The sequence below is a fragment of the Brevibacterium sp. H602 genome, from assembly GCF_051172395.1.
In the GTDB taxonomy this organism is placed as follows: Bacteria; Actinomycetota; Actinomycetes; order Actinomycetales; family Brevibacteriaceae; genus Brevibacterium.
The window spans coordinates 115,344-173,014 of the sequence record NZ_JBPIZD010000004.1 but is presented as its reverse complement, the minus strand read 5'-3'; the positions used below and the strand labels follow the sequence as shown (position 1 = coordinate 173,014).

The 57,671-nt window shown below is 65.6% G+C and carries 51 protein-coding genes and 4 tRNA genes (2 of these 55 cut by a window edge); 52 read left to right on the top strand and 3 right to left on the bottom strand.

Features of this window, described 5'->3' with window-relative positions; genetic code table 11:
- The 4 genes from ybeY to zapE form a co-directional block, all read left to right on the top strand.
- On the top strand, window positions 1-404 hold the 3' portion of the coding sequence (gene ybeY, locus ACSBQT_RS04975; protein ID WP_410711457.1) for an rRNA maturation RNase YbeY. It extends 85 nt beyond the left edge of the window; only the last 404 of its 489 coding nucleotides appear in the window; its start codon lies beyond the left edge, outside the window; its stop codon occupies window positions 402-404.
- A gap of 8 nt (window positions 405-412) precedes the next feature.
- Complete coding sequence (locus ACSBQT_RS04970; protein ID WP_410711608.1) at window positions 413-1,720, top strand: hemolysin family protein; 1,308 nt, start codon at window positions 413-415, stop codon at window positions 1,718-1,720.
- A 1-nt stretch (window position 1,721) separates the two neighbouring features.
- The gene (gene era / locus ACSBQT_RS04965; protein WP_410711456.1) at window positions 1,722-2,660 is read left to right on the top strand and encodes a GTPase Era; all 939 of its coding nucleotides are present in this window, start codon (window positions 1,722-1,724) and stop codon (window positions 2,658-2,660) included.
- A 156-nt stretch (window positions 2,661-2,816) separates the two neighbouring features.
- On the top strand, window positions 2,817-3,824 hold the full coding sequence (gene zapE / locus ACSBQT_RS04960; protein WP_410711455.1) for a cell division protein ZapE: 1,008 nt from the start codon (window positions 2,817-2,819) through the stop codon (window positions 3,822-3,824).
- A 60-nt stretch (window positions 3,825-3,884) separates the two neighbouring features.
- Here the strand turns inward: zapE and ACSBQT_RS04955 are convergent, their stop codons facing one another.
- Window positions 3,885-4,361 carry a TIGR02611 family protein gene (locus ACSBQT_RS04955; RefSeq protein ID WP_410711454.1) on the bottom strand — a complete coding sequence of 159 codons (477 nt, stop codon included), beginning with the start codon at window positions 4,359-4,361 and terminating at the stop codon, window positions 3,885-3,887.
- A gap of 136 nt (window positions 4,362-4,497) precedes the next feature.
- Between ACSBQT_RS04955 and ACSBQT_RS04950 the strand changes: the two genes are divergently transcribed.
- From ACSBQT_RS04950 to ACSBQT_RS04870, 17 genes are all read left to right on the top strand, one after another.
- Window positions 4,498-4,570: transfer RNA gene (locus ACSBQT_RS04950), tRNA-Gly, on the top strand.
- Between the two features lie 26 nt (window positions 4,571-4,596).
- Window positions 4,597-4,667, top strand: a tRNA-Cys gene (locus ACSBQT_RS04945).
- A 30-nt stretch (window positions 4,668-4,697) separates the two neighbouring features.
- A tRNA-Val gene (locus ACSBQT_RS04940) sits at window positions 4,698-4,769 on the top strand.
- A gap of 37 nt (window positions 4,770-4,806) precedes the next feature.
- A tRNA-Val gene (locus ACSBQT_RS04935) sits at window positions 4,807-4,878 on the top strand.
- 470 nt (window positions 4,879-5,348) lie between these two features.
- Window positions 5,349-6,662 carry a DUF4190 domain-containing protein gene (locus tag ACSBQT_RS04930; RefSeq protein ID WP_410711453.1) on the top strand — a complete coding sequence of 438 codons (1,314 nt, stop codon included), beginning with the start codon at window positions 5,349-5,351 and terminating at the stop codon, window positions 6,660-6,662.
- A gap of 195 nt (window positions 6,663-6,857) precedes the next feature.
- Window positions 6,858-8,864 (top strand): threonine--tRNA ligase, encoded by a 2,007-nt coding sequence (thrS, locus tag ACSBQT_RS04925; protein ID WP_410711452.1) that lies wholly within the window; start codon window positions 6,858-6,860, stop codon window positions 8,862-8,864.
- The gene (locus ACSBQT_RS04920; protein ID WP_410711451.1) at window positions 8,861-9,466 is read left to right on the top strand and encodes an HIT family protein; all 606 of its coding nucleotides are present in this window, start codon (window positions 8,861-8,863) and stop codon (window positions 9,464-9,466) included. The genes thrS and ACSBQT_RS04920 overlap by 4 nt, the downstream gene beginning before the upstream one ends.
- Window positions 9,463-11,505 carry an alpha/beta hydrolase family protein gene (locus tag ACSBQT_RS04915; protein ID WP_410711450.1) on the top strand — a complete coding sequence of 681 codons (2,043 nt, stop codon included), beginning with the start codon at window positions 9,463-9,465 and terminating at the stop codon, window positions 11,503-11,505. The genes ACSBQT_RS04920 and ACSBQT_RS04915 overlap by 4 nt, the downstream gene beginning before the upstream one ends.
- Window positions 11,506-11,635: 130 nt before the next feature.
- Window positions 11,636-12,115, top strand: coding sequence for an NUDIX hydrolase (locus ACSBQT_RS04910; RefSeq protein WP_062242804.1), 480 nt, complete (start codon window positions 11,636-11,638; stop codon window positions 12,113-12,115).
- A gap of 137 nt (window positions 12,116-12,252) precedes the next feature.
- Window positions 12,253-13,005, top strand: a complete 753-nt coding sequence (locus ACSBQT_RS04905; protein ID WP_139467356.1) for a YebC/PmpR family DNA-binding transcriptional regulator — start codon at window positions 12,253-12,255, stop codon at window positions 13,003-13,005.
- Window positions 13,005-13,601: a crossover junction endodeoxyribonuclease RuvC gene (ruvC, locus tag ACSBQT_RS04900; RefSeq protein ID WP_410711449.1), complete on the top strand. Its 597-nt coding sequence runs from the start codon at window positions 13,005-13,007 to the stop codon at window positions 13,599-13,601. The genes ACSBQT_RS04905 and ruvC overlap by 1 nt, the downstream gene beginning before the upstream one ends.
- Window positions 13,602-13,666: 65 nt before the next feature.
- Complete coding sequence (gene ruvA / locus ACSBQT_RS04895) at window positions 13,667-14,263, top strand: Holliday junction branch migration protein RuvA (RefSeq protein ID WP_410711448.1); 597 nt, start codon at window positions 13,667-13,669, stop codon at window positions 14,261-14,263.
- Window positions 14,260-15,336 carry a Holliday junction branch migration DNA helicase RuvB gene (gene ruvB, locus ACSBQT_RS04890; RefSeq protein WP_410711447.1) on the top strand — a complete coding sequence of 359 codons (1,077 nt, stop codon included), beginning with the start codon at window positions 14,260-14,262 and terminating at the stop codon, window positions 15,334-15,336. Before ruvA ends, ruvB begins: the two co-directional genes overlap by 4 nt.
- A gap of 80 nt (window positions 15,337-15,416) precedes the next feature.
- A complete protein-coding gene (gene yajC, locus ACSBQT_RS04885) occupies window positions 15,417-15,992 on the top strand; it encodes a preprotein translocase subunit YajC (protein WP_410711446.1) in 576 nt (191 codons plus the stop codon).
- A 38-nt stretch (window positions 15,993-16,030) separates the two neighbouring features.
- Complete coding sequence (gene secD / locus ACSBQT_RS04880) at window positions 16,031-18,208, top strand: protein translocase subunit SecD (RefSeq protein WP_410711445.1); 2,178 nt, start codon at window positions 16,031-16,033, stop codon at window positions 18,206-18,208.
- The gene (secF, locus tag ACSBQT_RS04875) at window positions 18,205-19,221 is read left to right on the top strand and encodes a protein translocase subunit SecF (protein ID WP_410711444.1); all 1,017 of its coding nucleotides are present in this window, start codon (window positions 18,205-18,207) and stop codon (window positions 19,219-19,221) included. Before secD ends, secF begins: the two co-directional genes overlap by 4 nt.
- Window positions 19,222-19,241: 20 nt before the next feature.
- Complete coding sequence (locus tag ACSBQT_RS04870; RefSeq protein WP_410711443.1) at window positions 19,242-21,539, top strand: RelA/SpoT family protein; 2,298 nt, start codon at window positions 19,242-19,244, stop codon at window positions 21,537-21,539.
- Here ACSBQT_RS04870 and ACSBQT_RS04865 read toward each other — a convergent pair.
- Entirely contained in the window at window positions 21,518-22,072 is a 555-nt protein-coding gene (locus tag ACSBQT_RS04865) for a hypothetical protein (protein WP_410711442.1), read from the bottom strand. The two genes, ACSBQT_RS04870 and ACSBQT_RS04865, sit on opposite strands and share 22 nt — an antisense overlap.
- 122 nt (window positions 22,073-22,194) lie before the next feature.
- Window positions 22,195-23,547 (bottom strand): DUF349 domain-containing protein, encoded by a 1,353-nt coding sequence (locus ACSBQT_RS04860; protein WP_410711441.1) that lies wholly within the window; start codon window positions 23,545-23,547, stop codon window positions 22,195-22,197.
- Window positions 23,548-23,666: 119 nt separating this feature from the next.
- On the opposite strand from ACSBQT_RS04860, the gene ACSBQT_RS04855 reads away from it, so the two are divergent.
- The 31 genes from ACSBQT_RS04855 to ACSBQT_RS04705 all read left to right on the top strand — a co-directional run.
- The gene (locus ACSBQT_RS04855; protein WP_410711440.1) at window positions 23,667-24,311 is read left to right on the top strand and encodes an MBL fold metallo-hydrolase; all 645 of its coding nucleotides are present in this window, start codon (window positions 23,667-23,669) and stop codon (window positions 24,309-24,311) included.
- Between the two features lie 51 nt (window positions 24,312-24,362).
- Window positions 24,363-25,697, top strand: a complete 1,335-nt coding sequence (gene hisS, locus ACSBQT_RS04850; protein WP_410711439.1) for a histidine--tRNA ligase — start codon at window positions 24,363-24,365, stop codon at window positions 25,695-25,697.
- 58 nt (window positions 25,698-25,755) lie between these two features.
- Complete coding sequence (gene aspS, locus ACSBQT_RS04845) at window positions 25,756-27,540, top strand: aspartate--tRNA ligase (RefSeq protein WP_410711438.1); 1,785 nt, start codon at window positions 25,756-25,758, stop codon at window positions 27,538-27,540.
- On the top strand, window positions 27,540-28,943 hold the full coding sequence (locus ACSBQT_RS04840) for a replication-associated recombination protein A (RefSeq protein WP_410711437.1): 1,404 nt from the start codon (window positions 27,540-27,542) through the stop codon (window positions 28,941-28,943). Before aspS ends, ACSBQT_RS04840 begins: the two co-directional genes overlap by 1 nt.
- 55 nt (window positions 28,944-28,998) lie before the next feature.
- Window positions 28,999-30,588, top strand: a complete 1,590-nt coding sequence (locus ACSBQT_RS04835; RefSeq protein WP_435001019.1) for a cation:proton antiporter domain-containing protein — start codon at window positions 28,999-29,001, stop codon at window positions 30,586-30,588.
- 254 nt (window positions 30,589-30,842) lie between these two features.
- On the top strand, window positions 30,843-31,484 hold the full coding sequence (rpsD, locus tag ACSBQT_RS04830) for a 30S ribosomal protein S4 (protein ID WP_373270422.1): 642 nt from the start codon (window positions 30,843-30,845) through the stop codon (window positions 31,482-31,484).
- Window positions 31,485-31,690: 206 nt separating this feature from the next.
- Window positions 31,691-34,345: an alanine--tRNA ligase gene (alaS, locus tag ACSBQT_RS04825; protein ID WP_410711435.1), complete on the top strand. Its 2,655-nt coding sequence runs from the start codon at window positions 31,691-31,693 to the stop codon at window positions 34,343-34,345.
- Entirely contained in the window at window positions 34,342-34,818 is a 477-nt protein-coding gene (gene ruvX, locus ACSBQT_RS04820) for a Holliday junction resolvase RuvX (protein ID WP_435001018.1), read from the top strand. The genes alaS and ruvX overlap by 4 nt, the downstream gene beginning before the upstream one ends.
- Window positions 34,815-35,951, top strand: a complete 1,137-nt coding sequence (gene mltG / locus ACSBQT_RS04815; protein WP_435001016.1) for an endolytic transglycosylase MltG — start codon at window positions 34,815-34,817, stop codon at window positions 35,949-35,951. The genes ruvX and mltG overlap by 4 nt, the downstream gene beginning before the upstream one ends.
- 3 nt (window positions 35,952-35,954) lie before the next feature.
- Window positions 35,955-36,875 (top strand): shikimate dehydrogenase family protein, encoded by a 921-nt coding sequence (locus ACSBQT_RS04810; protein WP_410711432.1) that lies wholly within the window; start codon window positions 35,955-35,957, stop codon window positions 36,873-36,875.
- 37 nt (window positions 36,876-36,912) lie between these two features.
- Window positions 36,913-37,668: a prepilin peptidase gene (locus ACSBQT_RS04805; protein WP_435001015.1), complete on the top strand. Its 756-nt coding sequence runs from the start codon at window positions 36,913-36,915 to the stop codon at window positions 37,666-37,668.
- A gap of 10 nt (window positions 37,669-37,678) precedes the next feature.
- Window positions 37,679-38,878, top strand: a complete 1,200-nt coding sequence (gene aroC / locus ACSBQT_RS04800; protein WP_410711430.1) for a chorismate synthase — start codon at window positions 37,679-37,681, stop codon at window positions 38,876-38,878.
- On the top strand, window positions 38,875-39,513 hold the full coding sequence (locus ACSBQT_RS04795) for a shikimate kinase (RefSeq protein WP_410711429.1): 639 nt from the start codon (window positions 38,875-38,877) through the stop codon (window positions 39,511-39,513). Before aroC ends, ACSBQT_RS04795 begins: the two co-directional genes overlap by 4 nt.
- A gap of 171 nt (window positions 39,514-39,684) precedes the next feature.
- Window positions 39,685-40,806, top strand: coding sequence for a 3-dehydroquinate synthase (gene aroB, locus ACSBQT_RS04790; RefSeq protein WP_410711428.1), 1,122 nt, complete (start codon window positions 39,685-39,687; stop codon window positions 40,804-40,806).
- A gap of 147 nt (window positions 40,807-40,953) precedes the next feature.
- Window positions 40,954-41,514 carry an elongation factor P gene (efp, locus tag ACSBQT_RS04785; protein WP_262776692.1) on the top strand — a complete coding sequence of 187 codons (561 nt, stop codon included), beginning with the start codon at window positions 40,954-40,956 and terminating at the stop codon, window positions 41,512-41,514.
- Window positions 41,515-41,925 (top strand): transcription antitermination factor NusB, encoded by a 411-nt coding sequence (nusB, locus tag ACSBQT_RS04780; RefSeq protein WP_039207417.1) that lies wholly within the window; start codon window positions 41,515-41,517, stop codon window positions 41,923-41,925. It begins immediately after the preceding gene.
- Window positions 41,926-42,035: 110 nt separating this feature from the next.
- Complete coding sequence (pyrR, locus tag ACSBQT_RS04775; RefSeq protein WP_410711427.1) at window positions 42,036-42,587, top strand: bifunctional pyr operon transcriptional regulator/uracil phosphoribosyltransferase PyrR; 552 nt, start codon at window positions 42,036-42,038, stop codon at window positions 42,585-42,587.
- Window positions 42,584-43,564, top strand: coding sequence for an aspartate carbamoyltransferase catalytic subunit (locus ACSBQT_RS04770; protein WP_410711426.1), 981 nt, complete (start codon window positions 42,584-42,586; stop codon window positions 43,562-43,564). Before pyrR ends, ACSBQT_RS04770 begins: the two co-directional genes overlap by 4 nt.
- Complete coding sequence (locus ACSBQT_RS04765; protein WP_410711425.1) at window positions 43,557-44,870, top strand: dihydroorotase; 1,314 nt, start codon at window positions 43,557-43,559, stop codon at window positions 44,868-44,870. Before ACSBQT_RS04770 ends, ACSBQT_RS04765 begins: the two co-directional genes overlap by 8 nt.
- Complete coding sequence (locus ACSBQT_RS04760) at window positions 44,855-45,349, top strand: hypothetical protein (RefSeq protein ID WP_410711424.1); 495 nt, start codon at window positions 44,855-44,857, stop codon at window positions 45,347-45,349. The genes ACSBQT_RS04765 and ACSBQT_RS04760 overlap by 16 nt, the downstream gene beginning before the upstream one ends.
- Window positions 45,346-46,506 carry a glutamine-hydrolyzing carbamoyl-phosphate synthase small subunit gene (carA, locus tag ACSBQT_RS04755; protein WP_410711423.1) on the top strand — a complete coding sequence of 387 codons (1,161 nt, stop codon included), beginning with the start codon at window positions 45,346-45,348 and terminating at the stop codon, window positions 46,504-46,506. The genes ACSBQT_RS04760 and carA overlap by 4 nt, the downstream gene beginning before the upstream one ends.
- Before the next feature lie 12 nt (window positions 46,507-46,518).
- Window positions 46,519-49,794 carry a carbamoyl-phosphate synthase large subunit gene (gene carB / locus ACSBQT_RS04750; RefSeq protein ID WP_410711422.1) on the top strand — a complete coding sequence of 1,092 codons (3,276 nt, stop codon included), beginning with the start codon at window positions 46,519-46,521 and terminating at the stop codon, window positions 49,792-49,794.
- Window positions 49,794-50,639, top strand: coding sequence for an orotidine-5'-phosphate decarboxylase (gene pyrF / locus ACSBQT_RS04745; RefSeq protein ID WP_410711421.1), 846 nt, complete (start codon window positions 49,794-49,796; stop codon window positions 50,637-50,639). The genes carB and pyrF overlap by 1 nt, the downstream gene beginning before the upstream one ends.
- Window positions 50,640-50,813: 174 nt before the next feature.
- On the top strand, window positions 50,814-51,125 hold the full coding sequence (gene mihF / locus ACSBQT_RS04740) for an integration host factor, actinobacterial type (RefSeq protein WP_025777825.1): 312 nt from the start codon (window positions 50,814-50,816) through the stop codon (window positions 51,123-51,125).
- Between the two features lie 19 nt (window positions 51,126-51,144).
- Window positions 51,145-51,708 (top strand): guanylate kinase, encoded by a 564-nt coding sequence (gene gmk / locus ACSBQT_RS04735; RefSeq protein ID WP_139908109.1) that lies wholly within the window; start codon window positions 51,145-51,147, stop codon window positions 51,706-51,708.
- Window positions 51,709-51,720: 12 nt separating this feature from the next.
- Window positions 51,721-52,056 (top strand): DNA-directed RNA polymerase subunit omega, encoded by a 336-nt coding sequence (rpoZ, locus tag ACSBQT_RS04730; RefSeq protein WP_228281215.1) that lies wholly within the window; start codon window positions 51,721-51,723, stop codon window positions 52,054-52,056.
- Window positions 52,053-53,333, top strand: a complete 1,281-nt coding sequence (gene coaBC, locus ACSBQT_RS04725; RefSeq protein WP_410711420.1) for a bifunctional phosphopantothenoylcysteine decarboxylase/phosphopantothenate--cysteine ligase CoaBC — start codon at window positions 52,053-52,055, stop codon at window positions 53,331-53,333. The genes rpoZ and coaBC overlap by 4 nt, the downstream gene beginning before the upstream one ends.
- Window positions 53,330-54,535 carry a methionine adenosyltransferase gene (metK, locus tag ACSBQT_RS04720; RefSeq protein WP_410711419.1) on the top strand — a complete coding sequence of 402 codons (1,206 nt, stop codon included), beginning with the start codon at window positions 53,330-53,332 and terminating at the stop codon, window positions 54,533-54,535. Before coaBC ends, metK begins: the two co-directional genes overlap by 4 nt.
- Window positions 54,536-54,547: 12 nt before the next feature.
- Window positions 54,548-56,602, top strand: a complete 2,055-nt coding sequence (locus ACSBQT_RS04715; RefSeq protein ID WP_410711418.1) for a primosomal protein N' — start codon at window positions 54,548-54,550, stop codon at window positions 56,600-56,602.
- A 29-nt stretch (window positions 56,603-56,631) separates the two neighbouring features.
- Window positions 56,632-57,564: a methionyl-tRNA formyltransferase gene (locus ACSBQT_RS04710; protein ID WP_410711417.1), complete on the top strand. Its 933-nt coding sequence runs from the start codon at window positions 56,632-56,634 to the stop codon at window positions 57,562-57,564.
- A gap of 5 nt (window positions 57,565-57,569) precedes the next feature.
- Window positions 57,570-57,671 carry the beginning of an RsmB/NOP family class I SAM-dependent RNA methyltransferase gene (locus tag ACSBQT_RS04705; protein WP_410711416.1) on the top strand. 1,422 nt of this gene lie beyond the right edge of the window, so the window shows 102 of its 1,524 coding nt (coding positions 1-102); it begins with the start codon at window positions 57,570-57,572; its stop codon lies beyond the right edge, outside the window.

Genomic DNA, 57,671 nt, shown 5'->3' with positions numbered 1-57,671 from the left:
TGCACATGCACCCCGGTGCGGAGCTGGCCGTGACCATGGTCGACGGGGCGGCCATGTCCGAACTCCACGTCACCTGGATGGACCTCGAAGGACCGACCGACGTGATGTCCTTTCCCATGGATCAGCTCCACCAGGGCGAGCCGGAGAAGCCGACCGAAGGTCAGATGGGCGACATCATCATCTGCCCCGAGGTCGCCGAGGCTCAGGCTCGGGCGGCCGGTCATTCGACGATGGACGAGGTCCTGCTGCTGACCGTCCACGGATTCCTCCACCTGCTCGGCTACGACCACGGTGAGCCCGAAGCGCGGGAAGAGATGTTCGCCCTCCAGCGGCATCTGCTGCTGACCTTCTTCGCGGCCCGCTACGACGGTCGCACCGACATTCCCACCCCCACCGAGGTCTGATCGTGTTCATGTTCTTCCTCGGGGCGGCACTGTGCCTCATCATCGCAGCCACCCTCTCCGCCGTGGATGCCGCGCTGCTCAACGTCTCCCACCATGCGGTCGAAGAGGCGAAGGAGGACGGCAAACGCTCAGCGGTGCGTGTCGAGCGGATCCTCGCGGACCTGCCGACGAACATCAACGTCATCATCTTCGTCCGCAACTTCCTCGAAGCACTCGCCACGGTGTTCATCGCCCTGGCCTACGACTCCTACTACTCCGTGGGACCGCTCATGGTCTTCCTCACGGTGATCACCGCCTCGGTGGCGGTCTTCATCATCGCCGGAGTCTCTCCACGCACGATCGGCAAGCGCCGATCGCTGGCTGTCAGCCTCAACCTCAGCTGGGTCGTGCGCATCGTCCTCGTCGCGCTCAAACCGCTGACCCGCATCCTCGTCGTGCTCGGCAATCTGCTCACACCCGACAAGGTGTACAAGGACGGTCCGTTCGTGACCTCCGAACAGCTGCGCGACCTCGTCGAACGTGCCAGCGAATCCGACGTCATCGAAGACGGCGAACGCGAGATGATCCAGTCGGTGTTCAACCTCTCTGACACCTCGGCGAACGAGGTCATGGTGCCGCGCACCGACCTCATCACCGTCGATGCGGACGTGAGCCTGCAGAAGGCGATGAACCTGTTCTTCCGCTCCGGCTTCTCCCGCATCCCCGTCTGCGGGGAGGACCTCGATGACGTCCGCGGAGTCGCCTACCTCAAGGACGTCGCCCGCCGCCTCCACCTCCACCCCGAGGAGGCCGACCGTCCCGTGGGCAACCTGGCCCGCTCCGTCCTGTTCGTCCCGGAGACGAAGCCGGCCGATGACCTGTTGCGGCAGATGCAGCTGGATTCGACGCATCTGGCGATCCTCATCGACGAATACGGTGGCACCGCAGGGCTGGTGACCATCGAGGACATCGTCGAAGAGATCGTCGGCGAGATCGAAGACGAATACGACAACGGCGATGACGAACTCGTCGCCGCCGAAGACGGATCGTTCATCATCAGCACCCGCATGTCGATCTCCGACTTCGCCGAGTACTTCGACGTGCGCATCGACGAAGACGATGTCAACAGCGTCGGCGGACTGCTCTCGAAGCTCATCGACCGAGTGCCCATCGACGGCTCGCATGCGTCGATCGAGGGCCTCGAGATCGAAGCCATGGAGGGCCAGGGGCGACGCCACCGAATCACCCACGTGCGGGTCACCCGCACCCACGAGAACAGCAGACACGCACAGCGGACCGCCGCAGCCGAAGGTTCGGGGACGAAGGAAGAGGACTGAGATGGAATTTCGCACGGACTACCCCGATGACTATCGGGCCGGCTTCGCCTGCTTCGTGGGTCGCCCGAATACGGGAAAGTCGACGCTGACGAACGCCCTGGTGGGGGAGAAGGTCGCGATCACCTCGGCCAAACCTCAGACGACCCGGCATACGATCCGCGGAATCGTCCACAAGGACGACCACCAGCTCATCCTCATCGACACCCCCGGACTGCACAAACCGCGTACCCTGCTCGGGTCCCGACTCAACGATCTCGTGGCCTCCACGCTGGGCGAAGTCGACGTCATCGGCTTCTGCCTGCCCGCCGATGAGCCGATCGGTCCCGGCGACCGCTATATCGCCTCCCAGCTGGCGCTGCTGGACGGACGGACCCCGATCGTGGCGCTGGTGACGAAGGTCGACCGGGTGCCCAAGGACAGAATCGCCGAGGCGCTGCTGGCCGTCGGCGAGCTCGCCGACTTCGCCGATGTCGTCCCCGTCTCCGCTGTCGAGGACTTCCAGGTCGACACCGTCGATTCGGTGCTCGCGGCACATCTGCCGAAATCTCCTCCGCTCTACCCCGACGGTGACCTCACGGATGAGCCGGAAGAGAAGATGATCGCCGAGCTCGTGCGCGAAGCAGCCCTCGAAGGAGTGCGTGATGAACTGCCCCATTCCCTGGCCGTGCAGGTCGAGGAGATGTACCCGCGGGAAGGACGCAGCGAGGACAATCCGCTGTGGAACGTCCACGTCAATCTCTATGTCGAACGTCCGAGCCAGAAAGCCATCATCATCGGCAAAGGCGGCAGTCGGCTCAAGACCATCGGGTCGGAGTCCCGGCAGGGCATCGAGCGGCTCCTCGGCACAAAGGTCTACCTCGACCTGCACGTCAAGGTGGCCAAGGACTGGCAGCGCGATCCCAAACAGCTCGGCCGCCTCGGCTTCGACTTCAACAGCTGATCTGCCCGGTCGGTCGCCGCTGGTGATGCGAACAGCACGCTGACGGACGGGGGAAGGCGGACTGCGGAAGCGGCGCGGATCCGCGGCTGGTGACGGGCATCACCCTCCGGGGCCCGAGTTGAACCGGGCACTCGAGCCTGCCTTAGACTAGGCCGAGTGAATGCCGAGCAGACTCTGGTCGCACTGAGCGACCGATCCCCACAGGTTGCCCCCGAAGAGCTCATCGCAGGTCTCGTGCCGCCGCCTCAGTTCGAGGACGTGTCCTTCGACAGCTACCGCACCGACCCAGCGGAGCCCTCGCAGGAAGAGGCACGGAACAAGCTGCGGGACTTCACTCAGCGCTCGACCGACAAGGGATTCTTCGGCAAGCTGTTCGCGAAGGGCAGCTCCGGCGCTAAGGGCGTCTACCTCGACGGCGGCTACGGAGTGGGCAAGACTCACCTGTTGGCTTCGGCCTGGCATGCCAACGAGAAGCCGGCGACTTTCGGCACCTTCGTCGAATATACGAACCTCGTCGGAGCCCTGGGCTTCGCTCGGGCTCGCGACGACCTGTCGAAGATGAAACTCGTCTGCGTCGACGAATTCGAACTCGACGATCCCGGCGACACCGTGCTCATGTCCCGGTTGATGCGTGAACTCACCGATGCCGGGGTGAAGATCATCGCGACATCGAACACCCTGCCCGGGTCTCTGGGGGAGGGGCGCTTCGCCGCTCAGGACTTCCTGCGCGAGATTCAGGCGCTGGCGGAACAGTTCGAGGTCTACCGCATCGACGGCAAGGACTACCGTGCCCGTGAGCTCACCTCGCCGGCGGACCCGCTGCCGGAATCCGAACTCGATTCGGCCGCGAGTCGGCTTGACGGAGTCGTGGCTCGCGATGACTTCTCGGAGCTGCTCAGCCACCTGTCCACCGTCCACCCCTCACGCTACGGGCGGATGGTCGACGGAATCGACGCGGCTGTGTGGGAGAACGTGCGCACGATCGACAACGAGAGCGTGGCTCTGCGCTTCGTGGCGCTCGTCGACCGGCTCTACGATCGCAACGTGCACATCATCAACTCCGGTGCCGCTCTCGACAAGGTCTTCACCGAGGAGTCGCTGGCAGGCGGGTACAAGAAGAAGTACATGCGCTGCCTCTCGCGACTGACCGCTCTGTCGTCCTGAGCCGAGAGACCAGTGACGCCCGTCGCACCTCTGATGAAGGTGCGACGGGCGTCAGTCGTTTCAGCTGAGGCCGATCACATCGAAGAGACGCAGGTCCGGCACCCAGTCGGGCAGACCGGTGAGTTTCAGGGTGAACCACACGATGACAGCCACGAAGGCCGCCGTGACTGCGCCGATGGTCCACCGCACCCACAGCCGCTGAGCCATGATCCAGTGTGTCCAGCGTTCGACGTTCACGCGTACGAAGTGCAGAAGTCGCTGAGCCCAGTGGAACTCGCTGGAGATGATGAACAGGCCGATGATGACGATGAGCCAGCCGGGGCCGGGCAGCGGGACGAGCACGAGTCCGATGAGCACGATGAGTGTGCCGAGGCCGCCGACGATGGTGCGATAGAGGCGTGCAGTGTGCGGGTTGGCCAACACTGTGCGCCGCCAGCGGAGGAACCCCAGACGCAGTTTCCGCCACGGTCGGGGACCTTGCCGGTGGTGGCGTGACAACCAGCCCTTGGGGCGGGTCTGCGGGCTCTCTGCATTCACCCAACCACTATAAGATGGTGACCCTGAAAGCTTGATCGATACGTGTGACCACGATCACCCGATTCTGATTTTGCGTAAGCCGCCACCTGCGTATAGAGTTATATCTCGTTGCCAGGGAAACCGGGCAGCGAGAAATGCGGATGTGGCTCAGTTGGTAGAGCATCACCTTGCCAAGGTGAGGGTCGCGGGTTCGAGTCCCGTCATCCGCTCGGAGGCGTCATGGCACTGCCTTGGCGGTGGCGTGGCCGAGAGGCGAGGCAGCGGCCTGCAAAGCCGTATACACGGGTTCGAATCCCGTCGCCACCTCGTATGACCGGCAGAAATGTCGGTTGACCAGCGCGATTGGCGCAGCGGTAGCGCGCTTCCTTCACACGGAAGAGGTCACTGGTTCGATCCCAGTATCGCGCACAGGGACCTTCGGGTTCCGGTGCAACAAATGAATAGAGCGCGATTGGCGCAGCGGTAGCGCGCTTCCCTGACACGGAAGAGGTCACTGGTTCGATCCCAGTATCGCGCACAGAAGAAGCCCCGAGTGATCCACTCGGGGCTTCGTGCGTTCACGCTCGAGCAGACTTTCTGAGCATTGACCCTTTTCCCCAGTGACCCTCAATCACCCTCTTCGCCTAAGCTCGCGGGTGAGATTTGCCCCGTTACGCCGGTGAGATTCGCCCGGTCGCGCCGGTGAGCACTGTTTCGGCTCAGTTTTCTCTGGATTCATCACATTCCTCGGTGTGCAATTCAAAGAAGGGTGTACAAATCAGCCTGGTCTCGGCCGCAAAGCGTCGCTGCTGTGACCGAGCCTCTGGGGGTGAGCAGTCACGTTCGGTGAAGCCGGGAAGATGGCGCTCGAGGCACTGAACGCACGAATCGGAATTGTGTATGTTTAGTTCACCGTGTTCCAGGACTGAAACGCGGTCAGCATGCGGTATCAAAGGGGTTTGCTAGTACGCTAGGTGTTGTACTAAACGACGATGACTCGGAGCACCTATGTCTACTCCTCAGAACCCGTACGGTTCGGGTGACGGTTCGCCCAACAACCCCAACGGGCAGAACCCGAACAACCAGCCGCCGAATGCCCCCAACTACGGCAACGATCAGAACGCCGGTCAGCAGCCCGGTCAGTACGGTTCGGGGCAGCCCGGTCAGCAGTACGGATCGTCGGGCGACCAGCCCAATGGTTCGCAGCCGAACTACGGTCAGGGCGGCAACGACGGCTCGCAGCAGTACGGACAGCAGGCTCCCCAGTACGGCTCCCAGCCGAACTACGGTGCGTCGAACGATCAGAATCAGTATGGCCAGAACCAGTACGGCCAGGACCCGAACAATCAGAACCAGTACGGTCAGGGTCAGCCTGACCAGAATCAGTACGGGGACAACCAGTACGGACAGAACCCCTACGACACCAACGCGCAGGGATACGACGCCAACCAGTACGGCCAGCAGCCGGCCTACGCCGGTGCCGACGGATCCTCCGATCAGTTCATCCCGGCGAACCCCAACTCCGGCTACGGCCAGTATCCCTCGGGCACCGGCGGCAACACCTCGAAGAACATCTGGGGCATCCTCGCCCTCATCGGCGGCATCGTCGGCGTCCTCGGATCGTTCTTCTTCGGTATCGGCGCGATCTTCGGCATCGCAGCGATCATCTTCGGCTTCGTCGGGCTCTCCGCGGTCAAGAAGAACTTGGCCAGCAACAAGGGCCTCAACATCACCGGTATCATCCTCGGTTTTCTCTCGGTAGTCATCGCGATCATCTCGATCGTCGCAACCGTCATGTTCGGTGCCTTCATCTTCAACGCAGCCGAAGAGGCCGCCAGCTCCTCCGCCCCCGCCGATCCGAGCCAGGGAGCCGGCCAGGACCCGAGCCAGGGCTCCGGCGGCTCCGACGGCGGAGCCGGCGCACCTGCTCAGGCCGGCGAGGTCGAGATCGGCACCGACGTCACTGCACAGATCAACGTCCGCGAGGGCACCGCATCGTCGTCGGCCTCCGGCGCCGAATCGACCAATGGTGAGATCGCCATCGTGACGATGACCGTGAAGAACAACTCGAGCTCCGACATCGAGATGACTCTCACGAATCTGTCCGCCAACAACGGCGGCAGCACGGAATACGACGACGTCTTCGACGGCGGAAACTACAAGGGCTCTCTGGCCTTCACCGATCCGGTTCCTGCCGGCGGCGAAACGACCTATGAATTCGCTTACGCCGTCCCCAAGGCCGAAATCGACGGTATGCACCTCAAGCTCGAACTCGTCGACGACCTCGGCAAGGGCACGGACTTCGAGTTCTACAAGCAGTGACACCCTGTTCCCCGAGGTGACAAGGTCCTTTCGGCCCTGACGCCCCGGGCACAGGCTTCGACAGACTCAGTGTGGGTGGCAGTCATTCGACTGCCACCCAACTGATTTGTCACAAGCGAATTGGTACTAGAATCTGAGGGTGACCAGCCCACCGGAAGGGCTGGTCGAATGAACACGTGACGAACGGAGAAATCAGTGGCAGACAGCATCGACTGCGCGGGCGAAAGCATTCCCTGGAAAGAGGGTCTGACCGGAACGGAGATCTTCTCCACCGACCGCACAGTCGTCGCCATGTGGCTGAACGGCGAACCCGCCGACCTCAGCCGCGAGTTGCAGTCAGGAGATCGGATCGCTCCGATCACCATCGACTCCGACGCCGGACTCGACATTCTGCGCCACTCCACCGGTCACGTCACCGCTCAGGCCGTCCAGGAGCTCTTCCCCGGAACCAAGCTCGGCATCGGGCCCTACATCACCGACGGCTACTACTTCGATTTCGACGCCGCCGAACCCTTCACGCCTGAGGACCTCAAGGCGATTCAGAAGAAGGCCGCCCAGATCGTCAAGTCCGGCCAGACCTTCAATCGCGTCGTCGTCACCGAAGAAGAAGCCCGCGAGCGGATGGCCGACGAGCCGTACAAGCTCGAACTCATCAACGACAAGGGCAATGGCGGCGACGAGGAGACCTCCGTGGAGGTCGGCGGCGGTGAACTCACCGTCTACGAGAACGTCGACCGCAAGGGCGAGGTCGTCTGGCAGGACCTCTGCCGCGGCCCCCACCTGCCCAACACCAAGCTCATCGGAAACGGCTTCGCCATCACCCGATCCTCGGCGGCCTACTGGCGCGGCGACCAGGCGAATGCGAGCCTGCAGCGGGTCTACGGAACCGCCTGGGCATCGAAAGACGACCTCAAGGCCTACCAGGATCGCATCGCCGAGGCCGAGCGTCGCGACCACCGCAAGCTCGGTGCCGAGATGGACCTGTTCTCCTTCCCCGAGGAGCTCGGCTCCGGCCTGCCCGTCTTCCACCCCAAGGGCGGTGTCATCAAGCGGGAGATGGAGGACTACGTCCGCGCCCGTCACATCGACGAGGGCTTCGAATACGTCGGGACCCCGCACATCTCGAAAGAGACGCTGTACTACACCTCCGGACACCTGCCCTACTACGGGGAGAACATGTTCCCGGCGATGTCCGTCGACGAGGTCCGCGACGAGTCCGGCGAGATCGTCAAGGAGGGCACCCCGTACCGGCTCAAGGCCATGAATTGCCCCATGCACAACCTCATCTACCGGTCCCGGGGCCGGTCCTACCGCGACCTGCCGCTGCGGCTGTTCGAGTTCGGCACCGTCTACCGTGACGAGGCATCCGGAGTCATCCACGGCCTCACGCGCGTCCGCGCCCTGACCCAGGACGACTCGCACTCCTATGTGGCTCAGGAAGACGCGGGCAAGGAGATCCGCCACCTGCTGAACTTCGTGCTCAGCCTGCTGCGCGACTTCGGCCTCGACGACTTCTACCTCGAACTGTCCACCCGCGACGAGGACGGAAAGAAGGCCGACAAGTTCATCGGCTCCGACGAACAGTGGGCCGAAGCCACCAGCGTGCTCGAGGAGGTCGCTCAGGAGACCGGACTCGAACTCGTCCCCGACCCGGGCGGCGCGGCGTTCTACGGCCCGAAGATCTCCGTCCAGGCCCGCGACGCCATCGGCCGCACCTGGCAGATGTCGACTGTCCAGCTCGACTTCAACCAGCCCGAGCGCTTCGGACTCGAATACGTCGCCGCCGACGGCTCCCGCAAACAGCCGGTGATGATCCACTCCGCGAAGTTCGGCTCCATCGAACGCTTCCTCGGCGTGCTCACCGAGCACTACGCCGGTGCCTTCCCCGTGTGGCTGGCGCCCGTGCAGGTGACCTGCATCCCCGTGGCCGACGAGTTCAACGACTACCTCGCCGAGGTGGCCGACCAGCTGCGCAAGTCCGGGGTCCGCGTCGAGATCGACGACAGCGACGACCGGTTCCCGAAGAAGATCCGCAATGCCTCGAAATCGAAGGTGCCCTTCACCCTCATTGCCGGGGGAGAGGACCGTGACGCCGGTGCCGTGTCCTTCCGCTTCCGCAGCGGTGAGCAGGAGAACGGCGTCCCCGTCGCCGAGGCGGTGCGACGGATCCTCGACTCGATCGAAACCAAGGCTCAGGTATGAGCGGAGGCGACGACGACCGATCCGCTCAGGAGAACCCGGGCGGCCGCCTCGGCGAAGGGACTCCCTACCCCGAGGCGGCCGCCGGGTTCCCCGGGGAACCCGACGGATTCCAGCGCCTGTGGACTCCGCACCGGATGGTCTACATCGACGGTCAGGACAAACCGAAGGACGACCGCGCCGAGGAGTGCCCGTTCTGCACGGCTCCGTCGAAGACCGATGAGGACGGGCTCATCGTCGCCCGCGGTCAGCACGTCTACGCGGTGCTCAACCTCTACCCCTACAACCCGGGCCACCTGCTCATCTGCCCCTATCGTCACGTGGCCGACTACACGGATCTGACTCAGGAGGAGACCGTCGAACTCGCCGAGTTCACACAGAAGGCGATGCGCGTCATCCGGGCCGTATCCGGACCTCACGGATTCAACCTGGGAATGAACCAGGGACCCGTGGCCGGCGCAGGAATCGCCGCCCACCTGCACCAGCACGTCGTCCCGCGCTGGGGCGGAGACGCGAACTTTCTGCCCGTGATCGCCCAGACCAAGGCCCTGCCGCAAGTGCACGCCGATGTGCAGGCGCGGCTCAAAAAGGAATGGAACAGATGAATCCTGAAGACCTCGGCACTCTTGCCGAGTACTCCTCACCCGTGCTGCGCGGCGACGAAGCCGTCATCACGATCCGACGACCCGACCTCGAGACCAACAGCTACCTCTCCCAGCTGTTCTCCTTGAGCGACGCCAGCTCCAGACGGCTGACCCACTCATGGTCTGACTCGAACCCGCAGTGCGGCCCGAACTGGTCCGGGTACCTGAGCGCGGAGAGGAAGGCCGCCCCGCAGCTCTTCGTCGGCGACAGCCTGGAGACGGCACACCAGATCACGGACAACCATCTCGGCGTGTCCGAATTCGCCCTCGACGACACCCGTTCCAGGGCCCTCTACGTCGCCCGAGTCGCCGAACCCGGACGCTACGGGCTCGATGATGACATTCCGGCGGCCGAGGAAGCCCCACGCCGGATCACCACGGCCTCGTACCTGGCCAACGGCCTCGGCTATACGAACGACCGTCCGGCGCGGGCCTTCCTCGTCGACCTCGCCGAACCCGGTCTCGGCACCGTGGGTCTGCGCGGGTCATCCGAAGTTCCGCTGTCGACTCTGCTGACGACCCCGGACAGCGACGTCCACGATCCGCAGTTCTCCCCGGACGGACACTGGGCAAGCGTGATCGCAGCGGTCGAACCCGATCGCGGGCGGCCCGACTTGCGCAGCACCGTGTGGCTGCTCGGCCGCGAGGAGTCGCGCCCGCTTGACCTGCCGCCGATGAGTGTGAGTCTGCACGTGTGGATCGACGCTGATCGGGTGCTGCTGCTCGGCAATGCGCTGACCCGTGACGAACTCGACTTCGTCGGACAAATGCCCGGGCTCTTCATCCACACGGTGTCGACCGGCTCCACGAGGCGGCTGACCGACCCGGAGACCGTGGCGCTGACACCGATCCCGCCGCAGATCCGCGGGGGAGCGGTCGTCGCCGCTGTCGACACGGACGGGGCCACCCGGATCGTTCGCATCGGCCTCGACGCCGCAGAGGTCGGCATCGACGACCTCGAGTTCCTCACCGACGACACCACCGTCGTCAACGGCTTCGATGCCGACGACGAGACGCTCGTCTTCACCGGATCGACCCCGCACTCTCCGGCCGTGCTCGGCTGCATCGCTCTCGGCGGGCCCACGGCGTCCGGGGCCGCCTCGGCGATGGGGTCCTCTGTCATCGTCAAGGAGCATCCGGCACCGGCGAACTCCGTCCTGCCTCAGGTCCTGCGGGTGCCAGGCGATTCCGGGACGATCACCGGCTGGCTGGCCAAACCGCACGGGGAGGGACCCTTTCCCGTCATCCTCAACATCCACGGCGGGCCCTTCGCCCAGTACACGCATTCGTGGTTCGACGAGACCCAGGTGCTCACGTCCGCAGGCTACGCCGTCGTGTTCTCGAACCCGCGCGGATCCGGGGGCCGCACCCGCAGCTGGGGGACCGCCGTCCAAGGAGACATGGCGGCACCGGCGATGGCCGATGTGCTCGCCGTCCTCGACCATGCCCTCGACCTCGATCCCTCCCTCGACCGCAGCCGTCTGGGCATCCAGGGCGGATCGTATGGGGGATATCTCACAGCCATGACGATCGCCGCGGACCATCGCTTCCGCGCCGCCATCGTCGAACGCGGCTACCTCGACCCGGACAGCTTCGTCGGGACCTCCGACATCGGCCGCTTCTTCACCGAGGAGTACACGAGCCGCAGCCGTGAGGCGATCGCGGCGCAATCACCTCTGGCCCACGCTCCACAGGTCGGCACACCGACCCTGGTGATGCACTCGGAACTCGATCTGCGCTGCCCGCTGGAGCAGGCACAGAAGTACTATGCGGCCCTGCAGAGAGCCGGGGTCGACACCGAGATGCTCATCTTCCCCGGGGAGAACCACGAGCTCTCCCGGGCCGGGCAGCCCCGCCACCGCAGGCAGCGCTTCGAAGCGATCCTCGACTGGTGGGATCGCCGTCTGAGCGGCGAAGATCGGGGGCAGTCGCAGGACGGACGACATCGTCCTGAAACGGCTGATCCCGCTGTGGCCGCAGCGGCCGACTCCGCGTCATGAGCGCCGAGTTGGCCGGGACCGCGCAGAGCCGATATCGTTCTCTGGACCGCTGTCGCGCTCTTGCCGAAATCCCCCAGCGTCATTATTCTGCAAACACTTGCCTCCCTTCGTCGCCGACCACTGGAGAAACATGAAACCTCGTAAAGCCTCACGGGTCGTATTACTCAATGAGCGCGACGAGGTTCTCCTGATCCGTGCCCAGGATCTGCTGACCCCCAGTCACCAATGGTGGATGACCTGCGGAGGCGGTTCCGAACTCGGGGAGTCGGCAGCGCAGACGGCGGCCCGGGAACTCGCGGAGGAGACCGGGATCGAATGCGAACCTCACGAACTCATCGGTCCCTTGGCCACGCGCGACGAGGTCTTCGAATTCACGGAGAAGTCGCTGCGCCAGGTCGAAACCTACTTCGCGTTCCGCACCAGCGAGGACATCGAACTCGAAGACGCGGTCTGGACGGACATCGAGAAGCGCAGCCTGCTCGAATTCCGCTGGTGGACCCGGGAGGAACTCCTGGCCACGACGGAGACGATCTATCCGAAGAACCTCCTCGGCCTCATCGACCTGGCCACCGCCGGGTCCGTTCCCGACGTGCCGCTGGTCATCGACTGAGCGCACGAGCGCGCTCCGGAACAGGTCCGCGATGAGGTCCGGTGCGAGCCCGGACGGAATCGCGAACGGGAAGTCTGCACGAGTCGGCGCGGTCAGCGTATAGACTTGAGAGGCTGTAACTACAGGAAGGAACACCAGTGTCAGGTCATTCCAAATGGGCAACGACTAAACACAAGAAGGCTGCCATCGATGCCAAGCGCGGCAAGCTCTTTGCCAAGCTGATCAAGAACATCGAGGTGGCCGCACGCAACGGTGGACCCGATCCCGACGGCAACCCGACGCTGTTCGATGCGATCCAGAAGGCGAAGAAGAACTCGGTCCCCGCGGACAACATCACCCGTGCGGTCAAGCGCGGCGGCGGTCTCGACGGCTCCGGAGTCAACTACGAGACGATCATGTACGAAGGCTACGCCGCCGGCGGTGTGGCCCTGCTCATCGAATGTCTCACCGACAACCGCAACCGCGCCGCCTCCGAGGTGCGCGTGGCCGTAACCCGCAACGGCGGTTCGATGGCCGATCCCGGTTCGGTGACGTACAACTTCAACCGCAAGGGCGTTATCACCGTGGGCGCCGAGGAGACCGACGAAGAGGCCATTCTGCTGGCGACCATGGACGCCGGAGCCGAAGAGGTCAAGGAAGTCGGCGAGAAGTTCGAGATCATCTGCGAGGCCACCGACCTCGTGGCCGTGCGTACGGCCCTCGTCGACGCAGGCATCGACTACGACTCGGCCGAGGCCTCCTTCGTGCCCGAACTCGAGGTCAGCCTCGATGCAGAGACCGCGAGCAAGGTCTTCTCCCTCATCGATGCGCTCGAAGACAGCGACGAGGTGCAGAACGTCTACTCGAACGCCGATGTCAGCGATGAGGTCCTCGCCGAACTCGATGCCTGATGCGCATCCTCGGTGTTGATCCCGGACTGACCCGGTGCGGGCTCGGTGTCATCGACACCCTGCCCGCCCGGAAGGCGAAGATGATCGCCGTCGACGTCCTGCGGACTCCTTCGGCCGATTCCGTCGACCTCCGTCTCGGTGCGATCGCCGAGGCGTTCGACAGCTGGCTGGACACGTACCGTCCCGATGTCGTGGCCATCGAACGCGTCTTCGCCCGCAACGATGTGTCCACGATCATGGGCACCGCCCAGGCATCGGGACTGACCATGGGACTGGCCGCCCGCCGCGGACTGCCGGTGGCCATGCACACCCCATCCGAGGTCAAGGCCGCGATCACCGGTTCGGGCCGTGCGGACAAGAAGCAGGTCACCTCGATGGTGACGCGGATCCTCGGTCTCGACGCACCGCCGAAGCCCGCCGACGCCGCCGACGCCCTGGCGATCGCGATCTGCCATTCCTGGCGCGGCGCGCTGTCGGCCCAATCGACGCCGGGGATCAATAAGGATCTGACCGAACGCAAGGCCGGCGGGAGGCAGGGCAGCGGACTGACGAAGGCCCAGCAGCAGTGGGCCGAGGCCATGCGGCGCGCCAAGTGAGCATGGGGGAGCGGGCGCCTGCTAACCTGGATTCGTACACGTGTTCCCCTTAAGAAAGGCTGTCCGTGATCAGTTTCCTCAGCGGTACGGTGCATCGGATCGCAGCTGACCACCTCGTCGTTCTCACCTACGGTGTCGGTCGGAAGGTCCACGTCACCCCCGATACTTTGGCTGGGACTCGGCACGGCGCCGAGATCGAACTGGTCACCAGCCTCGTGGTGCGCGAAGACTCGATGACGCTCTACGGCTTCGGCACCGAAGACGAGAACCACACCTTCGAGGTGCTGCTGTCGATCTCCGGAATCGGTCCGCGTCTGGCGATGGCGATCCTCTCGGTGATGGGACCTGACGAACTTGCCGCCGCGATCACGAATCAGGACGCCAACGCGCTCACCCGTGTCCCCGGAATCGGGAAGAAGGGCGCCTCGCGCATCATCCTCGAGTTGGAGAACAAACTGCCGAAGCTCACCGCTGCCTCTCCCGGACCCACTCTGTCCTTCGGCGGCGGCAACCAGCAGGTCGTCGACGCCCTTGTGGGACTCGGGTGGAAGGAAGCGCAGGCCGAGGACGTCGTCGCCGACGTCGTCAAGGAGACCGGTGCTGATGCCGGCACCTCCGTGGTCCTCAAGGCCGCTCTGAAGGTCCTGGGTGCGAAGAGATGACGGGCTCGTTCGACTCCGACTCCTACGAGGTGGACTTCGGTGACCAGGACCTGACCGGAGCCGAACAGGAGAGGCTCGTCTCCGGCCGTGCCGAGACGGCCGAACGCGATGCCGAGGCGGCACTGCGTCCGAAGGGGCTGGCCGACTTCATCGGCCAGCCGCAGGTGCGTGAGCAGCTCTCACTCGTCCTCGACGCGGCGAAGGCCAGACAGAAGGCTCCCGACCATGTGCTGCTCTCCGGTCCTCCCGGGCTCGGTAAGACCACACTGGCGATGATCATCGCCCACGAGATGAACTCGAGCCTGCGGGTGACGTCCGGCCCGGCCGTCCAGCATGCCGGTGACCTCGCTGCCATCCTGTCCTCCCTCGAGGAAGGCGAAGTCCTCTTCATCGACGAGATCCACCGCATGGCCCGGGCCGCCGAGGAGATGCTGTACGTGGCGATGGAGGACTTCCGAGTCGACGTCATCGTCGGCAAAGGGCCCGGTGCCACCGCCATCCCGCTCGACCTCCCGCAATTCACCCTCGTCGGGGCGACCACCCGGTCCGGTCTGCTGCCCGCGCCGCTGCGTGACCGCTTCGGCTTCACCGCCCTGCTCGACTTCTATTCGAGCGCCGATCTGCTCACAGTTCTGCAGCGTTCGGCTCGGATGCTCGGCATCGAATCCGAACTCGCCGGGCTCGAAGAGATCTCCACGCGGTCACGGGGAACCCCGCGAATCGCAAACCGACTGCTGCGCCGCGTCCGCGACTGGGCACAGGTGCGGGGGAGCGGAATCATCGACGAGGAGGCCGCCACCAATGCCCTGCGCGTCTATGAGGTCGACGAGCTCGGTCTGGACCGCCTCGACCGGTCGGTTCTGCAGGTGCTGTGCAAGCGCTTCGGCGGGGGCCCGGTGGGATTGGGCACCCTCGCCGTCTCCGTCGGCGAAGAAGCCGATACGGTCGAAACCGTGTCCGAGCCCTACCTCGTCCGAGAGGGCCTGATCAGCCGCACCCCACGTGGACGAGTGGCCACCACAGCGGCCTGGAAGCACCTGAAAATGCAGATCCCAGCAAACTATGAGTTCTGACCCTGCCTTTGAGTTCGCTATGAGAGGTGAGGACGAACTAAGCTGGTTCACTGATTCATTCATATGAAAGGCTGATATCTGTGGATTTGCTGATCCCTCTTGCGCTTGCCGCGCTGCTGATCTTTTTCCTGTTCAATTCTCGGCGTAAGCAGAAAGCGCGTGCGGAGCAGATCAAATCGGGTCTCGTGCCCGGCGCGACCGTGATGACGACCTTCGGTGTCTTCGGCACCGTGCTCTCCATCGACGAAGAGAACAACCAGGTGACCATCGAGTCGGGTCCCGGCACGGTACTGCGCGTCCACCGCCAGGCCATCGGTCAGATCGAGAACAACCAGGCCGCGGCGCCCGTCGACGCTCCCGATGCCGCCGCCCCCGCCCCCGCCGCCGATGCCGATGTCGACGCAGACGAGAAGCCGGCCATCACCGACGCCGAGCTCGACGCCATGAACGAACGCAAACGCGCCGAGAAGGACACCCCGGACGAGGACGCATCCGATGACGTCATCGCCGATGAGTCCGCTGCGAAGACCGAGGACGCCGAAGCAGTCGCTGAGACCGAGGACGTCGACACCGAGGCCGCCTCTGAGACCGAGGCCGACTCCGCCGCTGCGGAGTCCACGGACCCGACTGATTCGGATTCCGACAAGAAGAACTGATCCGTTCTCGCACTCTTCTCCCGACTGAAAGCTGAAACGTGTCCGATATCGAAGAAAAACCACGCCCTGGTTTGCGCTTCCTGTGGCTGACCATCATCACTCTGGTGCTGGCCGCAATCATCGCCGGCGGTGTCATCTGGTCGAATGCCACGACGACTCCGAAGCTCGCGCTCGACCTCGAGGGCGGAACGTCGATCATTCTGGAACCACAGGTGTCCAAGGGCACGGACATCAGCAAGGAGCAGCTCGATCAGGCCGTGGCGATCATCCGCCAGCGCGTCGACTCGACCGGTGTCTCCGAAGCCGAGATCACGACGCAGGGCGACCGCAACATCGTCGTGAATCTGCCGGGCAACCCCGACGAGGAGACCCGAAACCTCGTCCGCTCGTCTGCTCAGCTGGTCTTCCGTCGTGTGGCGCTGGTCGGTGACCCGCGTTCACAGGAGCAGATCCAGAAGGAACAGGAGAAGAGCGGCGAGGAATCGGGCGGCGATGACGGGCTGAGCGACGAAGAGCGCAAACGCCTCGAGGACCTCACCGGCGCCGACTCGCAGGGCGACGGACAGAGCGAGGACCAGGCTCCGTCCGGCGGCGGCGATGTCGTCAATGCCGGCGGCGAGACGAAGAAGACGGCCGAGTCCTCCGAGAAGACGAAGTCCTCGGAGTCGGAGAGCAAGGACGCGGAGAGGTCCGGAGAAGGCAGCGGATCGAGCGACAGTACGAAGGTCACCGACTCGACGCCTCGGCCGCTCTTCGATCCGGAGAAGGACGCCTCCGAATGGCAGTCCGACAAGATCATCAAGGAGTACACCGAGCTCGACTGCACGAACAAGAAGAACCGGACGGGCGGGCAACAGCGACCCTCGGACGAACCGGTCGTCTCGTGCTCCGAAGACGGACAGGCGAAGTACATCCTCGGCCCCGTCGAACTCTCCGGCGATCACCTCGCCGATGCCAGTGCCGGCTACGCCGCAGGAGCCAACGGCGTGCAGACCAACAACCCTGCCGTCAACCTCTCCTTCGACTCCACCGGCCGTGAGATCTTCAAGCAGATCACCTCGGACATCACCGGCAAACAGCAGCCCTACAACCAGTTCGCGATCGAACTCGACGGTCTCGTGCTGTCGGCTCCGTCTTCGAACGCGGTGATCAACGACGGCAACGCCCAGATCACCGGTGACTTCTCCCTCGACGAGGCACAGACTCTGGCCAACCAGCTCAAGAACGGTTCGCTGCCGCTGAGCTTCCAGGTCCAGAGCGAGGACCAGATCTCACCGACCCTGGGATCGAACTACCTCAAGATCGGTCTGCTCACCGGCCTGGTCGGACTCCTCCTCGTCGTCGTGTACTCGCTGCTGCAGTACCGGGTGCTCGGCCTCGTCACCGTCTCGAGCCTCGTCGTCGCCGGTGTGCTCACCTACCTGCTGCTGCTGTTGGCATCGTGGAGATACGGCTACCGACTGTCCCTGGCCGGTGTCGCCGGTATCATCATCGGCATCGGCATGGCGGCGGACTCGTTCATCGTCTACTTCGAACGTGTCCGAGACGAACTGCGCAGCGGCCGCAATCTGCTCTCCGCTGTCGAGGTCGGCTGGGACCGTGCCAAGCGCACGATCTACGCCTCGAAGGCAGTGAATATGCTCGCCGCGGTCATCCTCTACATCCTGGCCGTCGGCTCGGTGCGAGGCTTCGCCTTCACCCTGGGTCTGACCGTGATCATCGACGTGCTCATCGTCTTCCTGTTCACCCACCCGATGCTGCAGTTCCTGGCCCGCACGAAGTTCTTCGGCGAAGGCCACCCGATGTCCGGAATGGATCCGCGTCTGCTCGGCGTCAAACCCGCCGCCTACCGCGGAGCGCTCAACCTGTCCATCGACGACAAGGACAAGTCGCCCGAGGCCAAGCGGCGCGAGAAGGCACGGATGCGCAAGGCCGGAATGAGCGCAGACGACTCCTCCGATGCGACAGCCGCGGCGGCAGCTGCGTCCGAGCCGGAGGAGACCACGACGACGTCCACGGCAGACGATTCCACGACCGGCACGGCCACGACCACAAAGTCGAAGACCACGAAGTCGAAGAGCAAGAAGGCGGCGAAGTCCGCGGCTGCGACGGGCGGAATGACCATCGCCGAGCGGAAGGCCGCGGCCCGACGGGCCGAGGAAGACGATGCCGTCGAAGACTCGACGGCTGACGACGGCAAGGAGGCTGACAAGTGAAACGGTTCTTTGCCTGGGGCAACCGCCTGCACAGCGGCGAATCATCGATCCCTTTCGTCGGCAAGGCGAAGCTGTGGCTGGCCATCTCGGGCGTCCTCGTCCTCCTGTCCCTGCTCGTCCCGCTCATCTTCGGCTTCAACTTCGGCATCGCCTTCAAGGGCGGTTCGCAGTTCCAGGTCGACCATGTCAGCGACACCTCGGCCGCCAAGGGCGAAGGCATCATCACCGATGTCGTCTCCGGGTCCGAGCCGCGCCTGACTCCGACCAGTGACACGGCCGTCCAGATCGAGACTAACCAGCTCACCGACCCGCAGATGCAGGAAGTCCGTGACGCCCTCGTCGCCGGCTACGACGTGAAGGTCGAAGACGTCACCTCGACGTTCGTCGGACCCGAATGGGGCCAGGACGTGACGTCGAAGATGATCCGCGCACTCGTCATCTTCGTGGCCATCGCCCTCGTCGTCATGGCCCTGTACTTCCGCACGTGGAAGATGTCGCTCGCGGCGATCGTCGGCCTCTTCGTCGTGATGATCGTGACCATGGGCATCTACTCGGCCACCGGCTTCGAAGTCACGCCGGAGGCCATCATCGGCTTCCTCACCGTGCTCAGCTTCTCGCTCTATGACACGGTGGTGGTCTTCGACAAGATCCGAGAGAACACGACGAGATTCGAGGAGAAGCGGAATCTCAAGTTCTCCGAACTCGTCAACCTCGGTGTGAATCAGACGACCGTGCGTTCGATCAACACCTCAGTGGTGTCGGTGCTGCCGATCGCCTCGATCCTCTTCATCGGCGTGTTCCTGCTGGGCGCTGGAACACTGGTCGATATCTCACTGTCCCTGTTCATCGGTACTATAGTGGCAGCCGCTTCGACGCTGTTCGTCGCGAGCCCCCTCTACGCCCTCCTCCGGGCAAACGAACCGGCGGTCAAGGCACAGGAGGAGGCCGTGCGTGAACTACGCTTGAAGGATGGGGGAGCAGACGTCCCACCGGTGACTCACGCCGAAGTCTGATTCCCGAGAGAGGAGATGGTGTGGCTTCGTCCGCTGATTCGCGCCGTCCGCGAGGCATCTCCCGCTTAGCCTGGTGGGCGGCCAGGGCACAGAACAACCCTGGCTACCCGCGAGTGCTCGGCCCGATGATCCGGGCCCTGCAGTCGAACCATCCGAAGGCGGACACCGACCTCGTCGTCAGGGCCTACAAGGTCGCCGAGGAGGCCCACCGCGGGCAGACCCGCAAGTCCGGTGATGCCTATATCACCCACCCTATCGCGGTGGCGACGATCCTCGCGGAGATCGGCATGCTGCCGGTCACGCTCGCCGCCGCATTGCTGCACGACACCGTCGAAGACACCTCGTATTCGCTCGACGAACTCACCGAGGAATTCGGCTCCGAAGTCGCGGCCATGGTCGACGGGGTGACGAAGCTTGACAAGCTCACCTACGGGCAGGCCGCGCAGTCCGAGACCGTGCGCAAGATGATCGTGGCGATGGCCAAGGACATCCGCGTCCTCGTCATCAAGCTCGCCGACCGTCTGCACAATGCGCGCACCTGGCGATTCGTGCCCGCCTCGTCAAGCACGAAGAAGGCTCGCGAGACCCTCGACATCTTCGCCCCACTGGCCCACCGGCTGGGCATGAACACGATCAAATGGGAACTCGAAGACCTGTCCTTCCAGGTCCTCCATCCCAAGGTCTACGACGAAGTGGTCCGGCTCGTCGCGGATCGTGCTCCCGAGCGTGAGAAGTATCTGGCCACGGTCTCCGAGGAGCTCCAGGGCGAACTCAAGGATTCCGGAATCGACGCCTCCATCACGGGGCGCCCCAAGCACTACTACTCGATCTATCAGAAGATGGTCGTGCGCGGACACGAGTTCGCCGACATCTACGATCTCGTCGGAGTCCGCGTCCTCGTCGAATCCGTACGCGAATGCTATGCCACGCTCGGCATCGTCCACGCCCGCTGGAATCCTGTTCCCGGACGGTTCAAGGACTATATCGCGATGCCGAAGTACAACATGTACCAGAGCCTGCACACCACGGTGATCGGGCCGGCCGGCAAGCCCGTCGAGATCCAGATCCGGACCCACGAGATGGATCGACGTGCAGAATTCGGCGTCGCCGCTCACTGGAAGTACAAGGATCTGAACAAGTCCTCGAAGGCCGTGACCTCGAACACCGCGCGTTCGGTGAAGGTCTCCGACGCCGGTGAGGTCGACGACGCCGCCTGGCTGCGACAGCTGCTGGACTGGCAGCGAGAGGTCTCCGACCCCGACGAATTCCTCGACAGCCTCCGCTACGAGGTCAACTCGAAGGAAGTCTACGTCTTCACGCCCAAGGGCGAGGTGATGAGCCTGCCGTCGGGTGCGACCCCCATCGACTTCGCCTACGCGGTGCACACCGAGGTCGGACACAAGACCATGGGCGCCCGGGTCAACGGTCGCCTCGTCGCCTTGGACACGGAGCTGAAGAACGGGGACTCCGTCGAGGTCTTCACCTCGAAGGACGAGAACGCCGGACCCAGCCGCGACTGGCTCGGCTTCGTCAAGAGCCCGCGTGCCCGCAGCAAGATCCGTCAGTGGTTCTCGAAGGAGCGCCGCGAAGAGGCGATCGAGAACGGTCGCGAACAGCTCGCCCGGGCGATGCGCCGTCACACGATCTCCGCTGCTTCGCTGATGAGCCAGGAAGCTCTTCAGGTCGTCGCCACGGAGATGCGTCTGCCCGACGTCAGCGCACTCTATGCCGCGATCGGCAACGGTGTGTCCTCGGCTCAGCACGTCGTCGACCTGCTGGCCAAGGAAGTCGGGGAGGACGACGAGTCCGTCGTGCTGCCGCCGGAGCCGCGCAACCGCACCGGCCAGTCCTCGGGGCATCATTCCTCGTCCGAAGGCGTCATCGTCAAAGGCGTCGACGATGTGCTCGTCAAACTGGCTCGCTGCTGCACCCCGGTGCCGGGAGACGAGATCCTCGGCTTCGTCACCCGCGGTTCGGGAGTCTCCGTGCATCGCGTCGACTGCCCGAATATCACCTCGCTCAAACGCGAACCCGAACGTATGGTCGAGGTCTCGTGGGGTGAGAAGACGAGCGGAATCTACCTCGTGCAGATCCAGGTCGAGGCCCTCGATCGTGCAGGTCTGCTTTCCGATATCACCAAGGTGCTCTCCGAGACCCATGTGAACATCCTGTCGGCATCGGTCGGAACGTCTCGGGCGCGCGTGGCGCAATCGAAGTTCGTCTTCGAGATGAGCGATGCAAGCCATCTCGACACTGTCCTCTCGGCCGTGCGCAAGGTCGAAGGCGTCTTCGACGTCTACCGCATCTCCGGCGGCTGATCCTCTCCGTCCAGCGCCGCGCGCATCTGGGCGACGAACGGCCGACGGGCCACCACGGTGAGGTAGTCCCGGAGACGCTGACGCAGACCGCTGGGGATCTCCGCAATGATGCCCTTGAGCGCACGCGGCGAGTCCGCGGACTGGTTCCGGAAATGCGGGAAGAGGAGATCGTAGAGCGTGCGTTCCTCCGTCGTGATCGGCAGCTCGTCGATGAGGCACCAATCATTCTGCGCCAGATTCGTCTCGTGGACATCGAAACCGTCATCGGCGATCCACCGGCGCCTGGGCAGCGTGATGAAGCTCAGCGGAGCGGGGGCCCTGCCGAGTCCGCGGTGCACCCACCAGGCGCTGTCGTGGGAGAGCGCGAGTCCGGGCGGGATGAGCGAATGCAGGGCCGCCATCCGCTCAGCGGGGGAGAGGATCGCACCCTTGCGCACCCAGGTCGATTCGGTCAGTCTGATGAGCAGGCCGTCGAGGGTGAGCTCGGTGAGCTGCTCGTACCCGAAGTCCCGCAGATGAAACAACGCCTCCATACCCGAACTATCGTCGGATGTGGAGGCGGTGACAAGACTTCGGTGAGCGCCTGTGGACAGGTGCTGACTCGAACGTCAGAAGCTGTGGACGAGCGCCTCAGCCTCAGCCGAGCACTGCGGTCTCAGTCGAGTTCTGCGGCGGTCTGGGCGAGCTGATCCCGCCAGGCGCGGCGAGCGTCGAGAGCTTCCTGCGCTTCGGCGACGGATTTCTCATCTCCGCCGACCTTCGCGGCCTCGAGCTTCTTCTCGAGGTCGACGATCGACTCGTCGAGCTGACTCAGCGCACCCGAGGTGCGGGCCTTCGTCTCAGGGTTGCTGCGCTGCCACGCGGCTTCCTCGGCATCGGCGAGCGCGCGTTCGACATCGCGCAGACCGTTCTCCATCCGCGGGACATCGGCGCGAGGGACCTTCCCGGCGTCCTCCCACTGGTCTTGGATGGTGCGCAGCTCGCGCTTGGCCGCCACCGGGTCGGTGATCGGCAGCAGCGCCTGAGCCTTCTTCAGCAGCTCTTCCTTGACGACGAGGTTGCCCTTGAACTCCTCGTCCAGAGCGGCATTCTCGGCATCGCGGGCGGAGAAGAACACGTCCTGTGCTGCACGGAATCGTGCCCACAGCGCATCATCGTCCTTCCGCGAGGCACGCGGGGCGCGCTTCCACTGGCTCATCAGGTCCTTGTACTTCTGCGACACGGTGCGGAAATCGGTCGAGGCCGACAGCGACTCCGCCTCGGCGACGATCTTCTCCTTGATACGCTTGCCCTCGGCATTGAGCTTGTCGAGTTCGGCGAAGAACTCCTTGCGCTTGTGTTCGAAGGTGTTCCGAGCCTGTGAAAACCTGCCCCAGAGTTCCTGATCGACGGCACGCGGCAGGCGGGGTCCGCTGCGCTGCATGTCCTTCCACTGGGCGAAGAGCTCGCGCAGGCGAGCGCCCGACTGCTTCCACTGGATCTTCGACGGGTCCTGCTTGGCCAGGGTCTCGGCCTCGACGACGAGAGCCTCACGATCCTCGGCGGCGGCGAGTTTCGCGGCCTGCGCCCGGGCCGCCTGACGGGACTCCGTGGCCTCGGCATCGGAGATGAGTGTGTCGAGAGTGGCGCTCAACCCCTTGAGATCGCCGACGACGTTGGCTTCCGGCAGTGTTTCCTGCAGCGTCTTCGCCGCAGACACGACCTCACGGCCGGGAGCGCCGGCGGAGAGACGATTGCGCAGCAGGACCGCGCTCTCGGCGAGTTCGACGTACTTCTTCGCGAAGTACTCGAGAGCCTCCTCAGGAGTGGCGTCCGGGTATTGACCGACGGCACGTTCGCCCTCCGGTGTGGTGACGAACACATTGCCGTCCGCATCGGCACGACCATGTGTCACCGCGCGAGCCACCTCGGCGTCGTGGTCGATATGGCTGGCATTGACCACCTGTGCCGCCTGCGGACGCGGCAGCGACGACGGACGGGGGGTCGGCTTCGGTGTCGGGGTCGACATGGTTCTCACCTTGTTTCCATCGGTCGAACCGGCAGGTCATTCCACCCGCCGATCACTCGATTGTGGGATAGACGTTATCCCAGCATAACCATCGGCGGGCGTGTAGATAGACTTTGCACATGGATGTGTTCTCGACCAACGCCGAATTCCTCGACGTCAACTGCTATGCCGTGCGCGCAGACGGCTCCAGCGACTGCATTCTTATCGACTCCGGATACGACTGCGCCCCCGGCCTCGAGAAGCTGCTGAGCGAAGAGGGACTCGAACCTCGGGCGATCTTCCTCACCCACGGCCACCCCGACCATATCCTGGGCCTGACCAACGTGCTCGCCCGCTGGAACGTGCCCGTCCACCTCGGCGCCGCCGACCGGTACCGCCTGGAAACGCCCGCCACAACGCTCAACCCGCAGTTCGCGGCAATGCTGGCCCCGCTCGTCGCAGACTGGAACGCCCCGGCAGCCATTGACATCATTGATGGTGAGAGCTTCGAGATCGCCGGACTCACCATCACCGCAGTCTCCGCACCAGGGCATACGGAAGGTTCCATGCTGCTGCGAGTGAAGGACGGGGACGAGGAAGTCATCTTCACCGGTGACGTCGTCTTCGCCGGAGCCATCGGCCGCGTCGACCTGCCCGGGGGAGACCCTCAGGCGATGGCCGAATCGCTGCGGGCCTTCGCGACACTGCCGGACGTGCAGATCTATCCTGGACACGGCCCTGGCTCACGCGTGAGCACGGAACTCGCGACGAATCCGTTCTTCTGAAACCTCCCACCACTTCACAGCACTCAAACCGCACCGAAAGCAAGGAGCACCATGGCGAAGTCAGCCCGTCTGTCCGGATTCCCGGAACGACTCCCGGCCGAACGCGTGATCGAGAAGACCATCATCGACACCCTCGAACACACCTTCGCCCTGCACGGGTTCTCCGCCCTCAACCACCGCGCCGTCGAACCGATCAGCCAGCTGGCCAAGGACGGCGAGATCGACAAGGAGATCTTCGCCGTCTCCCGCCTCCACTCCGAGGGCGCCGAACGCAACCCTCTGGGACTTCACTTCGACCTCACGGTGCCCCTGGCCCGCTACATCGCCGACAATGCGAACGAACTGAGCTTCCCGTTCAAGGCCGCCCGCGTCCAGCCCGTCTGGCGGGGCGAACGGCCGCAGGCCGGTCGCTACCGTGAGTTCATCCAGGCCGATATCGACGTCATCGCCGATGGGGAGCTGCCCGGACACTTCGAGGTCGAGATCCCCCTGGCCGTGGCCGATGCGTTCTCCCGCCTCGCCCCGCTCGGCGTGCCCGGAATCAAGATCGTCGTCAACGACCGCAGGCTGCTCGAGGGCTTCGCCCGCGGAATCGGGCTGACGAACATCCAAGCCGTGCTGCGCTGCCTCGACAAATACGACAAGATCGGTCCCGACGAAGTGGCGAAGCTGCTGGCCGCCGAAGCCGGCGCCGATGAGGAGCAGCAGCGCCTGTGCCTGGAGTTGGCCGCCATCGAATCCGACTCCCCGGACTTCGCCGACGAGGTGCGCGCCTTGGGCGTCGACCACCCCCTGCTCGAAGCCGGACTCGAATCGCTGACGACGCTGCTGCGAGCCGCCGCCGTTCGCGCCCCCGGAGTCGTCGTCGCCCAGCTCAAGATCGCCCGCGGCCTCGACTACTACACGGGCGCGGTCTACGAGACCCAGCTGATCGGCCACGAGGAGCTCGGCTCCGTATCCTCCGGCGGGCGCTACGACTCGCTGGTGACCGTGGGGAAGAAGAACTACCCCGGGGTGGGCATGTCCATCGGCGTCTCCCGCCTCATGGCGTTCATCCTCGGCGAGACCTCGGAGATCCGCGCCACCCGCGGTACCCCCTCGGCCGTCGTCATCGCAGTCACCGAGGAAGCCCGACGGGCCGACGCTGACGCCGTAGCCGCGACGCTGAGGTCCCGGGACATCCCGTGCGAAGTCTCGCCGAACGCTGCGAAGTTCGGCAAACAGATCCGCTACGCGGAACGCCGCGACATCCCGTTCGTCTGGTTCACCGACGGTGAGTCCGGCCACGAGGTCAAGGACATCCGCTCGGGAGAGCAGACCACGGCCGACCCGGACACGTGGACACCCGCGGAAGACGACCTCTGGCCCCGCGTGTATCGGAGCTGAGCGCGGGGCGACTATCATTGTTCAGGCGCTAGACCACAACATCACAAAGGAGCCCTAGGTGCTGCGAAGCCACGAAGCCGGAAGCCTGCGAGCCGCGAACGCAGGAGAAACCGTCACCCTCACCGGGTGGGTCGATCGTCGTCGCGATCACGGAGGTGTGGCCTTCATCGATCTGCGCGACGCTTCGGGGATCGTGCAGGTCGTCGTCCGTGAGGACGATGCCCACCAGCTGCGCAACGAAACCGTCGTCAAGGCCACCGGCACCGTCTCGGTGCGCCCCGATGGCAACACGAACCCGAACCTGCCCACCGGCGAGATCGAGATCATCGACACCACCGTCGAGGTGCTCTCCGAAGCAGCGGCCCTGCCGTTCCAGGTCTCCGACCATGCCGAGGACTCGGGCGCCGTGGGCGAGGAGACGCGTCTGCGCTACCGCTACCTCGACCTGCGCCGTTCGGGCCCGGCCAAGACGATCCGTCTGCGCTCCGATGTCAACAAGGCCGCACGTTCGGTGCTCGACGCCCACAGCTTCGTCGAGGTCGAGACGCCGACGCTGACGAAGTCGACTCCGGAAGGTGCCCGCGACTTCCTCGTCCCGGCCCGCCTCAAGCCCGGCTCCTGGTACGCCCTGCCGCAGTCGCCGCAGCTGTTCAAGCAGCTGCTTCAGGTCGCCGGTATGGAACGCTACTACCAGATCGCCCGCTGCTACCGCGACGAGGACTTCCGCGCCGACCGCCAGCCGGAGTTCACGCAGCTCGACATCGAAGCCTCCTTCGTCGAGCAGGAGGACATCATCGCTCTGGCCGAAGAGATCCTCACCGCGCTGTGGAAGCTCATCGGCTACGACATCACCACCCCGATCCCGCACATCACCTACCACGAGGCGATGGAGCGCTACGGTTCGGACAAGCCGGACCTGCGCTTCGGCCTCGAGCTGCACAACCTCACCGAATTCTTCGCCGACACCCCGTTCCGCGTCTTCCAGTCGCCCTATGTCGGCTCCGTCGTCTACCCCGGCGGCGGCTCGCTGCCCAGGCGTCAGCTCGACGGCTGGCAGGACTGGGCCAAGCAGCGCGGGGCGAAGGGCCTGGCCTATGTGCTCGTGGCCGAAGACGGCACCCTGTCCGGTCCGGTGGCCAAGAACATCTCCGATGAGGAGAAGGCGGGACTCGTCGAGGCGGCCGGTGCGCAGCCGGGCGACGCCATCTTCTTCGCCGCCGGTGAGGCGAACTCCTCCCGTGCCCTCCTCGGTGCCGCCCGCAACGAGATCGCCGAGCGCACGGGTCTCATCCAGGACGGAGACTGGGCCTTCGTATGGGTCGTCGACGCGCCTCTGTTCGAATCGGCCGCCGAGGCGCAGGCGGCCGGAGACGTCGCCGTCGGCGGCGGACAGTGGACGGCCGTCCACCACGCCTTCACCGCTCCGAAGCCCGAATTCCTCGACCGCCTCGAAGACGATCCGGGCGCGGCACTGGCCTATGCCTACGACATCGTCTGCAACGGCAATGAGATCGGCGGCGGCTCGATCCGCATCCACCGCAAGGACGTCCAAGAACGCGTCTTCAAGATCATGGGCATCTCCGCCGAAGAGGCCGAGGAGAAGTTCGGCTTCCTCCTCGAAGCCTTCAAGTTCGGAGCACCCCCGCACGGCGGCATCGCCTTCGGCTGGGATCGCATCGTGTCCCTGCTGGCCGGCGTCGACTCGATCCGTGAGGTCATCGCCTTCCCGAAGTCCGGCGGCGGATTCGATCCGCTGACCCAGGCACCGGCACCGATCACCGGCGCCCAGCGCGCCGAGGCCGGCGTCGACTTCGAACCGGAAGACGACGACGCCGAGGCCTGATGAGCCAAGAACCCAATCTGTTCTCCGACGGCCCGGACCAGGAAACACCGGGTCCGGGCTTCGCCGGTTCCTCCGCGACCTCCTCGGGCAGGGCCCTGGATCCGCTTGCGGTGCGGATGCGTCCGCGGTCCCTGGACGAGGTCGTCGGCCAGGAGCACCTGACCTTCCCGGGGTCCCCGCTTAACCAACTCGTCGAAGCCAGCGGGGGAGACCGGGCGGGAGCCTCCTCGGTGATCCTGTGGGGTCCGCCCGGAGTCGGGAAGACCACGCTGGCCCATGTCATCTCCCATGCCCCGGGCCGCACTTTCGTCGAGCTCTCCGCCATCACCGCGGGCGTCAAGGACGTGCGCCAGGTGATCGAGAGCGCCCGCCGCGAACGGGAGATGTACGGACGGACCACCGTCCTCTTCCTCGACGAGATCCACCGGTTCTCGAAGGCCCAGCAGGATGCCCTGCTGCCGGCGGTGGAGAACCGGCTCGTCGTGCTCGTGGCCGCGACCACGGAGAATCCGTCGTTCTCCGTCATCTCGCCCCTGCTGTCGCGGTCGCTCATGCTCACGCTGCGTCCGCTCGACGACGAGGCGGTCGGCAATCTGCTCGACCGTGCCGTCGAATCAGATCGCGGTCTGGCCGGACAGTTCACCCTCACCGAGGAGGCCAGGAACTTCATCGTCCGCATCGCCGGAGCCGACGCCCGACGGTCGCTGACAATCCTCGAAGCCGCCGCCGGAATCGCCGCCGCACAGACGGAGGAGGCGAGCGACGAACCGATCGCGATCACCGAGTCCGCCTGCGCCGAGGCGAGCAGCGAGACCGTCCTGCGCTACGACAAGAACGGCGACCAGCACTACGACGTCGTCTCCGCCTTCATCAAATCCATCCGCGGTTCCGATGTCGACGCGGCCCTGCACTTTCTCGCGCGGATGATCGTCGCCGGTGAGGACCCGCGCTTCATCGCCCGTCGCGTCGTCATCTCCGCAGCCGAGGACATCGGCATGGCCGATCCGCAGGCGCTGCCGATCGCCGTGGCCGCCTCGACCGCAGTCCAGAACATCGGCATGCCCGAAGGACGGATCCCCCTCGCCGAGGCGGTCACCTACCTCGCGCTGGCCCCGAAGTCGAATGCGAGCTACCGCGCCCTGGACGCCGCGATCGCCGATGTGAAGAACGGACTCGCCGGTCAGGTGCCGATGCATCTGCGCGACGCCCACTATCCGGGGGCGAAAGAGCTCGGCCACGGCGAAGGCTACAAATACTCCCACGACTATCCGCACGGGGTCGCCGATCAGGAGTACCTGCCGGAGACGCTGCGGGGGAAGCGCTACTACTCTCCGACGGGCAACGGAATGGAACGCAGCATGGCTGAGAGGCTCGAGAACCTCAGGCGGCTGCTGCGACCCTGATAGCTTTGGAACAGTCGCGGCACCGTCGCGGGCAGCGCCGATCGAGGAGGACGGCATGGCAGACATCGTCATCACGATCGCCGCCGCGTTGGCGCTGGGACTCATCGCCCATGAGCTGCGCGTCCCGCCGCTCGTCGGTTTCCTCGCGGCCGGATTCCTCCTGCACGTCTTCGGCTTCACCGCCTTCGCGGGACTGCAGCAGGTATCGGACATCGGAGTCGTCCTGCTGCTGTTCACGATCGGACTGAAATTCGATCTGCGCTCCCTGCTCCAACCCGAAGCCCACGGCACCGCTGCGCTGCACATGATCACGGTGGTCCTCCTCGGCGCCGGGACGATCGGAGCTGCCGCCGCCATCGGAATCGTCAGCGTCGGCGGGGGACTGGGCACCTTGGCGCTGCTCGGCTTCGCCCTCTCCTTCTCCTCCACGGTGCTCGTCGTCAAAGTGCTCGAAGACCGCTCCGACGACGGGTCCTACTACGGGCAGATCGCCATTGCGATCCTCGTCCTCCAGGACCTCGCTGCGGTCGCCTTCATCACGATCGCAGGCGAAGAGCCGCCGAGCCCCTGGGCGTTCGCGCTCGTCCTGATCTTTCCCGTGGTCTGGGTGCTGCGACGGATCCTCGATCGCGTCGGACGCGGTGAGCTGCTCGTCCTCTTCGGCGTCGTCATGGCCTTGGGCCCCGGCTATGTCGCCTTCGAATCAGTCGGCATCCACGGCGACCTCGGAGCCCTGGTGCTCGGACTTCTCTTCTCCACCCACCCGCGAGCCGTGGAGATGTCGAAGTCGCTGTTCAGCGTCAAAGAGCTCTTCCTCGTCGGGTTCTTCGTCGTCATCGGGCTCCAAGCGGTCCCCACCTGGTCGGATCTGCTCATGGCGCTGGCCCTGTGCGTCGTGCTGCTGCCGTTCAACTTCGCGAGCTTCTACCTCATGGGTCGCCTCTTCGGCCTGCGCAACCGCACCAGCGTGCGCACCAGCCTGGCCCTGAGCAACTTCTCCGAATTCGCACTCATCGTCGTCGCCGTCGGAGTCGACAACGGACTCTTCGAGGACAACTGGCTGACCATCACCGCCCTCGCCGTGGCATTGGGGATGATCGGCTCCTCCCTGGCGAACGCCTACAGCCTCCGGATCGTCGCGAAGCTCGACGCGATCCTGCCGGATGAGAACGAGAGCCGGCTGCGGGCCAGTGATCGGCCGCTCGACACCGGAGATGCGGAAGTCGTCGTCCTCGGCATGGGCCGCATCGGTCGCGGAGCCTACGAGCGCTTCGTCGAACGCGGCGACCGCAGCGTCATCGGCATCGACAACGACCACACAGTCATCGAAGCCCTGCACGCCGATGAGTTCACAGTGCTCGAAGGCGACGCCACCGACCACGAATTCTGGCACCGCCTCGTCGTCGGCGGCAGCGCTCACACCGTCGTCCTCGCCATGGCGCTGCACGATTCGAACACCTTCGCCCTCGAACAGCTGCGCATCGCCGGCTTCCCCGGGACCATCGCCGCCGTCGTTCAACGCCCCGATCAGGCCGAGCACTTCGCCCGTGCCGGGGTCCACGCAGTGATCAACATCTACAGCGGGTCAGGAGCGGCCGTGGCCGATGCCGCCATCGACAGCCACGAAGACGGCCGCCGCCGGTGACAGCGGTGAGCGCGGACCAGGCGGTCGGCTGGAGCTGTCGGTGCGCAGCAGTCGGGAAGATCACAGCGGCGAGGCCGCCGATCCGCTTTGCGACACTCCGCCTGCACCCGCTAAGATAGACAGCTGTTGTGCCTGCACCCTAAAGGCGGTCGGTGCGAGCGGATCTCGACGCTCAATCCCTCTTTCCCATCCGGGGAAACAACAGTCGCGTTCGGGGCGAGAACCGCAAAGGCCCACCGCGGCAGAACACATTGATGAAAGGTAATACAGTGCCAGCACCAGCACGTAATCGCCGCATGACGCGCCTCTCGCGCGCCCTCGGCATTGCTCTGACACCCAAGGCCGAGAAGTACTTCGAGCGTCGCCCGTACCCTCCAGGTGAGCACGGTCGCGCCCGTCGTCGCAACGACAGCGACTACTCGGTCCGCCTCAAGGAGAAGCAGCGTCTGCGCGCGCAGTACGGCATCCGCGAGGCCCAGATGCTCAAGACCTACAAGGAAGCCAACCGTCTGCCCGGTCTGACCGGTGAGACCATGGTCGAGCTCCTCGAGTCGCGTCTCGACGCCCTCGTCCTGCGTTCGGGCTTCGCCCGCACCATGGCCCAGGCCCGTCAGTTCGTCGTCCACCGTCACATCACGGTCGACGGACAGCGCGTGGACCGTCCCTCCTTCCGCGTGAAGGAAGGCCAGACCATCCAGGTGCACGAGCGTTCGGCTTCGATGGATCCGTTCCAGGTCGCCGCCGCCGGTGGTCACAAGGACGTTCTGCCCGCAACGCCGGGATACCTCAACGTGAACCTCGAGGGCCTGCAGGCAACTCTGCTGCGCACCCCGAAGCGCGAAGAGGTGCCGATCACCTGTGACGTTCAGCTCGTCGTCGAGTTCTACTCGCGCTGATCTGCCGAACACAGCGCATCGCGCCACCGCGACTGCCCGGGACCGCACGGTTCCGGGCAGTCGTGCATTCACGGCACGCCGCGCCACATCGCATATTGCGACGGAGCCATTAAACTAGTCCCTGTTAAGTGCGGGTATGCACGAGTAAGTGTCGCGTCGGGCTCATTCGCCCGGCGGCGCACAGGCAATATCTGAAAGGCCTTGGATTGAAGACGGCAGAGATCAAACAACGCTGGTTGGACTACTTCGAAGCGAACGGGCACACCGTGGTCCCCTCGGCGTCGGTGATCAGCTCCGATCCGTCCATCCTGTTCAACATCGCGGGAATGGTCCAGTTCATTCCCTACCTCACCGGCCGTGAGCCGGCCCCGTTCAACCGTGCCACCAGCGTCCAGAAATGCGTGCGCACCGGAGACATCGAAGAGGTCGGCAAGACGACCCGCCACGGCACCTTCTTCCAGATGAACGGCAACTTCTCCTTCGGCGACTACTTCAAACGCGATGCCATCAAGTTCGCCTGGGGACTGCTGACGACCCCCGTCGCCGAGGGCGGACTCGGCTTCGACCCGGAGCTGCTGTGGGCGACGGTGCACGAGGACGACCTCGAGACCATCGACATGTGGCTCGAGGAGACCTCCGTTCCCCGTGAGCGCATCCAGCTGCGCGACAACGAGGACAACTACTGGCACACCGGCCAGCCCGGCCCTGGCGGCTACTGCTCGGAGATCTACTTCGACCGCGGCCCCGCCTACGGCGTCGACGGCGGCCCCGTGGCCGATGAAGACCGCTACATCGAGATCTGGAACCTCGTGTTCATGGAGTTCGAACTCTCCGAGGTTCGCTCGAAGGTCGACTTCGACGTGGCCGGCGAGCTGCCGGCGAAGAACATCGATACCGGCATGGGCCTCGAACGTGTCGCCTTCCTGCTCCAGGGCGTGGAGAACATGTACGAGATCGACGAGGTGTTCCCCGTCATCGAGGCCGCCAGCCGTCTGGCCGATCGGACCTACGGCGAGGACGAGCACGCCGATGTGCAGCTGCGCGTCGTCGCCGACCATGTCCGTTCGGCACTGATCATCATCGGCGACGGAGTGCGCCCCGGAAACGAAGGCCGCGGCTACATCCTCCGCCGCCTGCTCCGCCGTGCCGTGCGCGCCATGCGTCTGCTCGGAGTCAAGAAGGAAGTCCTGCCCGAGCTGCTGCCCGTCTCCATGCAGGCGATGAAGCTGTCCTACCCGGAGCTCGAAACCGACTTCGACCGCATCTCCCGGGTCGCCTACGCCGAGGAGAAGGCGTTCCTGCGCACCCTCGAATCCGGCACTCAGCTGTTCGCCAATGCCGCGAAGTCACTCGATGGCGCGGACAAGACCATCAGCGGAGACATCGCCTTCGCCCTCCACGACACCCACGGATTCCCCATCGACCTCACCCTCGAGATGGCCTCCGAAGCCGGACTGAGCGTCGATGAGGCCGGGTTCCGTGAGCTGATGAGCGAACAGCGCACCCGCGCCAAAGCCGATGCCAAGGCGAAGAAGGGCGGCGGCCACACCGACCTGTCCGCCTATTCGGCGCTGCTCGACGAAGGCAAGAGCGAATTCGTCGGCTATGACCGACTCGAATCCGACTCACGCGTGCGCGGAATCGTCGTCGACGGTGTGGCCGCCGAGGTGCTCACCGCCGGCCAGAGCGGCGACGTCGTCCTCGACCTGACCCCTTTCTACGCCGAATCCGGCGGTCAGCGCGCCGACGTCGGCCTCATCTCCGGCCACGGCTTCACCGCCCGGGTCAGCGACGTGCAGAACCCGGTCAAGGGTCTGCCCGCCCACCGGGTCGAGGTCATCGACGGAGAGCTGCGCGTCGGCGACGAGGTGCTCGCCGCCGTCGACCACGACCACCGGTTCCAAGGCGCACAGGCCCACACCGCCACCCACCTCGTCCACGCTGCGCTGCGCGAGATCCTCGGCAGCCACGCCGTGCAGGCCGGTTCGCTCAACCAGCCCGGATACATGCGCTTCGACTACTCGTTCCCCGAAGCCCCGAGCGCCCAGATGCGGGCCGAGATCGAAGAGGTCGCGAACCTCGCAGTGCGCTCGAACTACGAAGTCGGCACCGAATACATGTCCTTCGACGACGCCAAGAAGTCTGGTGCCATGGCGCTCTTCGGCGAGAAATACCCGAACGTCGTGCGCGTCGTCGACATCGGCGGACCCTTCTCCCGCGAACTCTGCGGCGGCACCCACGTCGGTGCCTCGGCAGAAGTCGGCCCGATCTCCGTGCTCTCCGAAGCCTCCGTCGGCTCCGGAGTCCGACGCATCGAAGCCGCTGTCGGCATGGATGCCTTCCGGTCCCTGGCCGCCGAGCGGACCATCGTGTCCTCGCTCTCGGAGATGCTCAAGGTCCCCGGCACCGATGTCACATCACGCGTGTCCGACCTGATGAGCCGGCTCAAGGACGCTGAGAAGGAGATCGCTCGCCTCAACGCCCAGCAGCTGCTGGCCTCTTCGGGCAAGTTCCTCGATGAGGCACAGACCGTGGGCCAGACGCTGTTCGTGCAGGCCGAACTCGGCGATATCGCCAATGCCGGAGACATCCGCACACTGGTCACCGACCTGCGCAACCGGGTCGCCGACCGTCAGGCGGTGATCTTCGGCATCGGAGTCAGCAGCGGAAAGCCCGTCGTCGTCATCGCCACCACCGAGGCGGCCCGTGCCGCCGGTCTGCAGGCCGGAAAGCTCGTGTCGCTGGCCTGCGGCGAACTCGGCGGCGGAGGCGGCGGCAAGCCCGACCTCGCCCAGGGCGGGGGCAGCAACCCCGCGGCGATCCCGTCAGCCATCGCGGCCGTCAAAGCAGCCATCCAGTGAGTTTCCGCCGAGGTCGCCGGTTGGGTCTCGACATCGGTTCCGTGCGGATCGGTGTCGCCTCCAGCGACCCCGACGGGATTCTGGCCACTCCGCTCACCGTCGTTCGGCGAGGGGATGAACCGGCGGCGCTGCGGCAGCTGCGCGATATCGTCGACGAATACGAACCCATCGAACTCCTGGTGGGGGACCCGAAGTCCCTCGACGGCGCCGCCCGGGCCGCAGCCACCTCGGCGTTGGAATTCGCCCGCCGGATCGCCGCGGCCATTGGCACATCCGTCCGTCTCGTCGACGAACGATTCACCACAGTCGAGGCCCACCAGGCTCTCGCTGCAGCCGGGAAATCGTCACGCCAGCGACGCGAGATCGTCGATGCCCAAGCTGCCGTGATCATCCTCCAGAACGCCCTCGAGTACGAACACAACACCGGTGTCCCCGCCGGCCGTGAGATGCCCGACGAGGAGAACGACGTATGAGCCCGATCACCGGAGAGTTCTCGACAGACGAAGGACTGTCCCGCGCAGAGATCCGCGCGAAGAAGCGGCGCAGAATGATGCGCCGGCGACGCACGACGACGATCGTGATCATCTGCATCCTCGTCTTCGGCATCGGGGGATTCTTCGGTGTGCGCGCGGCCGGGGGAGTCTTCGATGACCTGTTCGGACCGAAAGGCGACTACGAGGGGCAGGGCACGAACGAGGTCTCGATCGAGATCGCTCCCGGATCCTCGGCCCGCACCGTGGCCAACCAGCTCGTCGAAGCCGGAGTGATCATGAACTCCGAACCCTTCCTCGACGAGATCGAACGCCGTGAGGCGACCATCCAGGCCGGAACCTGGACGATGCGGGAGAAGATGAGCTCGAAGGCCGCGGTCGAAGCGCTCATCAACCCCATCGCCCCGCCGAAGATCACGGTCGCCGAAGGCAAACAGGTCGAAGAGATCAAGGCGATCATGATCGAATCGGGGATGAACGCCGATGAGGTCGACAAAGCCATCGACGACAAGACCCCGAAGGACTACGGACTCGAGATCGACGCACCGAGCCTCGAGGGGTATCTGTACCCGGCGACCTACGACCTCAACAAGCAGAAGACCGCCGAGGACATCGTCCAGGAGATGGTCGACAAGACCGAGACCGAACTCGACGAACTGGGAATCGAGAGCAAGGACGCCAACCGCATCCTCACTCTGGCCAGCCTCGTGGAGAAGGAATCCCCGGGTGACCCCGAAGTGCGCTCGAAGGTCGCCAGGTCCTTCCTCAACCGCATCTCCGACGAATCGCAGACCGGAGGACTCCTCCAATCGGATGCGACCGTGGCCTATATCCACGGTGCCCGCTCCGACCTGACGACGACGAAGAAGGAACGCCAGTCGGACTCGCCGTACAACACGTACAAGAAGAAGGGTCTGCCTCCCGGTCCCATCAACTCGCCGAGCAAGGGCGCCGTCGAAGCTGCGCTCGAACCCGCCGACGGTGACTGGCAGTTCTTCGTCGCGACCAACCCGGACACGGGGGAGACCAAGTTCGCCGACAACTACGAGGACCACAAGAAGAACGTCGAGATCTACCGCAAGTGGCTGCGCGAGCACAGCAAGGACGACGGATAGCCGGTGAAGATCGTTGCCGCGGTGCTCGGTTCGCCGATCGCACACTCGAAATCCCCGCTGCTCCACCGAGCCGCCTTCGCAGCGCTGAACCTGGCATCCAGCGAGTATTCCCGGTACGAAATCGGAGCCGACGAGCTCGAGGGATTCCTCGACTCCCACCCCGATCACACCGGTTTCTCACTGACGATGCCGTTGAAGGACCGACTCGTCACGCTCGCTGCCGAACGCGGGTGGACCGTCGACGAAACGGCAGCACTGACGGCGGCCGGCAACACCCTTGTCCGCCGCAGCGGAGAAGTGCAGGTGGCGAACACCGACGTCGAGGGCATCGTGCGTGCCATCGCCTCGCACAGGGAATCGGGTCCGTCCGCGGCCGGTGGCGCGGGAGCCGGTCGGACGACGATCCTCGGCGCCGGAGCCACGGCCGCCTCGGCGCTCGTGGCCTGCCGCGATCTCGGGATCGCACACGTGGACTTCCGCGTCCGCAACCCGGACCGTGCCCGCCGGGTTCTCGAGCTGGCCGAACGGATCGGGCTGACCGCCTCGGTGGGCGACCTGACCCGGATCGGTCCATCGTCGATCGTCATCTCCACGCTGCCCGCCGAGGCGGCGCCCGACCCGATCTGGGAAGATTCCTTCGCCCCCGGAGCGATCGCCCTCGACGTCGCCTACGCCGCCGATTCGACCTTCCTCGCCGCGGCCGCCGCACACGGTCTGCGCCCCGTCGCCGGAACCGCCATGCTCGTCGAACAGGCCGTCGCCCAGTTCGAGATGTTCCTCGCCGCAGCCAGGGCCGACGACCCAACCGAGACGGAGACCCAGCCGACCTCGAACACCCCGCCGGCGGCAGACGACCTGACCGCGCGGATCACGGCGGCCATGTACGCAGCACTCGAGGGCCCACCCGCCCGCGCTCAGGACTGAACCGGCGATCGCGATGAACACCGGGGTGCTGCACGGGATGACCATCGGAGTCACGGTTCTGGCCGCTCTGGCCTGCGGTCTCATCCTCGCCGTGACCCCACGGACCTGGCTCAACGACTCCGCGCACCTGCAGCGGTGGCAGTCATCCAGATGGGCACGCGGTCCGGGACCGATGCTGCTCGGCCCCATCATCGCCGCGGCAGTCGCCGTCGTCTTCACCCTCTTCGTGCTCGCACCACTGGAGACAGGGTGGAGCGCCTATGCGCCGCTGGACGGAGCGACGTTCGCCCCAGACCAGCCGAACTCCGCCGATCGCATCCTCTCCGCCCTGCTGCTGGGACTCGTCTCCGGAGCCACACCATTCCTCATCTCCGCAGATCTGAGCGTCCGCAGACTGCCTGATCGGATCGTCATCCCCCTGTCTCTGGTCGCCGTGGGACTCCTGATCACGGGCTCCGTGCTCGGAGAACTGCCGATGTGGTTCTGGTCATTCTTTGCCGGAATCCTCGGACTCGTCGCCTTCGCCGCGCTGCACCTCGTGGGTCGACTGCTGGGAGTGCGGACGATGGGGCTCGGGGACGTCAAGCTCGCGTTCATCGTCTTCGCCGTGCCCGGTCTCTTCGACCCGTGGGCACCTGCCCTCGTGCTTGTCGCCATGATGCTCATCAGCGGCGTCTGGGCGCTCATCGGCGCGATCCGTGCCGGTCGGGTGCGCGGGGTGACCATCGCCTTCGGACCGGCCATGCTTTCCGGCATGTGGCTCGGGTGCCTGTTCGCCCCAATACTTTTGTAGAATCGGTGGAATGTTGAGATGGCTGACTGCAGGCGAATCCCACGGCGAAGCGCTGACCGGGATCATTGAGGGGCTTCCCGCCCATGTACCGATCACCAGGGACGATATTCGTGCGAGCCTGGCTCGCCGCCGACTCGGCTATGGCCGCGGCGCACGGATGAAGTTCGAAGCCGACGAGGTGCGTCTCCTCGGCGGTGTCCGCCACGGGCAGACCTTGGGCTCACCGGTGGCGATCGAGGTCGGCAACACCGAATGGCCGAAATGGGAATCCGTGATGAGCCCGGATCCCGTCGACGCGTCCGAACTCGAAGGACTGGCGCGCAACGCCCCGTTGACCCGGCCGCGTCCGGGCCATGCCGATATCGTCGGCATGCAGAAGTACGGCTTCGACGAAGCCCGCCCCGTGCTGGAGCGCGCTTCGGCGCGTGAGACCGCAATGCGCGTGGCACTGGGCACGGTGGCCGCGAAGTTCCTCGGCGAACTGGGCATCACCCTCGTCTCCCACACCGTAGCCATCGGCGGTGCAGAACATGCCGACGATGCGCTGCCCGCGCTGCCGACCGCAGCCGATGTCGAGGCCCTCGACGCCGATCCGGTCCGCTGCTTCGACGCCGACCTCTCGGCGGCGATGGTCACCGAGATCGACGCGGCGAAGAAGGCCGGGGACACCCTCGGCGGAGTCGTCGAAGTGCTCGCTTACAACCTGCCTCCGGGCCTGGGCTCCCACGTGCATTGGGACCGTCGTCTCGACTCCCGCCTGGCCGGTGCCCTCATGGGCATCCAGGCGATCAAGGGCGTCGAGGTCGGAGACGGCTTCCTCACCACGAAGCGTCCCGGCTCACAGGCCCATGACGAACTGGAAGTCGGACCCGACGGATTCCGCCGCACGAGCAATCGTGCCGGCGGCACGGAAGGCGGAATGTCCACGGGCGGCCCGCTGCGTGTGCGGGCGGGAATGAAGCCGATCGCCACGGTGCCGCGTGCCCTGGCGACGGTCGACGTCGAAACCGGTGAGGCCGCGAAGGCGAACCATCAGCGTTCCGACGTGTGCGCAGTTCCCGCCTCGGGAGTCGTCGCCGAAGCCATGGTGGCACTCGTGCTCGCCGAAGCCGTCGTCGAGAAGTTCGGCGGAGACTCCGTTGCCGAGACGAAGCGGAACCTGGACGCCTATGTCGCGGCCATTCCGGAGAACCTCCGCATCGGACAATGAACCACACCCCGCTGCCCAAACCGGTTCCGCCCTTGGAACCGGTCCCCGCCGCGCTCTCGCGCATCGTGCTCTCCGGTCCGCCGGCGGCAGGGAAATCGACGATCGGTCGGCTGCTCGCCGACCGGCTCGGCCTGCCGCTGACGGACACGGACGCGAACATCGTCGACAAGTACGGGGTCATCTCGGAGATCTTCGTCGAACGCGGCGAAGATCACTTCCGACGCATCGAACGGGAGGTCGTGCGCAGAGCGCTGCGTCGTCTGCTCGATCGTCCTGGCATCGTGTCCCTGGGCGGAGGAGCGATCCTCAACCCCGGCACCCGAGCCCAGCTTCGACACCCGGCGATCAAGGTCGTGCACATCGATATCGATGTCGACACCGTGTCCCAGCGGCTGACCGCCCCGCACCGACCGCTGCTGCGCGGTGCCGGCAGCCCGGTGGAGAACTGGCTGGCCCTGGTCAGCGAACGCGAACCGCTGTACGAACAGGTCGCGACCTTCCGGGTCCAGGCCTCGAACTCCCCACCGTCGACGGTGGTCAACCGAGTCGTCGACGTCCTCACCGGTCTGCAGCGAGCCGAGGAGTACGCGAAGTACGCCGATCCCGACGACGACGGATCCGGTCAGCAGCGCTGAGCACAGCCCCGGCGGTGAGACGCCTGCGACCACATCGGTCACCCGTTTCGCCGCCGGGAGCCTGTGAGGGCTAGGCTGGATCCGGCCCACGGAACAGGTGGCTCGACTCCGAGCACTCACCGGGCGGCCGAGCCTTGAGAGAAGACGATGAACGATCAGGAAGACGGACGAATGAGCCTCACACGCATCAATGTGGACGCCGGCGGGAACTACCCCGTCCTCGTCGGCCAGGGACTGCTCGGCGAACTGCCCGAGCTGCTCGGAAACCGTGTCGAGAAGGTCCTCGTCATCCACCCCCGCGCCCTGCGCACCACCGGTGAGACCGTTCGCGACGACCTCGCCGCCGCCGGTCTCGAGGCCGTGGCCGCGGAGATCCCCGACGCCGAAGAGGCCAAACACGTCCAGGTCGCTGCATTCTGCTGGCAGGTCCTCGGCCAATCCGACTTCACCCGCACCGACGCGATCATCACCGTCGGCGGGGGAGCGGTGAGCGACCTCGGCGGATTCGTCGCCGCCACCTGGCTGCGCGGAATCAAGGTCATCCACATCCCCACCACCGTGCTCGGTATGGTCGATGCCTCCGTCGGCGGCAAGACCGGGATCAACACCGCCGAAGGCAAGAACCTCGTCGGCTCCTTCCACGCACCCGCCGGTGTCCTCGTCGACCTCGACACGCTCGGGACCCTGCCGGAGAACGAACTGTTCACCGGCCTCGCCGAGGTGGTCAAGACCGGATTCATCGCCGACCCCGCGATCCTCGATCTCGTGTCGAACCATTCGAAGGACGAAATCGCCGATGTGCACGGCCCCGTGCTGCGCGAACTCATCGAACGCTCCATCCGGGTCAAGGCCGATGTCGTCTCCGGAGACTTCAAGGAGTCCGGACGCCGGGAGATACTGAACTACGGCCACACCCTCGGCCACGCGATCGAGCACAAGGAGCGTTACCAGTGGCGCCACGGTGCCGCCGTATCGGTGGGCATGGTCTTCGCCGCCGAGGTGGCGTCGATGATCAAGAGCCTGCCCTACGAAGTCGTCGACCTCCACCGTGAACTGCTCGGCAAGCTCGGACTGCCGGTGGGCTACCGTTCCGACGTGTGGCCGCAGCTGCTGGACACGATGAAGAGAGACAAGAAGGCCCGCGGAGCGATGCTGCGGATGGTGCTGCTCAGCGACATCGGCGAACCGAGCACCGTCGAGATCCCCGATGCCTCCATTCTCTTCACCGCCTACCAGGAGATCGGCGAGGATTCGCCGACGGTTCCCCTCGGGATCGGCCTCGGCCTCAACTGACCCCGCCCGGATGGAAGCGTCCCGCTGGGCTTGCTAGACTTGCCCAGTGGCGCGTTCGTCGACCCCGCACCTCGGGGTTCTCCGGCGCGTCGTGCCGACTGCGATCACCATTCGGTGATCAGGACTGAACCGAAGAAGGACGAATTAGTGGCGACAACGAACGACCTGAAGAACGGCCTTGTGCTCAACCTCGACAACCAGCTGTGGCAGGTGCTCGAATTCCAGCACGTCAAGCCCGGAAAAGGACCGGCCTTCGTCCGCACCAAGCTGAAGCATGTCATCTCCGGCAAGATCATCGACAAGACCTTCAACGCCGGCACCAAGGTCGAGACCGCGAACGTCGACCGCCGCGATATGCAGTACCTCTACCATGACGGCACCGACTACGTGTTCATGGATGCCAAGGACTACGACCAGGTCAACATCTCCGCAGAGCTCGTCGGCGACGCCGCGAACTACATGCTCGAGAACCAGGATCTGCAGATCTCCTTCCACGAGGGCACCCCGCTCTCCGTGGAGCTGCCGCCCTCGGTGGAACTGACCATCACCCACACGGAACCCGGACTTCAGGGCGACCGTTCGACCGGCGGTTCGAAGCCCGCGACCCTCGAGACCGGGTACGAGATCCAGGTGCCCCTGTTCCTCGAAGAAGGCGTGAAGGTCAAGGTCGACACCCGCAGCGGCGACTACCTCGGTCGCGTCAAGTAAGTGGCGTCCGCACGTACCCGAGCCCGTCGCCGGGCTCTCGAGCTGCTCTTCGAAGCCGGGCAGCGTCGACTGGCCATGGACGAACTCGTCACCATGCGGTCGAACGATCCCGACTACCCGATGAAGGAATACGCGGTCGAGATCGTCAAGGGCATCACCGAGAAGCAGGCGGAGATCGACGAGATCATCTCCACCTACTCAGAAGGCTGGACCCTGGATCGGATGCCGGCTGTCGACCGATCGCTGCTGGAGATCGGAACCTGGGAGATGCTGTTCAACGACGAGGTTCCCGACAAAGTGGCCATCGACGAAGCAGTGTCTCTGGCCAGACAGTTCTCCACAGATGACTCTCCCGGCTTCGTCTCGGGGCTGCTCTCCCGCATCCTCGACGTCAAACCGACACTCATCTGAGGCGGCGGGTCCGCACTCCGGACCCGCCCGCCGGTGGGCACCCCACCGGGTCTACAATCGAATCGAACCACTCCTTTAACCACCGTCCAGAGAGGCGGAGAAGGGGAAATATGACACAGCGAACAGTGCTGGACGCCCCCGATATCTCGCGGGCGATCACCCGCATCGCGCACGAGATCATCGAATCCAACAAGGGCGGCGACGACCTCGTCCTCTTGGGCATTCCGCGCCGCGGAGTCCCGCTCGCCCACCGACTCGCCGAGGCGATCGCCTCCATCTCCGGTCGGCCCGAGGCCGCAGGCGAACTCGCCGGCAGCCTCGACATCACGATGTACCGTGACGATCTGCGCGGCGGCTCATACCGGGCACCCGAACCCACCACCATTCCGAGTGCGGGAATCGATGCGAAGACCGTTGTCCTCGTCGACGATGTGCTCTTCTCCGGACGCACCATCCGCGCCGCCCTCGACGCCCTCGCCGATGTCGGTCGGCCCGCCAAGGTCCGCCTCGCCGTCCTCGTCGACCGCGGCCACCGGGACCTGCCGATCCGTGCCGACCATGTCGGCAAGAACCTGCCGACCTCGAGCAGCGAACGCGTCAACGTCTCCCTGACCGAAATCGACGGTGACGACTCCGTCAGCATCTCGGGAGGCCGCGAATGAAGCATCTGCTCGACACCGCATCGCTGAGCCGGGACGACGCCATCGGCATCCTCGACATCGCCGAGGAGATGACTCTCGTCTCCGAACGCGAGGTCAAGAAGCTGCCCGTGCTGCGCGGACGCACAGTCGTCAACCTGTTCTTCGAGGATTCCACACGCACCCGACTGTCCTTCGAAGCCGCAGCCAAACGCCTTTCGGCCGATGTGCTCAACTTCTCCGCCAAGGGCTCCTCCGTTTCGAAGGGCGAGAGCCTCCAGGACACGATCCAGACGATCTCGGCGATGGGCGCCGATGCCATCGTCGTCCGCCACTCCGGGGCAGGCACCGCCCACCGCCTCGCCCATACCGGGTGGATCGACGTCCCCGTCGTCAACGCCGGCGACGGCACTCACGAACACCCCACCCAGGCGCTCCTCGACGCGTTCACTCTGCGTCGGGCACTCGCCGGAGTCCCCGCCTCGGGGCCGGTGAAAGGGGGACCGCGCGGTCAGGGACTCGACGGAGCGAAGGTCGCCATCGTCGGAGACATCCTGCACTCCCGAGTGGCACGGTCGAACGTCCACCTGCTCGCCCGCCTCGGCGCGGACGTCCACCTCATCGCTCCGCCCACGCTGCTGCCCTGGGGAGTGGAGAGCTGGCCGGTGACCGTCCACTACGACTTCGATTCGGCGCTGAGCGGCGAGGATTTCGCGGCCGTGATGATGCTGCGGGTCCAGCACGAGCGGATGCACGAATCCTTCTTCCCCAACGAACGCGAATACGCCCGCCTGTGGGGTCTGAGCGCGGCCCGTCTGGCCAAACTGCCGGAGACGAGCTTCATCATGCACCCAGGGCCCATGAACCGCGGCTTCGAAATCTCCGCTGCCGCAGCGGACTCACCCCGCGCCCTCGTCCTCGACCAAGTCGAGAACGGAGTGAGCGTGCGCATGGCGGTCCTCTACCGTCTGCTGACCGGTCAGGAGGAGACCAATGACTGATTACCTCATCCGCGGTGCCGATGTGCTCGGACGCGGAGCCGCCGATATCGCGATCCAGGACGGTCGCATCGTCGATCCCGAGCTGCTGAGCTCAAGCGACTATGAGACCGTCGACGCCGCAGGACTCGTGGCCCTGCCGGGACTCGTCGACATGCACACTCATCTGCGTGAGCCGGGCAAGGAAGACGCCGAGACCGTGCTCACCGGATCACGTTCAGCCGCCTCGGGCGGGTTCACCTGCGTCCACGCCATGGCGAACACCGCGCCCGCAGCCGACACCGCCGGAGTCGTCGAACAGGTTCACCGCCTCGGCCGCTCCGCCGGTTTCACCGAAGTCGTACCCGTCGGCGCCGTGACCACCGGGCTCGAGGGCAAGCAGCTCGCCGAGCTGGGAGCCATGGCGCGCTCCGGAGCCCGCGTGAGGATGTTCTCCGACGACGGAATCTGCGTCTCCGATCCGCTGCTCATGCGCCGCGCCCTCGAATACGTCAAGACCTTCGACGGCATCATCGCCCAGCATGCACAGGAGCCGCGCCTGACCGAAGGCGCACAGATGAATGAGGGAACGGTCTCGGCCGAACTCGGACTGCCCGGCTGGCCCGCCGTGGCCGAGGAGTCGATCATCGCCCGCGATGTGCTCCTGGCCGAACACGTCGGATCCCGGCTGCACATCTGCCACGTCTCCACGGCCGGCAGCGTCGACCTCATCCGCTGGGCCAAGGCCCGGGGGATCGCCGTGACCGCCGAGGTGACACCGCACCATCTCATGCTCACCGACGAACTCGTGCGCACGTTCGACCCCGTCTACAAGGTCAACCCGCCGCTGCGCACCGACCGCGATGTGCAGGCGCTGCGTGAAGCGCTGGCAGACGGCACGATCGACGTCGTCGGCACCGACCACGCCCCGCACACGGCCGAACACAAATGCAGCGAATGGACCGCAGCGGCCATGGGCATGGTCGGCATGGAATCCGCCCTGTCGATCGTCGTCGCCGCCATGGCCGACCACGACTTCGACTTCGGCGATGTGGCCCGCGTGATGTCCTCGGCTCCGGCTCGGATCACCGGGGCCTCCGGGCACGGCAGCCTCGAGATCGGGGCGAGTGCGAACATCGTCCTCGTCGACCCGGCCGCACCGCACCGCATCGAACCCGCCGACCACGCCACGAAGGGACGCAACAACCCCTTCGCCGGCGTCGAAGTCACGGCGCGGGTCACCGACACCTTCTTCTACGGCCACCGGGTCTTGGCCGCAGGGGCACTCACCACACCCCACCCGGCAGGAGCAACATGGACACAACAGTAGGCACACTCATCGTCGCCGCCGTCATCCTCCTCGTGATCGTCGCGATCGCCTGGGGATGGAGCCGACGCAAACAGGCCCAGTCAGAGGTCGTCACCCCGCCGAAGCCCCATATGGGAATCAAGGCAGTGGGCGATCCCGTCGAAGGCTCCTATGTGTCGACGACGAAGGCCGGCCATCCGCTCGAACGCGTCGCCGTCCACGGTCTGGGCATCCGCACCACCGGGGAACTCGTCGTCACCGACGGGGGAGTGATCATGGACCTGGCCGGACGCGAGGACTTCCTCATCCCGCGCCGCGACATCGTCTCCGTGGACACCACGAACGGGATGATCGGGAAATTCGTCGAACGCGGAGGCATCATCCGCATCACCTGGCACCTGGGCGACACCCTCGTCGACACGGGCTTCCGCGCCCGCTACGCCGCATCCACCACTCCCACCGTCGACCGCATCCGCGAAATGATCGAAGAGGCACAATGAGCTTTTCCACCACCCCCGCCGTCCTCGTCCTCGAAGACGGCCGGACCTTCCACGGATCCGCCTACGGACACATCGGCGAAACCACCGGTGAGGCCGTGTTCGTCACCGCCATGTCCGGCTACCAGGAGACGCTGACAGATCCGTCCTATCACCGACAGATCATCATTCAGGCCGCTCCGCACATCGGTAACACCGGAGTCAACCGCAACGATGACGAATCCGCCCAGATCTGGGCCGCCGGCTACGTCGTCCGCGATGCCTCCCGCATCTCGTCGAACTGGCGCTCCGAAGGCGACCTGGCCGACTGGCTGACCGAGTCCGGGATCGTCGGCATCTCCGACGTCGACACCCGAGCCCTGACCCGCCACCTGCGCGACAAGGGAGCCATGCGTGTGGGCATCTTCTCCGGACCCGCCGCCGAGGCGCCCGAATCCGAACTCCTCGCCCGTGTCCAGGCGTCCCCGCAGATGGCCGGAGCCAACCTCGTCGACGAAGTCTCGATCACCGAACCCACCCTCATCCCCGCCCGCGGGGAGAAGCGCTTCAGCGTCGCCGCCGTCGACCTCGGCATCAAATCGATGACCCCCGAACGACTGAGCGAACGCGGAATCGACGTGCACCTGCTGCCGTCGACGATCAGCTTCGAAGAGATCCGGGCCCTGGGCGTCGACGGAGTCTTCTTCTCCAACGGCCCCGGCGACCCCGCGACCGCAGACGACCAGGTCGAACTGCTGCGCGCCGTGCTCGACGCCGGAATCCCGTTCTTCGGCATCTGCTTCGGCAACCAGCTGCTCGGTCGGGCCCTGGGCTTCGGCACTTATAAGCTGCCCTTCGGCCACCGTGGAATCAACGTGCCCGTAATGGACCGGACCACGGAGAAGGTCGAGATCACCTCGCAGAACCACGGCTTCGCCGTCGACGCTCCGCTGACAGGGGAGACCACCGCTCCGCACAAGGCCGACTACGGCCGGGTGACCGTCTCCCACGTGTGCCTCAACGACGACGTCGTGGAGGGACTCGCCTGCCTCGACATCCCCGCCTTCTCCGTCCAATTCCACCCCGAGGCTGCGGCCGGCCCGCACGATTCGAGCTACCTGTTCGATCGCTTCGTCGACCTCATGTCCGTTTCCCAGGCCGATTCGGCTGCCCAGGCCTAAGGAGAACACCCCATGCCACTGAGACACGACCTCACATCCGTCCTCGTCATCGGCTCCGGCCCCATCGTCATCGGCCAGGCCTGCGAATTCGACTATTCGGGCACTCAGGCGTGCCGCGTGCTGCGCTCTGAGGGCCTGCGCGTCATCCTCATCAATTCGAACCCGGCGACGATCATGACAGACCCGGACATCGCCGACGCCACCTACGTCGAGCCCATCGATCCGGACGTCATCGAGACGATCATCGAGAAGGAACGCCCCGACGCGCTCCTGCCCACCCTAGGCGGACAGACCGCACTCAACGCGGCCATCGCCCTCCACGACGCCGGAGTGCTCGAGAAGTACGGCGTCGAACTCATCGGTGCCGACGTCGACGCCATCCAGCGCGGCGAGGACCGTCAGAAGTTCAAAGACATCGCAGAGGCCTGCGGTGCCGAAGTGGCCAGATCCGCCATCTGCCACACCCTCGACGAAGCCCTGGCCGCCGCCGAGGAGCTCAACTACCCGGTCGTCGTCCGCCCCTCGTTCACCATGGGCGGCCTCGGCTCGGGCATGGCCTATGACGAAGCCGATCTGCGCCGCATCGCCGGCGCCGGCCTGTCCGATTCCATCACCCACGAGGTGCTGCTCGAGGAATCGATCCTCGGGTGGAAGGAATACGAACTCGAGCTCATGCGCGACAACAAGGACAATGTCGTGGTCGTGTGCTCGATCGAGAACGTCGACCCGGTCGGCGTGCACACCGGCGACTCGATCACAGTGGCGCCGGCACTGACGCTGACCGACCGGGAATACCAATCGATGCGCGATATCGGCATCGCCATCATCCGTGCCGTCGGCGTGGACACCGGCGGCTGCAACATCCAGTTCGCCGTCGATCCCAGGACCGGCCGCATCATCACCATCGAGATGAACCCACGCGTCTCCCGGTCCTCGGCGCTGGCGTCGAAGGCCACCGGCTTCCCGATCGCCAAGATGGCCGCGAAGCTCGCCGTCGGCTACTCGCTCGACGAGATCCCCAACGACATCACGAAGGTCACCCCGGCCAGCTTCGAACCGACCCTGGACTATGTGGTCGTGAAGATCCCGCGCTTCACCTTCGAGAAGTTCCCGGCCGCGGATCCGACCCTGACGACGACGATGAAATCCGTCGGTGAGGTGATGGCCCTCGGCCGCAACTTCACCACCGCGCTGCAGAAGGCGATGCGCTCACTCGAGCAGAAGCACTCCGCGTTCAGCTGGGCCGACCTGCCCGACGTCTCCGACGACGACGTCCGCGAATCTGTGCTCGAAGCGATCTCGCACGCCACTGCCGACCGCATCCACTCGGTCCAGCGCGGACTCGCCGCCGGGCTGAGCGCGGCCGAGGTCTTCGACGCCTGCGAGATCGACCCCTGGTACCTCGACCAGATCCAGCTCATCAACGAGGTGGCCGCCTATGTCCGCGACGCCGACGAACTCGACGAGCAGGTCCTGCGGGTCGCGAAGAACCACGGTTTCTCCGACGAGCAGATCGGAGGACTGCGCAGCCTCGACACGAGCGTCGTCACCGGCATCCGCCACGCACTGCGCGTGCGCCCGGTGTTCAAGACGGTCGACACCTGCGCGGGAGAATTCGAAGCGAAGACTCCCTACCACTACTCGAGCTACGACTCCGAGACCGAGGTCATGCCGCGCGAGCGCCCGGCCGTGATCATCCTCGGCTCGGGCCCGAACCGCATCGGCCAGGGCATCGAGTTCGACTACTCGTGCGTGCACGCGACCATGGCGATCGGGTCCGCCGACTACGAGACGATCATGGTCAACTGCAATCCGGAGACCGTGTCGACCGACTACGACACCGCCGATCGTCTGTACTTCGAACCCCTGACGTTCGAAGACGTCATGGAGGTCTACCACGCCGAACTCGCCGCCGGCGAGGTCCTCGGCGTCGTGTGCACTCTCGGCGGACAGACACCGCTGGGTCTGGCCGACAAGCTCAAGGCCGCGGGTGTGCCGGTGCTCGGCACCCAGCCCGAGGCCATCGACCTGGCCGAGGACCGCGGTGAGTTCGGAGCCGTGCTGGAGAGGGCCGGACTCACCGCGCCCAAGCACGGCACCGCGGTGACCGCCGCGGAGGCCGCAGCGATCGCGGAGAACATCGGCTACCCGGTGCTCGTGCGGCCCTCCTACGTCCTCGGCGGACGCGGAATGCAGATCGTCTACGATCGCACGCAGCTGCTCGACTACATGGCCAGCGCCACGGAGATCTCGACCGATCGTCCGGTCCTCGTTGACCGGTTCCTCGAAGACGCCATCGAGATCGACGTCGACGCCCTCTACGACGGCAACGAGGTCTACATCGGCGGAATCATGGAGCACATCGAGGAAGCCGGAATCCACTCCGGTGACTCCGCCTGCGTACTGCCCTCGCTGACTCTGGGTGAGGACGTGCTCGAGCGCGTCCGCCAGGGCACGAAGGCCATCGCCGAAGGTGTGGGCGTGCGCGGACTGCTCAACATCCAGTTCGCCATCGCCGCGGATGTTCTCCACGTCATCGAAGCCAACCCGCGGGCTTCGCGGACCGTGCCCTTCGTCTCGAAGGCGACCTCGACCCAGCTGGCCAAGGCCGCGGCGCTCATCGCCGTGGGCCGCACGATCGAGGATCTGCGCGGTGACCTTCTGGCCGCAGAGGGCGACGGTTCGACCCTGCCGCTCGACCATCCGATCGCCGTCAAGGAGGCGGTCCTGCCGTTCCGACGGTTCACCACCGTCGAAGGCAAGATCGTCGACTCGATCCTCGGTCCCGAGATGCGCTCGACCGGTGAGGTCATGGGCATCGACCACAACTTCCCGACCGCCTTCGCGAAGGGACTGCTCGGGGCATCCGTGAAGCTGCCGACCTCGGGCACCGTCTTCGTGTCGGTAGCCGATCGGGACAAGCGTGCCATGGTGCTGCCGGTCAAGGAGCTCGTCGACATGGGCTTCGACGTCGTCGCGACCACCGGCACTGCGGCCGTGCTCTCCCGCTACGGGATCAAGACCACCCAGGTGCACAAGCACTTCGAGGCCGATGCCGAAGACCGCACGGTCATCGACTACCTCACCGCGGGCACCATTGACATGGTCATCAACGTGCCGTCGGGTCGGCAGGAACGCGCCGACGGCTATGAGATCCGAGCCGCGGCGACCGCGAACTCCGTGCCGCTGATCACCACGCTGGCCGAATTCGCCGCCGCCGTGACCTCCCTCGAGGTCATCCGCGACTCGAAGTTCGATGTGCGCAGCCTGCAGGACTGGAGCGCCTGATGTTCGGCACCCGACTGGCAGCCGCCATGGACGAGCACGGACCGTTGTGTGTGGGCATCGACCCGCACGAGCATCTCCTCGCCTCCTGGGGGCTGCCTGCCAGCGCCGCAGGCGTCCGGGAGTTCGCCCTCCGCACGGTCTCCGAGCTCAAGGGCTCGGTGGCCGCCGTCAAACCGCAGTCCGCGTTCTTCGAACAGTACGGCTCCGCCGGAGTCGCTGCTCTCGAAGACACGCTGGCCGCGTCCCGGGACGCCGGACTGCTCTCCGTCCTCGATATCAAACGCGGTGACATCGGGTCGACCATGGGTGCCTACGCGAAGGCCTATCTCGATCCCGCCTCGGCGCTGGCCGCGGACTCGATCACGGTCTCGCCCTACCTCGGATTCGGCGCCCTGGAACCGGCCTTCGAACTCGCTGCCGCTCACGGCAAGGGCGTGTTCGTCCTGGCACTGACTTCGAACCCGGAAGGGGCAGAGGTCCAGCATGCCGAGAGAGACCGCGAATCCGTGGCCGGATCGATCGTGTCCCGAGTGCGGCAGCGCAATGCTCAGGCACTGGGGTCACCCGGCGAGCTCGGTCCCTTCGGACTCGTCGTCGGCGCGACCATCGGCACCGCCGCGCGCGATCTGGGATTCGATCCCCGTGACTGCGGGGGACCGATCCTCGCCCCGGGCGTCGGCGCACAGGGCGCGGGCCTGACCGAGCTGCGTGCCGTCTTCGGCGACCGGGCGCTGAAATCGGGACAGGTGCTCGCCACCGCCTCCCGGGCGGTGCTCGGCGCCGGACCCGACGGTCTGGCCGAAACCGCCGCCGCTCTCAATCGTGCGCTGACGATCACCGACTGAACACCGGCGTTCGGATCGCGGGGCGGTCCGAACACCGGATTCGGTGCTCCGTCGACGGGCGGATTCCGGCTCGCCACACCACAAATTTCTGCTCATATCGCCTCTCGGCAGGGATTTTGTCTTAGACTGAGACAACTTCCCTACCTGCCCGTTCATGGTGACAGAGGAGACAAAGTGGCACTCGAACCGTTGACCCCGCAACAGCGTTCCGCTGCGTTGGACAAAGCGTTCAAGGCACGTCAGGCACGAGCCGAAGTGAAGTCGGCGCTGAAGACCGGCGATACCGATCTCGCGGCCGTGCTCAAGAAGGCAGCAGACGACGAAGCACTGGCGAAGATGCGTGTGCTCGATCTGCTCAGAGCTCTGCCCGGAGTCGGCGACCGGCGCGCCGAAGCCGCCATGGAAGAGGTCGGCATCGCCACCTCCCGTCGGATCAAAGGTCTGGGCGTCCACCAGAAGTCCGCCCTGTTGGAGAAATATTCCTGAGTGTGACAACCTCAGATCTGTGAATAATCGACTCACCGTTCTCGCGGGTCCGACCGCCGTCGGAAAAGGCACCATCAGCACCTATATTCGGCAGAACCATCCCGAGGTCTGGTTCTCCGTTTCGGCCACGACCCGCCCCAGGCGACCCGGTGAGATCGATGGTGTCCATTATCACTTCCTCACCGACGACGCCTTCGACACCCTCATCGCCGAGGATCGGCTGCTCGAATACGCCGTCGTCCACGGACGCCACCGCTACGGCACGCCTTCGGCTCCGGTGGAGGAGAAGCTCGACCAGGGGATTCCCGCGCTGCTGGAGATCGATCTGCAGGGAGCCCGCCAGGTCAAAGAGAAGATGCCCGATGCCCGCTTCGTCTTCCTCGCCCCGCCCAGCTGGGAGGAACTCGTCTCCCGACTGACCGGTCGAGGCACCGAAACGGAGGAGGAGCAGGAGCGACGACTGGCCACCGCGAAACGCGAATTGGCCGCCGAATCGGAGTTCGATGTGACCATTGTGAACGACCACGTTCGCACTGCGGCCGAAGAACTCCTATCATTGATGGGTATATCCACTTCCGATTAGATGGGAATCTCCTTGCCCGCACAGCCTGAAGGCATCACCAACCCTCCGATCGACGATCTGCTCAACGTCACCGGTTCGAAGTACGAACTGGTCTCGATCGCGGCAAAGCGCGCCCGTCAGATCAACTCGTACTACGCCCAGCTGCAGGAGGGACTGCTCGAGAACGTCGGTCCGCTCGTCACTCCGGGCACCAACGAGAAGCCTCTGTCGATCGCTCTGCGTGAGGTCAACGAGTCGAAGATCGTCGCCCGCGAGGTCTCCGAAGCCGACTTCATCCAGGCCGCACCCGAGGCCGAAGCCACCGCTCCTGTGAGCAACGACGGCGCGATCGACTTCAGCGACCAGTGAGAATCGTACTCGGCGTCGCCGGTGGGATCGCCGCCTACAAAGCGGCACACATCATCCGGCGACTCCGGGAGCTCGACCACAGCGTCAAGGTCGTTCCGACGGCCAACGCACTGAAATTCATCGGTGCCCCCACTCTTGAGGCCCTGTCCGGCCAGACCGTGACCACCGATGTCTTCGACGAGATCGACACCGTCAATCATGTGCGCATCGGACAGGAAGCCGAACTCGTCATCATCGCCCCGGCGACCGCCGATCTGATCGCGAAGATCGCAGCCGGGCGAGCCGATGACCTGCTCACCGCCTCCGTGCTCACCACCACCGCCGAGGTGGTCGTGGCCCCGGCCATGCACACCGAGATGTGGCTCAACCCCGCCACAGTCGCCAACATCGCGACCCTGCGCTCCCGCGGCGTCCATGTCCTCGACCCTGCTGTCGGACGCCTCACCGGCCCCGATTCCGGTCCCGGACGTCTGCCCGAACCCGAAGAGATCGTCGACTTCGCGCTCTCGATCAAGGACGGCACAGCCGGCGGCTCGGCAGACGCACCCGCTGACCCCAGCGGTGGTCTGTCCGGTCGCCGCATCGTCATCAGCGCCGGCGGCACCAGGGAAGCACTCGACCCCGTGCGCTTCCTCGGCAACCGCTCCTCGGGCAAGCAGGGCATTGCGCTGGCCAAGGCCGCGCATGCCGCGGGCGCAGCAGTCGAGCTCGTCGCCGCGAACATCGACACCGGACTGCTGACGGGACTGCCTGCGGGCGTCACGATCACTTCGGTCGAATCCACTCTGGAGCTGCAGTCGGCGATGCATGGCGCCCAGACGCGCGCAGATGCCATCATCATGGCCGCCGCCGTCGCAGACTACCGACCGGCCGAGACGACGGACTCGAAGATGAAGAAGTCCGGAGACGACGGTCTGACTCTGCGTCTCGTGCAGAACCCGGACATCCTCCGCGGACTCGTCGACGAGCGCAGCCGGCAGACCAGACTGCGCCATCAGATCATCGTCGGATTCGCCGCCGAGACCGGGGACGCCGCCACCGCCGCCCTCGACTACGCTCGAGCCAAGTTCCAGCGCAAAGGCGTCGACCTGCTCGTATTCAACGACGTCTCTGACGACCGCGCCTTCGGCCACGATGACACCATGGTCCAGATCATCTCCTCCGACCGCGGCGAGATCGTCGTCGGCGAGGAATTCCACGGGTCGAAGGACCATGTTTCACAAAAGGTCATTGCGGCCGTCTCCGACCAATTCACCCACGTAGAATCGACAACGTGACACACACAAATCTGCGTTTCTTCTCATCCGAGTCCGTCACCGAGGGACATCCCGACAAGATCTGCGACCAGATCAGCGATGCGGTGCTCGACGACCTGCTCCGGCAGGACCCCAACGCCAAAGTGGCCGTGGAGACCATGGTCACCACCGGCCTCGTCCATGTCGCCGGTGAGGTGAATACGGCCGCCTACGCCGACGTGGCCGGAATCGTGCGCAGCCTCATCACGGGCATCGGCTACGACTCCTCGGACACCGGCTTCGACGGTCACTCCTGCGGAGTCTCCGTGTCCATCGGCAGCCAGTCCACGGACATCCACTCCGGCGTGACGAATCCGCTGGACTTCCGCGAAGCCGTCGAATCCTCAGACCACGGCACCAGCCTCGGCGCCGGAGATCAGGGACTCATGTTCGGCTATGCCGACAACTCCACCGATGTGCTCATGCCGCTGCCCATCCACCTGGCCTCCCGGATGGCCGAACAGCTCTCCGAGGTGCGCAAGTCCGGTCGACTCGACTACCTGCGTCCCGATGGCAAGACGCAGCTGACGTTGGGCTACGACGGCGACGAGGCAGTCTCGATCGAGAATGTCGTCGTCTCCACCCAGCATTCGGCGGACACCAGCCAGTCCCAGCTGCACACGGAGATCAAGGAACTCGTCATCGATCCGGTGATCGCCGACTCCGGTCTCGACACCTCGGGAGCGAACATCCACATCAACCCGGCCGGTCCCTTCGTCACGGGCGGACCGATGGGCGATGCCGGTCTGACCGGTCGGAAGATCATCGTCGACACCTACGGCGGGTTCTCCCGCCACGGCGGCGGTGCGTTTTCCGGCAAGGACCCGTCGAAGGTCGACCGTTCGGCGGCCTACGCGATGCGCTGGGTGGCGAAGAACGTCGTCGCCGCCGGTCTCGCGGAACGCGCCGAGGTGCAGGTGTCCTATGCGATCGGCCGAGTCGATCCGATGGGGCTCTACGTCGAGACCTTCGGAACGGAGAAGGCGGACCCGGCAGCCATCTCGGCCGCCATCCGAGAGGTCTTCGACCTCCGCCCCGCGATGATCATCCAGGAACTCGACCTGCTGCGCCCGATCTACTCGCAGACCTCGACCTACGGCCACTTCGGCCGTGAACTGCCCGATTTCACCTGGGAGGTCACGGACCGCGCCGAGGACCTGCTGCGCGCCGTGTCCTCCAACTAGTCTGCCGTCGGCGTGGACGAACCCCTCCCGATCGACACCGGCACCTCGGCCGAGGGCCAGGTTCCCCTGGCCCCGACCGAACCGGTCGCCCGAGTGCTCATCGACCATCCCGTCCCGCACTTGGCGCGGACGTTCGACTATGCGGTGCCGGAGAAGCTCGCCGAGGCTGCCCTGCCCGGTGTGCGGGTGCGGGTGAAGTTCGCCGGGAAGCTGCGTGACGGCTATCTGCTCGAACGCGTCGAGACATCGGACCACGTCGGTCCTCTCGCGACGATCCAACGCATCAGCGGCCCCATTCAGGTGCTGAATGACGATCTGCTCGCCCTGAGCGAAGCCGTCGCCCGTCGCTACGGCGGCACCCTCGCCGATGTGCTGCGCCTGGCCATCCCACCGCGCCATGCCCGCGGCGAGAAAACCGTGCTCAAGGCGGAGAAGGCGGGAGACCCGGCCGCGCAGACCGATGCGGACGCCGCGGACCCAGTGACCTCGCTGAACGACGGGCCGGCGGATGATCCGCAGCTGCTGAACCGCCTCGGCGAATGGGTTCTTGCTGCGGGGGACCAGCCCACGGCCGACGATGCTTCGGCGTTGCCTCGGCGCAGGGCCGTGGCGTGCACACCCGGGCCGACGCCGGGGCTGAGCTGGATCCGTGCCGGACTCGATGCCGCACGGGCGAGTCTCGAGGCCGGCCGGTCCGTGCTCTGGCTCGTGCCCGATCATCGCGAACTCGCCGTGCTCCAGTCGACCCTCACCCGAGCGGGGATCGCGGAGGTCTCGGTGCTCAGCGCCGACCAGTCACCGGAGCTGCGGTGGCAGGCCTGGCTGCGCGGACTGCTCGGACACACGCGGATCACGATCGGCACGCGTGCGGCGGCTTTCGCCCCCGTCGCGGACCTCGGTCTCATCATCTGCACCGATGACGCGAACCTCAACTATCTCGATCAGCACGCCCCGTACCCGCACGCCCGGGAGGTCTGCCTGCTGCGGTCGACGATCGAGGACACCGAGCTGCTCTTCGTCTCCACCGACCGCAGCGCCGAAGTGCAGCGTCTCGTCGAGATCGGCTGGCTGGCCGACGTCACACCGGTCGGTCCGGCCAGGCGGCATGCCGCGCCGGTCGTCTTCGTCCCCGATGAGGACCGGGACCCCTTCGCCTGGCAGCGCATTCCCAGCCGCGCCTGGCAGATCATGCGCACGGCGCTGCGTCCGCGTCCCCGGGACGGCGGAGTGCCCGGTCCGGTGCTCGTGCAGGTGCCGCGCTCCGGCTACTATCCCGTCTTCGCCTGTGCCCGCTGCCAGGAAGTCGCCCGCTGCCCGCAATGTCAGGCGACGCTGACCACTCAGTCCGAGGTCGGTCCCTTCGCCTGCCGGTCCTGCGGCTACCACTCGGAGGCGTTCAGCTGCCTGCGCTGCCGTTCGAACCGTGTGCGATCGATCGTGCGCGGCCGGGCCCGCACCGTCGAAGAGTTCGCCCGGGCGCTGCCCGACATCGAGATCGTCGAATCCGGAGGCGACCACATCTCCACTGCCCTCGACGAGACCCCGCGGCTCGTGGTCGCCACCACGGGAGCCGAACCCTATGTGCTCGGCGGCTATGCCGCGGCGATCCTTCTGGATTCGCTGTGGCCGGGACCCTGGATGCGCTCGATCGACGAAAGTGTGGCACGTCGACTGCGTGCCGCCTCACTCGTGCGCTCTCGCGATGACGGAGGAGCCGTCTACCTCAGAGACGAGGACGAACTCATCCGGCAGACCCTGACCGCCTTCGACCCCACGACATTCATGTCACGCCAGCTGAGCGACCGGAAGGCCCTCGGGTTCCCGCCCTACCGACGGATCCTCGAACTCACGGGAGCGGGCGCCGACATCGACGAGGTGCTGGAACAGATCGGCGAGGTCGAGGAACTCCTGCGCGAAGACGCCGAGGACGGCCAGCGCAGCGTGAGCGCCTACCCGTTCTCCGCCGGAGACCGTGTCGGGACGAGAGCGGCCGAGATCATCGCCTCCCGGTCCGCCAAGAAGCAACGACAGGTGCGCGTGCGCATCGATGATCCCCGGTCGCTGTGACGGCGCGGCGAACCAGTAGACTTCCCCACGTGGATATCGTCTTCGCCGGCACCCCTGATGTCGCAGTTCCCGCCCTCGAGGCCTTGGCCGAATCGAGCCACCGCATCCGTGCGGTGCTCACCCGACCCGATGCGCCCGTCGGAAGGAAGAGAGTCCTCACCCCGTCACCGGTGAAGACTCGCGCTCTCGAACTCGGACTGCCCGTCATCGAAGCCGGTCGTCTGCGCGGCGAGGTCATCTCCCAGCTGCAGGCACTCGATGTCGACGCCGTCGCCGTCGTCGCCTTCGGCGCCATCGCGGGACCCGCCGCACTGGCCACCGCCCGACTCGGCTGGTTCAACCTCCACTTCTCACTGCTGCCGGCCTATCGCGGAGCCGCCCCTGTCCAACGCGCACTCATCGACGGCGAGATCACCAGCGGAGTCAGCGTGTTCCGCATCGACGAAGGCATGGACACCGGCCCCGTGCTGCGCCGACTCGAACTGCCGCTCGATCATCCCGACGTCGGTTCTGCACTCGAGGAATATGCGCGCAGAGGCGCTCCCGAACTCGTCGCCGCCTTCGACGATCTGGCCGCCGGCACCGCTGTGGAGACTCCGCAGTCCGGTGAGTCCAGCCACGCGGAGAAGATCACCGTCAACGATGCCCACCTCGACCTGTCGGCACCCGCAGCCCAGGTCATCAACCGGGCCCGCGGAACCAGTCCCGCACCGGGGCCATGGGTGGAACTCGACGGCAAGAGGACGAAGCTCTTCGGGCTCATACCCGCACCCGAAGTGACGACCCCCGGCGCTGTCGGGCAACTGACCACCTGGCAGCATCAGCCGGTGCTGCGCTGCGGTGACGGCTGGGTCCGAGTTGAGCAGATCCAGCCCTTCGGCAAGGCCCGGATGGCCACTGCCGACTTCCTGCGCGGCCGCGGAGACGTGACCTTCGACCCCTATACCGAGAGGCAAGCATAAGAGCCATGGCTGAGTCAGCAGGCAGAGACCGCCGAGGCGGCAGCCGCGGCAACGACGGCAATCGCGGGCAGCGCCGAGGCGGCCCCCGAGACACCGACCGACGCGGC

What these genes read in the sequence shown, in the direction of transcription:
- carB (WP_410711422.1), top strand. Translation starts at nt 46,519, where the DNA reads ATGCCACTGAGACACGACCTCACATCCGTCCTCGTCATCGGCTCCGGC.
- ACSBQT_RS04865 (WP_410711442.1), bottom strand. Translation starts at nt 22,072, where the DNA reads ATGGAGGCGTTGTTTCATCTGCGGGACTTCGGGTACGAGCAGCTCACC.
- aroB (WP_410711428.1), top strand. Translation starts at nt 39,685, where the DNA reads ATGAGCCTCACACGCATCAATGTGGACGCCGGCGGGAACTACCCCGTC.
- era (WP_410711456.1), top strand. Translation starts at nt 1,722, where the DNA reads ATGGAATTTCGCACGGACTACCCCGATGACTATCGGGCCGGCTTCGCC.
- aroC (WP_410711430.1), top strand. Translation starts at nt 37,679, where the DNA reads ATGTTGAGATGGCTGACTGCAGGCGAATCCCACGGCGAAGCGCTGACC.
- ACSBQT_RS04795 (WP_410711429.1), top strand. Translation starts at nt 38,875, where the DNA reads ATGAACCACACCCCGCTGCCCAAACCGGTTCCGCCCTTGGAACCGGTC.
- ruvB (WP_410711447.1), top strand. Translation starts at nt 14,260, where the DNA reads ATGACGGGCTCGTTCGACTCCGACTCCTACGAGGTGGACTTCGGTGAC.
- ACSBQT_RS04760 (WP_410711424.1), top strand. Translation starts at nt 44,855, where the DNA reads ATGGACACAACAGTAGGCACACTCATCGTCGCCGCCGTCATCCTCCTC.
- carA (WP_410711423.1), top strand. Translation starts at nt 45,346, where the DNA reads ATGAGCTTTTCCACCACCCCCGCCGTCCTCGTCCTCGAAGACGGCCGG.
- ACSBQT_RS04920 (WP_410711451.1), top strand. Translation starts at nt 8,861, where the DNA reads ATGAGCGGAGGCGACGACGACCGATCCGCTCAGGAGAACCCGGGCGGC.
- ruvC (WP_410711449.1), top strand. Translation starts at nt 13,005, where the DNA reads ATGCGCATCCTCGGTGTTGATCCCGGACTGACCCGGTGCGGGCTCGGT.
- ACSBQT_RS04915 (WP_410711450.1), top strand. Translation starts at nt 9,463, where the DNA reads ATGAATCCTGAAGACCTCGGCACTCTTGCCGAGTACTCCTCACCCGTG.
- ACSBQT_RS04840 (WP_410711437.1), top strand. Translation starts at nt 27,540, where the DNA reads ATGAGCCAAGAACCCAATCTGTTCTCCGACGGCCCGGACCAGGAAACA.
- ACSBQT_RS04855 (WP_410711440.1), top strand. Translation starts at nt 23,667, where the DNA reads ATGGATGTGTTCTCGACCAACGCCGAATTCCTCGACGTCAACTGCTAT.
- ACSBQT_RS04860 (WP_410711441.1), bottom strand. Translation starts at nt 23,547, where the DNA reads ATGTCGACCCCGACACCGAAGCCGACCCCCCGTCCGTCGTCGCTGCCG.
- mltG (WP_435001016.1), top strand. Translation starts at nt 34,815, where the DNA reads ATGAGCCCGATCACCGGAGAGTTCTCGACAGACGAAGGACTGTCCCGC.
- ACSBQT_RS04910 (WP_062242804.1), top strand. Translation starts at nt 11,636, where the DNA reads ATGAAACCTCGTAAAGCCTCACGGGTCGTATTACTCAATGAGCGCGAC.
- pyrR (WP_410711427.1), top strand. Translation starts at nt 42,036, where the DNA reads ATGACACAGCGAACAGTGCTGGACGCCCCCGATATCTCGCGGGCGATC.
- ACSBQT_RS04835 (WP_435001019.1), top strand. Translation starts at nt 28,999, where the DNA reads ATGGCAGACATCGTCATCACGATCGCCGCCGCGTTGGCGCTGGGACTC.
- pyrF (WP_410711421.1), top strand. Translation starts at nt 49,794, where the DNA reads ATGTTCGGCACCCGACTGGCAGCCGCCATGGACGAGCACGGACCGTTG.
- ACSBQT_RS04930 (WP_410711453.1), top strand. Translation starts at nt 5,349, where the DNA reads ATGTCTACTCCTCAGAACCCGTACGGTTCGGGTGACGGTTCGCCCAAC.
- rpsD (WP_373270422.1), top strand. Translation starts at nt 30,843, where the DNA reads ATGAAAGGTAATACAGTGCCAGCACCAGCACGTAATCGCCGCATGACG.
- ACSBQT_RS04765 (WP_410711425.1), top strand. Translation starts at nt 43,557, where the DNA reads ATGACTGATTACCTCATCCGCGGTGCCGATGTGCTCGGACGCGGAGCC.
- ACSBQT_RS04770 (WP_410711426.1), top strand. Translation starts at nt 42,584, where the DNA reads ATGAAGCATCTGCTCGACACCGCATCGCTGAGCCGGGACGACGCCATC.
- ACSBQT_RS04970 (WP_410711608.1), top strand. Translation starts at nt 413, where the DNA reads ATGTTCTTCCTCGGGGCGGCACTGTGCCTCATCATCGCAGCCACCCTC.
- ACSBQT_RS04805 (WP_435001015.1), top strand. Translation starts at nt 36,913, where the DNA reads ATGACCATCGGAGTCACGGTTCTGGCCGCTCTGGCCTGCGGTCTCATC.
- hisS (WP_410711439.1), top strand. Translation starts at nt 24,363, where the DNA reads ATGGCGAAGTCAGCCCGTCTGTCCGGATTCCCGGAACGACTCCCGGCC.